The 55,899-nt window shown below is 71.3% G+C and carries 57 protein-coding genes and 1 tRNA gene (2 of these 58 only partly in view); 27 read left to right on the forward strand and 31 right to left on the reverse strand.

All coding sequences use genetic code 11. The features are described 5' to 3' along the window. Nucleotides 1-110 carry the end of a hypothetical protein gene (locus IEY99_RS22365; RefSeq protein ID WP_189205989.1) on the forward strand. Its footprint begins 442 nt before the window's first position, so the window shows 110 of its 552 coding nt (coding positions 443-552); its start codon lies off the left edge, out of view; it ends in the stop codon at nucleotides 108-110. Between the two features lie 463 nt (nucleotides 111-573). Here IEY99_RS22365 and IEY99_RS22370 read toward each other — a convergent pair whose 3' ends face one another. Continuing rightward, nucleotides 574-1,110, reverse strand: a complete 537-nt coding sequence (locus IEY99_RS22370; protein ID WP_189205990.1) for a tetratricopeptide repeat protein — start codon at nucleotides 1,108-1,110, stop codon at nucleotides 574-576. A 416-nt stretch (nucleotides 1,111-1,526) separates the two neighbouring features. On the opposite strand from IEY99_RS22370, the gene IEY99_RS22375 reads away from it, so the two are divergent. The 5 genes from IEY99_RS22375 (at nucleotide 1,527) to IEY99_RS22395 (ending at nucleotide 7,399) form a co-directional block, all read left to right on the forward strand. Further along, a complete protein-coding gene (locus IEY99_RS22375; protein WP_189205991.1) occupies nucleotides 1,527-1,880 on the forward strand; it encodes a hypothetical protein in 354 nt (117 codons plus the stop codon). Nucleotides 1,881-3,691: 1,811 nt separating this feature from the next. Next, complete coding sequence (locus IEY99_RS22380) at nucleotides 3,692-4,666, forward strand: AraC family transcriptional regulator (protein ID WP_189205992.1); 975 nt, start codon at nucleotides 3,692-3,694, stop codon at nucleotides 4,664-4,666. Nucleotides 4,667-4,711: 45 nt separating this feature from the next. Then, nucleotides 4,712-5,659 (forward strand): helix-turn-helix transcriptional regulator, encoded by a 948-nt coding sequence (locus tag IEY99_RS22385; RefSeq protein ID WP_189205993.1) that lies wholly within the window; start codon nucleotides 4,712-4,714, stop codon nucleotides 5,657-5,659. Nucleotides 5,660-5,906: 247 nt separating this feature from the next. Next, nucleotides 5,907-6,161, forward strand: coding sequence for a hypothetical protein (locus IEY99_RS22390; RefSeq protein WP_189205994.1), 255 nt, complete (start codon nucleotides 5,907-5,909; stop codon nucleotides 6,159-6,161). A gap of 41 nt (nucleotides 6,162-6,202) precedes the next feature. After that, nucleotides 6,203-7,399 carry an EAL domain-containing protein gene (locus tag IEY99_RS22395; protein WP_189205995.1) on the forward strand — a complete coding sequence of 399 codons (1,197 nt, stop codon included), beginning with the start codon at nucleotides 6,203-6,205 and terminating at the stop codon, nucleotides 7,397-7,399. 265 nt (nucleotides 7,400-7,664) lie between these two features. Here the strand turns inward: IEY99_RS22395 and IEY99_RS35290 are convergent, their stop codons facing one another. After that, nucleotides 7,665-7,886: a hypothetical protein gene (locus IEY99_RS35290; RefSeq protein WP_229799102.1), complete on the reverse strand. Its 222-nt coding sequence runs from the start codon at nucleotides 7,884-7,886 to the stop codon at nucleotides 7,665-7,667. Nucleotides 7,887-8,279: 393 nt separating this feature from the next. On the opposite strand from IEY99_RS35290, the gene IEY99_RS22405 reads away from it, so the two are divergent. Then, entirely contained in the window at nucleotides 8,280-9,167 is an 888-nt protein-coding gene (locus IEY99_RS22405; protein ID WP_189205996.1) for a helix-turn-helix domain-containing protein, read from the forward strand. 68 nt (nucleotides 9,168-9,235) lie between these two features. On the opposite strand, the gene IEY99_RS22410 is transcribed toward IEY99_RS22405, so the two are convergent. The 4 genes from IEY99_RS22410 to IEY99_RS22420 form a co-directional block, all read right to left on the reverse strand. Continuing rightward, entirely contained in the window at nucleotides 9,236-9,376 is a 141-nt protein-coding gene (locus IEY99_RS22410; RefSeq protein ID WP_194505972.1) for a hypothetical protein, read from the reverse strand. A gap of 878 nt (nucleotides 9,377-10,254) precedes the next feature. Next, entirely contained in the window at nucleotides 10,255-10,740 is a 486-nt protein-coding gene (locus IEY99_RS35295) for a DUF6248 family natural product biosynthesis protein (RefSeq protein ID WP_373293414.1), read from the reverse strand. Continuing rightward, entirely contained in the window at nucleotides 10,737-10,994 is a 258-nt protein-coding gene (locus IEY99_RS22415) for a hypothetical protein (protein ID WP_189205998.1), read from the reverse strand. Before IEY99_RS22415 ends, IEY99_RS35295 begins: the two co-directional genes overlap by 4 nt. Nucleotides 10,995-11,431: 437 nt before the next feature. Next, nucleotides 11,432-12,124 carry a hypothetical protein gene (locus IEY99_RS22420; RefSeq protein ID WP_189205999.1) on the reverse strand — a complete coding sequence of 231 codons (693 nt, stop codon included), beginning with the start codon at nucleotides 12,122-12,124 and terminating at the stop codon, nucleotides 11,432-11,434. 212 nt (nucleotides 12,125-12,336) lie between these two features. Between IEY99_RS22420 and IEY99_RS22425 the strand changes: the two genes are divergently transcribed. Further along, on the forward strand, nucleotides 12,337-13,554 hold the full coding sequence (locus IEY99_RS22425; RefSeq protein WP_189206000.1) for a HEPN-associated N-terminal domain-containing protein: 1,218 nt from the start codon (nucleotides 12,337-12,339) through the stop codon (nucleotides 13,552-13,554). 108 nt (nucleotides 13,555-13,662) lie between these two features. Here the strand turns inward: IEY99_RS22425 and IEY99_RS22430 are convergent, their stop codons facing one another. Both IEY99_RS22430 and IEY99_RS22435 read right to left on the reverse strand, forming a co-directional pair. Beyond that, complete coding sequence (locus tag IEY99_RS22430; protein ID WP_189206001.1) at nucleotides 13,663-14,511, reverse strand: protein phosphatase 2C domain-containing protein; 849 nt, start codon at nucleotides 14,509-14,511, stop codon at nucleotides 13,663-13,665. Next, on the reverse strand, nucleotides 14,487-15,326 hold the full coding sequence (locus tag IEY99_RS22435; protein ID WP_189206002.1) for a hypothetical protein: 840 nt from the start codon (nucleotides 15,324-15,326) through the stop codon (nucleotides 14,487-14,489). Before IEY99_RS22435 ends, IEY99_RS22430 begins: the two co-directional genes overlap by 25 nt. Nucleotides 15,327-15,478: 152 nt before the next feature. Between IEY99_RS22435 and IEY99_RS22440 the strand changes: the two genes are divergently transcribed. From IEY99_RS22440 to IEY99_RS34420, 11 genes are all read left to right on the forward strand, one after another. After that, complete coding sequence (locus IEY99_RS22440; protein WP_189206003.1) at nucleotides 15,479-15,919, forward strand: hypothetical protein; 441 nt, start codon at nucleotides 15,479-15,481, stop codon at nucleotides 15,917-15,919. Between the two features lie 62 nt (nucleotides 15,920-15,981). Next, nucleotides 15,982-16,317 carry a hypothetical protein gene (locus IEY99_RS22445; RefSeq protein WP_189206004.1) on the forward strand — a complete coding sequence of 112 codons (336 nt, stop codon included), beginning with the start codon at nucleotides 15,982-15,984 and terminating at the stop codon, nucleotides 16,315-16,317. A gap of 46 nt (nucleotides 16,318-16,363) precedes the next feature. Beyond that, nucleotides 16,364-16,846: a hypothetical protein gene (locus IEY99_RS22450; protein ID WP_189206005.1), complete on the forward strand. Its 483-nt coding sequence runs from the start codon at nucleotides 16,364-16,366 to the stop codon at nucleotides 16,844-16,846. Beyond that, on the forward strand, nucleotides 16,843-17,061 hold the full coding sequence (locus IEY99_RS22455; RefSeq protein ID WP_189206006.1) for a hypothetical protein: 219 nt from the start codon (nucleotides 16,843-16,845) through the stop codon (nucleotides 17,059-17,061). Before IEY99_RS22450 ends, IEY99_RS22455 begins: the two co-directional genes overlap by 4 nt. A gap of 75 nt (nucleotides 17,062-17,136) precedes the next feature. Beyond that, on the forward strand, nucleotides 17,137-18,579 hold the full coding sequence (locus IEY99_RS22460; RefSeq protein ID WP_189206007.1) for a hypothetical protein: 1,443 nt from the start codon (nucleotides 17,137-17,139) through the stop codon (nucleotides 18,577-18,579). Between the two features lie 52 nt (nucleotides 18,580-18,631). After that, the gene (locus IEY99_RS22465) at nucleotides 18,632-18,772 is read left to right on the forward strand and encodes a hypothetical protein (protein WP_189206008.1); all 141 of its coding nucleotides are present in this window, start codon (nucleotides 18,632-18,634) and stop codon (nucleotides 18,770-18,772) included. A 33-nt stretch (nucleotides 18,773-18,805) separates the two neighbouring features. Then, on the forward strand, nucleotides 18,806-19,120 hold the full coding sequence (locus IEY99_RS22470) for a hypothetical protein (protein WP_189206009.1): 315 nt from the start codon (nucleotides 18,806-18,808) through the stop codon (nucleotides 19,118-19,120). Then, the gene (locus IEY99_RS22475; RefSeq protein WP_189206010.1) at nucleotides 19,117-19,695 is read left to right on the forward strand and encodes a DUF2637 domain-containing protein; all 579 of its coding nucleotides are present in this window, start codon (nucleotides 19,117-19,119) and stop codon (nucleotides 19,693-19,695) included. The genes IEY99_RS22470 and IEY99_RS22475 overlap by 4 nt, the downstream gene beginning before the upstream one ends. Continuing rightward, nucleotides 19,692-21,419 carry a replication initiator gene (locus tag IEY99_RS22480; RefSeq protein WP_189206011.1) on the forward strand — a complete coding sequence of 576 codons (1,728 nt, stop codon included), beginning with the start codon at nucleotides 19,692-19,694 and terminating at the stop codon, nucleotides 21,417-21,419. Before IEY99_RS22475 ends, IEY99_RS22480 begins: the two co-directional genes overlap by 4 nt. Next, nucleotides 21,416-21,601, forward strand: coding sequence for a helix-turn-helix domain-containing protein (locus tag IEY99_RS22485; protein WP_189206012.1), 186 nt, complete (start codon nucleotides 21,416-21,418; stop codon nucleotides 21,599-21,601). The genes IEY99_RS22480 and IEY99_RS22485 overlap by 4 nt, the downstream gene beginning before the upstream one ends. Nucleotides 21,602-22,029: 428 nt before the next feature. Beyond that, nucleotides 22,030-22,737, forward strand: coding sequence for a tyrosine-type recombinase/integrase (locus IEY99_RS34420; protein WP_229799160.1), 708 nt, complete (start codon nucleotides 22,030-22,032; stop codon nucleotides 22,735-22,737). A 17-nt stretch (nucleotides 22,738-22,754) separates the two neighbouring features. On the opposite strand, the gene IEY99_RS22495 is transcribed toward IEY99_RS34420, so the two are convergent. Continuing rightward, a tRNA-Thr gene (locus tag IEY99_RS22495) sits at nucleotides 22,755-22,828 on the reverse strand. Between the two features lie 166 nt (nucleotides 22,829-22,994). On the opposite strand from IEY99_RS22495, the gene IEY99_RS22500 reads away from it, so the two are divergent. Continuing rightward, nucleotides 22,995-24,650 (forward strand): metallophosphoesterase, encoded by a 1,656-nt coding sequence (locus IEY99_RS22500; RefSeq protein WP_189206227.1) that lies wholly within the window; start codon nucleotides 22,995-22,997, stop codon nucleotides 24,648-24,650. Nucleotides 24,651-24,710: 60 nt separating this feature from the next. Here the strand turns inward: IEY99_RS22500 and IEY99_RS22505 are convergent, their stop codons facing one another. Beyond that, nucleotides 24,711-25,592: a helix-turn-helix domain-containing protein gene (locus IEY99_RS22505; RefSeq protein ID WP_189206014.1), complete on the reverse strand. Its 882-nt coding sequence runs from the start codon at nucleotides 25,590-25,592 to the stop codon at nucleotides 24,711-24,713. 38 nt (nucleotides 25,593-25,630) lie between these two features. Between IEY99_RS22505 and IEY99_RS22510 the strand changes: the two genes are divergently transcribed. Further along, the gene (locus IEY99_RS22510) at nucleotides 25,631-26,176 is read left to right on the forward strand and encodes a TIGR03086 family metal-binding protein (protein WP_189206015.1); all 546 of its coding nucleotides are present in this window, start codon (nucleotides 25,631-25,633) and stop codon (nucleotides 26,174-26,176) included. Between the two features lie 39 nt (nucleotides 26,177-26,215). Here IEY99_RS22510 and IEY99_RS22515 read toward each other — a convergent pair whose 3' ends face one another. Then, nucleotides 26,216-27,058 carry a PSP1 domain-containing protein gene (locus IEY99_RS22515; RefSeq protein WP_189206016.1) on the reverse strand — a complete coding sequence of 281 codons (843 nt, stop codon included), beginning with the start codon at nucleotides 27,056-27,058 and terminating at the stop codon, nucleotides 26,216-26,218. Nucleotides 27,059-27,273: 215 nt separating this feature from the next. Between IEY99_RS22515 and IEY99_RS22520 the strand changes: the two genes are divergently transcribed. Further along, the gene (locus IEY99_RS22520) at nucleotides 27,274-28,824 is read left to right on the forward strand and encodes a hypothetical protein (RefSeq protein WP_189206017.1); all 1,551 of its coding nucleotides are present in this window, start codon (nucleotides 27,274-27,276) and stop codon (nucleotides 28,822-28,824) included. Between the two features lie 166 nt (nucleotides 28,825-28,990). Here the strand turns inward: IEY99_RS22520 and IEY99_RS22525 are convergent, their stop codons facing one another. The 5 genes from IEY99_RS22525 to tmk form a co-directional block, all read right to left on the reverse strand. Then, a complete protein-coding gene (locus IEY99_RS22525; RefSeq protein ID WP_189206018.1) occupies nucleotides 28,991-29,608 on the reverse strand; it encodes a hypothetical protein in 618 nt (205 codons plus the stop codon). Beyond that, entirely contained in the window at nucleotides 29,608-29,904 is a 297-nt protein-coding gene (locus IEY99_RS22530; protein WP_189206019.1) for a type VII secretion target, read from the reverse strand. The genes IEY99_RS22525 and IEY99_RS22530 overlap by 1 nt, the downstream gene beginning before the upstream one ends. Continuing rightward, nucleotides 29,904-30,230, reverse strand: a complete 327-nt coding sequence (locus tag IEY99_RS22535; RefSeq protein WP_189206020.1) for a YbaB/EbfC family nucleoid-associated protein — start codon at nucleotides 30,228-30,230, stop codon at nucleotides 29,904-29,906. Before IEY99_RS22535 ends, IEY99_RS22530 begins: the two co-directional genes overlap by 1 nt. A 103-nt stretch (nucleotides 30,231-30,333) precedes the next feature. Then, nucleotides 30,334-31,527 (reverse strand): DNA polymerase III subunit delta', encoded by a 1,194-nt coding sequence (locus IEY99_RS22540; protein WP_189206021.1) that lies wholly within the window; start codon nucleotides 31,525-31,527, stop codon nucleotides 30,334-30,336. Further along, nucleotides 31,524-33,842: a dTMP kinase gene (gene tmk, locus IEY99_RS22545; protein WP_229799162.1), complete on the reverse strand. Its 2,319-nt coding sequence runs from the start codon at nucleotides 33,840-33,842 to the stop codon at nucleotides 31,524-31,526. Before tmk ends, IEY99_RS22540 begins: the two co-directional genes overlap by 4 nt. Before the next feature lie 242 nt (nucleotides 33,843-34,084). On the opposite strand from tmk, the gene IEY99_RS22550 reads away from it, so the two are divergent. Further along, a complete protein-coding gene (locus tag IEY99_RS22550) occupies nucleotides 34,085-35,290 on the forward strand; it encodes an amino acid deaminase/aldolase (protein ID WP_189206023.1) in 1,206 nt (401 codons plus the stop codon). A gap of 4 nt (nucleotides 35,291-35,294) precedes the next feature. Here the strand turns inward: IEY99_RS22550 and IEY99_RS22555 are convergent, their stop codons facing one another. Beyond that, nucleotides 35,295-35,924 (reverse strand): TetR/AcrR family transcriptional regulator, encoded by a 630-nt coding sequence (locus IEY99_RS22555; RefSeq protein ID WP_189206024.1) that lies wholly within the window; start codon nucleotides 35,922-35,924, stop codon nucleotides 35,295-35,297. Between the two features lie 217 nt (nucleotides 35,925-36,141). On the opposite strand from IEY99_RS22555, the gene IEY99_RS22560 reads away from it, so the two are divergent. Continuing rightward, the gene (locus IEY99_RS22560; RefSeq protein ID WP_189206025.1) at nucleotides 36,142-37,455 is read left to right on the forward strand and encodes a D-arabinono-1,4-lactone oxidase; all 1,314 of its coding nucleotides are present in this window, start codon (nucleotides 36,142-36,144) and stop codon (nucleotides 37,453-37,455) included. Nucleotides 37,456-37,459: 4 nt separating this feature from the next. Here IEY99_RS22560 and topA read toward each other — a convergent pair whose 3' ends face one another. The 6 genes from topA to IEY99_RS22590 all read right to left on the reverse strand — a co-directional run bounded on the left by topA (nucleotide 37,460) and on the right by IEY99_RS22590 (nucleotide 45,707). After that, complete coding sequence (gene topA / locus IEY99_RS22565) at nucleotides 37,460-40,285, reverse strand: type I DNA topoisomerase (protein ID WP_189206026.1); 2,826 nt, start codon at nucleotides 40,283-40,285, stop codon at nucleotides 37,460-37,462. Nucleotides 40,286-40,484: 199 nt separating this feature from the next. Further along, entirely contained in the window at nucleotides 40,485-41,198 is a 714-nt protein-coding gene (locus tag IEY99_RS22570; protein ID WP_189206027.1) for a hypothetical protein, read from the reverse strand. A 2-nt stretch (nucleotides 41,199-41,200) separates the two neighbouring features. Continuing rightward, complete coding sequence (locus IEY99_RS22575; protein WP_189206028.1) at nucleotides 41,201-41,731, reverse strand: hypothetical protein; 531 nt, start codon at nucleotides 41,729-41,731, stop codon at nucleotides 41,201-41,203. Between the two features lie 73 nt (nucleotides 41,732-41,804). Beyond that, complete coding sequence (locus tag IEY99_RS22580; RefSeq protein WP_189206029.1) at nucleotides 41,805-44,171, reverse strand: sodium-translocating pyrophosphatase; 2,367 nt, start codon at nucleotides 44,169-44,171, stop codon at nucleotides 41,805-41,807. Between the two features lie 727 nt (nucleotides 44,172-44,898). Beyond that, nucleotides 44,899-45,339: an ATP-binding protein gene (locus IEY99_RS22585; RefSeq protein ID WP_189206030.1), complete on the reverse strand. Its 441-nt coding sequence runs from the start codon at nucleotides 45,337-45,339 to the stop codon at nucleotides 44,899-44,901. After that, the gene (locus IEY99_RS22590; protein WP_189206031.1) at nucleotides 45,336-45,707 is read right to left on the reverse strand and encodes an STAS domain-containing protein; all 372 of its coding nucleotides are present in this window, start codon (nucleotides 45,705-45,707) and stop codon (nucleotides 45,336-45,338) included. The genes IEY99_RS22585 and IEY99_RS22590 overlap by 4 nt, the downstream gene beginning before the upstream one ends. A 140-nt stretch (nucleotides 45,708-45,847) precedes the next feature. On the opposite strand from IEY99_RS22590, the gene IEY99_RS22595 reads away from it, so the two are divergent. Continuing rightward, nucleotides 45,848-48,466 (forward strand): DEAD/DEAH box helicase, encoded by a 2,619-nt coding sequence (locus IEY99_RS22595; RefSeq protein WP_229799104.1) that lies wholly within the window; start codon nucleotides 45,848-45,850, stop codon nucleotides 48,464-48,466. A gap of 65 nt (nucleotides 48,467-48,531) precedes the next feature. Here the strand turns inward: IEY99_RS22595 and IEY99_RS22600 are convergent, their stop codons facing one another. The 8 genes from IEY99_RS22600 to ssd all read right to left on the reverse strand — a co-directional run bounded on the left by IEY99_RS22600 (nucleotide 48,532) and on the right by ssd (nucleotide 54,082). Further along, the gene (locus tag IEY99_RS22600) at nucleotides 48,532-48,963 is read right to left on the reverse strand and encodes an Rv3654c family TadE-like protein (RefSeq protein ID WP_308427075.1); all 432 of its coding nucleotides are present in this window, start codon (nucleotides 48,961-48,963) and stop codon (nucleotides 48,532-48,534) included. Between the two features lie 35 nt (nucleotides 48,964-48,998). Further along, the gene (locus IEY99_RS22605; RefSeq protein ID WP_229799166.1) at nucleotides 48,999-49,391 is read right to left on the reverse strand and encodes a TadE family type IV pilus minor pilin; all 393 of its coding nucleotides are present in this window, start codon (nucleotides 49,389-49,391) and stop codon (nucleotides 48,999-49,001) included. A 218-nt stretch (nucleotides 49,392-49,609) separates the two neighbouring features. After that, nucleotides 49,610-49,786, reverse strand: a complete 177-nt coding sequence (locus IEY99_RS22610; protein WP_189206033.1) for a DUF4244 domain-containing protein — start codon at nucleotides 49,784-49,786, stop codon at nucleotides 49,610-49,612. Nucleotides 49,787-49,985: 199 nt separating this feature from the next. Next, the gene (locus tag IEY99_RS22615) at nucleotides 49,986-50,576 is read right to left on the reverse strand and encodes a type II secretion system F family protein (protein ID WP_189206034.1); all 591 of its coding nucleotides are present in this window, start codon (nucleotides 50,574-50,576) and stop codon (nucleotides 49,986-49,988) included. Then, nucleotides 50,573-50,791, reverse strand: a complete 219-nt coding sequence (locus IEY99_RS22620; RefSeq protein WP_189206035.1) for a hypothetical protein — start codon at nucleotides 50,789-50,791, stop codon at nucleotides 50,573-50,575. The genes IEY99_RS22615 and IEY99_RS22620 overlap by 4 nt, the downstream gene beginning before the upstream one ends. Next, entirely contained in the window at nucleotides 50,788-51,657 is an 870-nt protein-coding gene (locus tag IEY99_RS22625; protein WP_189206036.1) for a hypothetical protein, read from the reverse strand. The genes IEY99_RS22620 and IEY99_RS22625 overlap by 4 nt, the downstream gene beginning before the upstream one ends. Next, the gene (locus IEY99_RS22630; RefSeq protein WP_189206037.1) at nucleotides 51,654-52,994 is read right to left on the reverse strand and encodes a TadA family conjugal transfer-associated ATPase; all 1,341 of its coding nucleotides are present in this window, start codon (nucleotides 52,992-52,994) and stop codon (nucleotides 51,654-51,656) included. The genes IEY99_RS22625 and IEY99_RS22630 overlap by 4 nt, the downstream gene beginning before the upstream one ends. Next, nucleotides 52,991-54,082 (reverse strand): septum site-determining protein Ssd, encoded by a 1,092-nt coding sequence (gene ssd, locus IEY99_RS22635; RefSeq protein WP_189206230.1) that lies wholly within the window; start codon nucleotides 54,080-54,082, stop codon nucleotides 52,991-52,993. Before ssd ends, IEY99_RS22630 begins: the two co-directional genes overlap by 4 nt. A 298-nt stretch (nucleotides 54,083-54,380) precedes the next feature. Here ssd and IEY99_RS22640 point away from each other — a divergent pair, with 298 nt between their 5' ends. Both IEY99_RS22640 and IEY99_RS22645 read left to right on the forward strand, forming a co-directional pair. Continuing rightward, nucleotides 54,381-54,737, forward strand: a complete 357-nt coding sequence (locus IEY99_RS22640) for an STAS domain-containing protein (protein WP_189206038.1) — start codon at nucleotides 54,381-54,383, stop codon at nucleotides 54,735-54,737. Nucleotides 54,738-55,102: 365 nt separating this feature from the next. Beyond that, nucleotides 55,103-55,899 carry the 5' portion of an HAD family hydrolase gene (locus IEY99_RS22645; RefSeq protein WP_189206039.1) on the forward strand. 4 nt of this gene lie beyond the right edge of the window, so the window shows 797 of its 801 coding nt (coding positions 1-797); it begins with the start codon at nucleotides 55,103-55,105; the stop codon falls past the right edge of the window.

Below are 55,899 nucleotides of genomic sequence, written 5' to 3' on the forward strand. Positions count from 1 at the left end.
GTGCGCGACCCGGCCCCACCCCGCCCTCTCCGCGACGTACCAACCGACGACCCGGGCGACCACCCGACCCCGGAGACGGTCGAGGCGATCCCGGCCCGCCACGACTGTGAGCCACGGCGTGAACCCGGACGGCTCGCCCCGCTGAACTACCCGTTCCACCAGCTCGCCGAGACCTACACCGGGCTGGCATGCGGAATCGACCGCGCGAGTCGGAGGGCGACGAACCAGACAACGACGACGACCGCGCCATTCGCGGCCGTCCACGCCGTGTGACCCGCAGGCCTACCGGCGGCACAACATGCTTGCGGTCGTCGTGCCGGTGCGCTGCCCATCGGCCCGTCCAGCCGAGAACGGCATTCGAGAGCGCCGTCGCATGCTGCCATCGTCGACAGCCCTCACGGTCCGGCCGGGCTGGACCGGCTCTCGGCAACCCTCAGCGGCAGCCGGCAGCGATCGACCTCTCGAGGACTGGATAACGACCGGCGGAGCAGGGCGCCTCAGTGAGTGGCGTGCGTCCGACTGGTCGACCAAGAGACTTGAACCCCTACGGCGTGATCATGGCTTGACCGGCCGTCAGCTGCTGCTCGCCCTCGTCGCTTGGCGTCGGTACCAGCGCAACGCCTGCACCGGGTCAACCGGCCCGCCGAACCCGTCGCGGTACCGGCACGCGGCCGCGTACATGCTGCCCTTGTCCCCGGCTTCGGCGCCCCGGACGTACCACTGGCGGGCCTCCTCGTCGAGGTCGTGGTCACTGAGTCGGTCCCCGAGGGCAGGGAAGGCCGGCACCAGTCCGGCTTCGGCGGCGAGCCGCAACCACTCGATCGACTCGGCCGAACGCCCCGCGAGCACGCCCAGGTTGTACGCAGCCCACGCGTCGCCGCTGGCGGCAGCCGCTCGATACAGCTCAGTCGCCCGACCCGGATCGGGCGCCGTGCCGACGCCGTGCTGAAGCACAGAGCCCAGCGTGCGCTGAGCAACCCGATCGCCCTGGTCCGCGCAGTGCATCAGCCCGCTGAGTGCGGCACAGAGCTCACGCAGCGCTACCGGATCGCCTGCGGCGGCGGCGTCCACCCTGCGGCCCGCCGCCGCGACCGGATCTTCGAGGGTCAACGCAGCAGTGTAGAAGCGGCGTACCGGGAAGTTCGGTCGAGCGGTTTCCGGCGCCTATCCCGACAAGGATTCGTGCCTCTGCCCCGTGCCATCCCGTATGGCACCCCATCCCAGAAGCTCGCGCCCTCGCCGGAGGCTCGGGCTTTGTCGTGCGGCAAACCCCGGCTGCGGCTGGCCGGCGGCCGGCGGGGTGAGGCCCCTCTGGGGTGCCCGGCCGGTCCGGTGCCTGAGCGACGTCTCGTAACCCGCCAACAAGGTCAGCTAACTGTCTTTCGCCGACAGCTGCCCTTCATCCGGGGACAGATGGCTCTGGATCGATGGCCGCCAACCTGCCGATGCTGGTGCCGGCCAATTCGGCCATACCGGCCCCGGTACGCCATCGGTGCCTGGCAACGCGAGAGAGGGAGAACCGAACCATGAAACGCATCATGGCCAGCGCGCTGGCCGGCTTCGCCGCAGCGCTTGGACTCGTAGCCACCACGCCCACCATGGCGTCGGCCGCAGTGACCTGCCGTGCCGAGCAGTACATCCGGATCGTCGGCGGCGAAGCCCACGTACGGGAGTGCTTCAGCAACGGCACGCAGGTACGCGTCAACGGCTGGGTGAAAGACACCCTCGGCGATGGCAAATGCGCCCAGGTCTACGCGACTTACAACAACTACTCGGGCCGGGACTACAGCCCTCGGGCCTGTCCTGAGGGCAACAGGGACGACTTCACCATGCCGTGGCGGGCGGGCACCGACGCCTTCATTTACCTGCGGGTGGTCTGACCTGATACAGCGGCGGTGGCCCGGTTCAGTACCGGGCCACCTACCGGCACACGACGCTGTCAGTGCTCGCGCATCGCATGGCATCGCACCGCGTCACGAGCAACGTCGCCGACAACACTCACGAAAGCCGCCTAGGCCGGATCGCCGCAGGGGTCGGTGAGGCACAGGGCCGCCCAGGTCCGCGTTCCGCCTTTCCTGCGCAGGTAGCCCCAGCGGTACGCCATCATGCTGACCCGCCTCTCCCGGGCCCGGGCAGCAGCAGCCCGGGTGCGCCGGCGAGCACGGAGACCAGCAGGTGACGGCTCCCGTGGGCAACCTTCATGGTGTTCTGGTCTTGAGACGCGGTCACATACCGTCCCGGCCTGGGTGCAGCGCCTCACCGCGTCCGGCCTCGCGCCGGCCCCCGTGCGCTACGCCCACCGGGTGCTGTCGCTCGCGCATGCCGTACGTGACGGCCGGATGGCACGCAACCCCGCCGAGGGAGTACGGCTGGGGGGACGGGGGGCGCTTGCCCGTGGCCTCCATGGCCGGGCCGCCGGAAGCGTCACATAGCGCAGGTCGGTGCCCTGCCGGGGGCACGTCACAGAACTGTGCACTGCCGTCGGGCACATTGGGCATCGAAGCCACGTATCCTATGGCACGGCCGCGCAAAGAGCGGTGATAAGCGTCCACGAGCCCGACGGTCACCTCACCGTCGGGCTCGTTGCTACTTCGGTCCGCCCGTGGGGATGCCCGCGGTTCGAGTACTTCCGAATGAGATTTCAGCTCGGCTATCTGTCTCGATCATGGAGTGGCGTCAGGACGATGCCGGCGGCAGCAGCGGCGCAGCCGAGCCCTACGGCGACGAAGACGCCTGCGTATGAACCGTCGGCGTCGTGAGCCGCGCCGGCGACGAGTGGGGCAATGGCCTTGGCGATGGCGAAGGGGACCGCGAGGACGCCTGCCATGGTGGTGGAGCGGGCCGTGCCGTACAGGGTGGTCAGTAGGACAGGGCGGCCGATGGTGGCGGCGCCGAAGCCCAGGCCGAAGGCGATGTCCGCCTGAGCCGGCCGTCCGTCGAGCCGGGCAGCCTGTCATGGTGGTGGCCTGCGCCACGGCCTCGGTGACGGCGGCGCGGATGAGGCCGCAGTTGTCGCGGTCGAATTCGCCGCGTGCAGTCAGCCGGGCCGCGTCTGCTGCCTGAACGTCGGTGCTGATGCTTGCCGTCGGCTCGGCAGGCGGGGGGCCGCCTGACCTAGCCGACTGGACATCACACCCAGCCGGCCGGCGCCGTTGTTGCCATCCATGGCGGCTCCTGTCGCTCGGCGTTCCCCGGGCCATGCAGGAGGTGCCTGGTGAGAGACCAGATGCGCTCATTAGCCTGGTGGTGACCCTTGGTGGGGGGCTACGACGAATGGCGACGTTCACGGTGGTGTTCTGTGCGCTATGCGAAATCCTTGACCGCCCGGCGGTCGATCTGATCGGCGCAGAGCTGAGCCGCGCGGTCACGGGCACGCTCCGCCTCACGTAGCGCGGTAGCGGCCCTCTCGGCCAGCCGCTGGGCGGCGGCGGTGCGCTGATGGGCGCGGTCTCGGGCCCGCGGGGCGTCAGCGCGGAGGGCTTGGACCCGTTCGAGGGCGCGGCGGTGTGCCTGCCCGGCGCCAGGGCGCCGCCGTTCTGCGCGGTGCCATGCGGCCGGGAGGTCGTCCATCCGTGCAGGCGACCTCGGGTTGACGTGCGTGGCAATCCAGGCGGATGGTGAAGTTCGCTGAACGGGCAACCGCGACGCCTGACACGTATTCACCGGTGGTGCCGGCGAAGGGAGAGGGCGCATGGCCGCGCTGGTGTCTGACCTGCCGGTCGAGCGTGCCGCGGTGCGTTCCGGCGATCTGGACTGGGTACGGGAGGTGATCAGCCAGCGATACACCGATCACGTTCCCCGCGTGCGGGGAGATGTCCGCCGGTTCGGGTTCCGCTCGGAGTTCGCGGCGGCTGGGGCGCTGAGTGTGGACCGAGTCAGTTACCTGGCGTGCATGGCGGTCACCGCCGATCCGCGCGACACCGTCCTGATCATCAGCATGCGCGGTGGCGGATTCGACGTGTCGACCGGGCGGCAGCGCTGCCGGGTAGGCGGCGGTGAGGCGCTGCTCTTGCCCCACACTGGTCTTGACATGGTGCAGGACTGGCCGGCCTGCGAGGTGGCGCAGTTTCCGGCCGAGGCGGTGACCCGGATCGCCGAGCAGCTCGGCGTCGCACCGGCCGATTTCCGGTTCGACGCGATGACCGCGGTGTCTGCCGCGGCGAACCAGCGGTGGCTGGCCACCCACACCTACCTCGCCCGGCTGCTGGACACGGCCGGCGACACCGGCATCCCCGCGCTGCTGCTGACCGCGGCGATCGACACCGCGGCCGCCGCCGCGCTGAGCGTGTTCCCGAACACCACCATGAGCGTGGACTACGTTGCCGGCCCTGGCCGGGTGCCGCCGGCGACGGTGCGCCGCGCGGTCGCCTACATCGACGCGCACGCCGCCGAGGCGGTTACCGGCGAGGACATCGCCGCCGCGGCCGGGGTCAGCGTCCGCGCGCTGCAGGCCGGCTTCCGCCGGCACCTGGATATCACCCCGCTGGGTTACCTGCGCCGGGTCCGTCTCGACCGCGCCCACCGTGACCTGCAAGCCGCCGACCCCACTGCCGGTGCCACGGTCGCCGCCATCGCCCGACGCTGGGGCTTCGCCGACCTCAGCCGGTTCGCCGCCGACTATCGTCGGACCTTCGGCCGGCTGCCCCGTCACACCCTGCACTATTAGAGGCCTGGCCCGGACCGGCGGCTGTCATCCGAAGGGGGCGTCACGGTGAGCACAGAGGTGTACGAGACGCACGACGTCGATGCCGCCGAACAGTTGCTCAGCGAACTGTTCACCCCGGTGCGGCTGCACGTGTCCGGCGGGACCGGATCCATGCGCCTGGCCCGCACCCGCCTGGGCGCGCACGCGTCGCTCAACCGGTTCACCTTCGGGATGGGGTACACCACCCAAGGGCCTGCCCTGGGCGTCATCCCGATCGGCCGGATCCGGGCGGGCACCGTCACGAACTGCTACGACGGCCACGAGCACGACAGCGGCCCCGGCGATGTGATGATCTCGCTGCCGCCTGACCGGGACTGGCAGGGCATCGCCGCCAATCTCGATTCGGAAACCGTCTACCTGGATCCGGTCCTGCTCGCCCAGGTGGCCGACGGGCCGCCCCGGACCGGACCGGTCCTGCGGTTCACCGAAAACCGGCCGATCTCCGCAGCCGCCGCCCGCCGCTGGTCCGACACCTACGACTACGTGCTGACCACAGTCGACACCCTGCCGGCCGACACCGGAACCATGCTCACCGGCAGCCTGGCCCGGCTGCTCACCGCGACCGCCCTGACCGTCTTCCCGAACAACGCCCGCACCGACCCGACCAGCGCCGACCGGCACGACGCCCACCCCGCCACCGTGCGCCGCGCGGTCGCGTTCATCGACACCAACGCCTGCACCGACATCAGCATCGCCGACATCGCCGCCGCCTGCCACGTCACCATCCGCACCGTGCAGCTGGCCTTCCGCCGCCACCTGGACACCACCCCCGCGGCCTACCTACGCCGCGCCCGACTGGCCGGCGCCCACCACGACCTCCGCACCACCGACCCCCGCACCGCCACCGTCGCCGCGATCGCCGCACGCTGGGGCTTCCCCAACCACAGCCGCTTCACCGCCACCTACCGCGCCACCTACGGCGTCCCGCCCTCACACACCCTGCGCCACGATTGAATCGACCCTGCTACGGGGAGCCCGTAGCTTGTCAGACAACGCCAGCAGTTGATCTGGTCCTCTGCAGTACGTCCCCGCGGACGCTCGCGGCGAGCCGAGCTCGGTTGTCCACAGGCTTGACTTACCGGAGCTTCAGACCGCGAAGAGCGGATGGACTCGGACGAAACCGTGGAGCCATCATGAGTCCGTCGCCAACGCGGCCACTCCCACACCGGACCGGCCACACCTACGGGTGGTGGGCTCGGGTGTGAAGCAGGCCACCGGCGCCGCATTCCGACGTGCCCGGTGGCCGCACCACCCGGCCGAGCTGCCCGGCGACCTGACCGGCCGCCGTGGAGGTGAAAAGCGCCGCTGCGCGGACGCGACCGCCGCGTTGATGCTGGCCGCGGCCCGGCACACCCGCAGACGCATCACGGCGTACCGCAATCCGGCCGTTCAGATCCAGGTCGCAACCGGCCCGGTTGGGTCCGGGACGGATGAGCTCAGCAATGACCGCCGGTGACCGATAGGACCAGAGCACAGTGCCGACAGAAGGTTGAGGCGATGCAGGCTATTCAGGCGCCGGCCACCGCAGCCATCGCCGACGTGCTGCGGGACCGCATGGTCACCCCCTTGTTCCAGCCGATCGTCGACCTGTCCAGCAGGCTCGTGGTGGGGTTGGAGGCACTCGCCCGCGGACCGGCCGGCACCGAACTGGAGTTCCCGGACCGGCTGTTCGCCGCCGCTCGGGAGGCCGGACTGCTCGCCCAGCTAGACATGCTGTGCTTCGAACGGGCGCTGGAATGCACCGTCGCCGCCTGCGCACCGCCGCCGCTGCTGTTCATCAACGCCGAACCGGCCGTGCTGGACCAGCCGGTATCACCGCGCGTCATCGAGATGGTGGGCAACGGACTGCCGTTTCGCTACATCCTCGAGTACACCGAACGGGCGCTTCCCACCTCGCCGGGAGTTCTCGTGCATCTCGCCGGCATCGTGCACCAGTTCGGCAACGGCATCGCCCTGGACGACGTCGGCGTCGACCCGATGTCGCTGGCGTTCCTCCCGGTGCTGGAGCCGGAGGTAATCAAGCTGGACATGAGCCTGCTGCGCGATCCGGACACCGAGCACACCCGGTCGGTGTGCACGGCGGTGGCCGCGGAGGCCCGGCGTACTGGGGCGGTGGTCCTGGCCGAGGGCGTGGAGACCGAGGACGACGTGGTCACGGCCCGCCGGCTGGGGGCGCGGTGGGGGCAGGGCTGGTTGTTCGGCCGGCCGGCGCCTATGGGGCAGGTGAAGCACCGGTTCGACCCGGCTGCGGCGACCCAGGTGCCGCCGCCACGCCCAGGTTTCCACCGGGCTTGTGGCACCCCGTTCCAGGTGGCGGCGGGTCACGGGCCGGTCGTCAGCAGGTCCGCGGCCCAGATGACGGCAGCCGTGGCCCGACTGCAGAACCTGATCGCCGCCAACTCCCACGCAGTAATCGTGCTGTCAGCCGCTGAGACGGATTTCCCGGCGCTCAAGGGATTGCTGGCCGGTGAAACCGCCCAGACCCGCTCGGTGATCGTGCTCGACGATCCGGTGCCGGGCGAGTCAGCCGTCGCCGTCATCGATCCCGCGTACGGCAGCGCCGCCCTCTGTGTTGAGTCCGGCTCGGGACGCCTGGTGTTCCTCGACCACCTGCCCGCCGTCGCCGACGTGGCCCGGGTCCTCCTCAACCGCCTTGGCCCCGGCCGCCTCGCCGACGGCATCGACCGGCCCTGACGCTAGGTCCGCAGGTCGCGTTGCGGCTGCTGACCGACCGCCGTGATCGGCTCGGGCGCGCCCGCACCGGCCTCGTGTCCGCCAGGTCACCTGGCTAAGCATTGGTTCGCATCGACGAACCGCGGAAACTCCCCTCTCCACCTGCGGGAGGATGTCGGCGTCGGTCTCCCGCTGCCAGCCAGTCGCCCCGGTAATGCTTGCGAACTCCGGCGATCCACGCCTCGCGGAACGTCCGTGCCGACTCCGCATTCACAGTTCGTCTCCTTCAGTTCGTGGCCGCTGCGCCGGCCAGGGCTTCGATCTCGGCATCGAGGTACCGGACGTGGCTGTCGCTGACGAGCGGTCCGAGGTGGCGCCGAAGCCCCTGCAGCTTGCTGCCGACCACTCCTGACCCGCTGTGACGTGCGATGTCCAATGCCGCGTCGCCATACATGACGATCTTGTGTACGTCGCACCGCTGGACGCCGACCATGGCGAGGTCAGTCAACGCGGCGCCGTGCCGTCGCGGCGAGGGCCTCTGTGAGAGGGCGGTCCGCAGGACGGGCTCGGCCTTCTCCGGCCGCTTCAGCTCGACGTAGCAAGTACCACGCTCCTCGGCCAGCCGCGAACCGTCGGACCGGAGCCATCCCCCGTTGGTGAACGGGTCCGGCGAGCCGGTGGACCTCGTCGGCCGCGTCGAGGGCGTCCTGCGAAACGAGCCCGACAGGCGCCCGAGCCCAGCGAGAGGCCGACCGCGCGGCCGCCGACCTTTCGGCATTGGAAGGTGCTAGCGGGTCGCCGGCGCGGATGCCGGGCTGCGTCCTCGGGATCGCTTGGGGTGACCATTGCCGATCGGGCAGCTACGCTTTTTCCACCAGCGGTCTCGACCGTAGGGGGGCTCATGGTTGCCAGCTCCGACGGAGTGCTGCACCGGCGACGGCTCATCCAGCAGCTGCGCCGGGCCCGGGTGGTTCGCGGCCTGACTCAGGTCGAGGTGGCCCAGGAGCTGGACTGGTCGGAGTCGAAGGTGCTGCGCATCGAGCAAGGCCAGAGCTCGGTGTCGAAGACGGACCTGATGGCGATGCTGCAGCTCTACGGCGTCACCGACAGGCAACTGGTGGACGAGTTTGTGGAGACTGCGCGTCGCAGCAGGCAGCCTTCCTGGACCCGTGAGTACGCCGACGTGGCTACGAAACCGTTCCTGAAGTACCTCGATTTCGAGCAGCTCAGCTCACAGCTCCGTAGCTTCGAGCTCACCTACGTCCCTGGTCTTCTCCAGACCGAGGAGTACGCCCGGGCCGCCATCGCGCTGCACTCGGCGTCCGTCACGACAGATACGGAGATTGCCCGTCGGGTGGAGATGCGGATGAGCCGGCAGCATTTCACCCAGGCCCACGAGCAGATGCACTTCATCATCGACGAGGGGGCACTGCGCCGGCGAGTCGGCGTTCGCTCCAGGGGCCCGCGGGTGATGCACGACCAGCTCCACAAGATCCTTGCCGTGACGCAGCGACCCGCGGTCACCGTGCAGGTGCTGCCGTTGGCGGCGGGCGAGCATCCCGGCATGAGGCTGGGCTCGTTCGTCTACCTGCGCTTCGCCGATCCGGCCGACCGGGACCTGGTGTTCCGGGAAAGCGCCACCGGCCACACCACAGAGCACGTGCCCGTCGAGGAGGCGTGGCCGTACGACAAGGCGTTCGTGCAGTTGCAGGAGTTGGCGCTCGACCCGGACGCGTCACGGGCGGCGATCCATGCCATCCTGCGCGACCTGCACGAGCACGATCCATAGCCGGCACAACGGAGACGGGGCCGTGGATGGGATCGTCATCCGCATCCACGGCCCCGTTCTGTCGTGCGCTACACCTCGCGCAGGCGGCGGCCCGACCGAATCCCTGCGGTGCCGAGGGCACCGCGCAGGGCCCCGACGGCGGCCACCAGGGCGACGACCTCGGCCGGCGACCAACCGCACCACCGGGCGGCCGGCACCAGTACAGCCACGACGATCACCACCCACACCCCGTCGTACCGAACGCGACGCACCGCCGCCCGCCGTCCGTTCCGTTGCCGCTGACCCATGACCGCGTCCTCCTCGACTCGTTCGCCGGTGCGCCCGGCGAGCTTCGGGAACTTCTCGGTCCAGCCTGCGATCGACGTGCGGCCCGTTGCGGATATGCACGCTAGCCGGCTGGTTGCCGGCCGCGAATCTGCCGGATAGCAAATCGACAGCCGGCACCGCCCGAGCGACGTCGAATCACCACTCCCCGAGCAGGCGCGGGGCGAGCTAGGCGCCGCCCCACCATTCGTGGCGTCCGCTGCCGCCTCGCTCTCGCGGACCGAGTGAACAACTCCGCGATAGACGAGCTACCACCAACCCGGACCCAGCGATCATGGGCGGGATGGGGCCCGCAGACGGCGGCCGATGCCCGGCTGGGGACATGCCGAACCTGACCGCCCGCAGGCATTACCGGGGGGGTTTTCGGGGGCGATTCAAAACCGCATCGATAAACGTGAGGCCCTGACCGGCATTTCTGCTGGTCAGGGCCTCACCCTGGAGCCGCCTGACGGAATCGAACCGTCGACCTACGCATTACGAGATCAAGTCGGCCACCTGTGCGCACCTGGCATCATGGCCTCTGGCCTGCCGGAATGACTCTCGGCAACTCTCAACGTCGGCCGTCAGCGATCGGCCTCTTGAGGACTGGATGAGGACTGGCGAAGTTGAGCGCCTCGGCGGGCCGCCTAGAACAGAGACTCTTGGACGACGCCTTCGGGCATCTGCCCGCGCTTGGACTTCGTGGTTCTGGGTCTGCCTCGGTCGGCCGGTGCGCTTCGTACGATGTTGTCGGCGTGGATGCGGTGTTCGTCCTGGTCGACCTTCACGGTGATGTAGAGGCTGTCGCGCTCGACCCGGACGACGCTCGCAGAGGTTGTTGCCAGCAGATCGCGGGAGAGGCGAGCGTCTTGGGCGTGAGCCACACGGTGTCGCCGGGTACGAGATCTCCCCGCGCTCTGCGGTACGGGAACGGCGGGGCCGGCGTTGGCCGGGGTGTGGCGCACTCGGTGCAGGCGCATCTCCAGCGGCACGGCGTCCCGGTTGTCCATACGGGCTGGTACGCCCATCCTCTGCGTCCGACGACGTGGGTGTGCGCGTCCGCGGGCGGGCGGCCGGCGACCCCGACTCGGGTCGGGCACTTGCCGTGGTTGCCCATGCCGCAGTGACCGCACCGGCCGTACTGGCACGAGCACAAGCGGACGAGGTCGATTCCGCCGCAGCTCTTGAGGTAGGTCCGGGTGAGCACGTGCTCAGCGATCCACTGCGCGGTGTGGTCGTCCGGAGTCCGGCTGGCCGTGCTCGGGGTCATGCGCGGTCACCGGCCTGGGTGGTGGTCTGGTGTGTCGCTACCGCTTGAGCGGCTTGGGCCTTGGCGGTGGCGAGTTGGGCGTAGGCGGCGCCCACCGCGGTGTAGCGGTCTCGCTGGTGTTCGCTGACCGGCTCCTGCGGGTCGCTGTCGATCGCGGCGTCGAGCCAGATGGCGGCCAGGGCAGCGAAGCGCTCGTGTTCCTCCATCAGCACGATGAAGGTCTCGGTGTGCGTGGTGTTGATCTGGTCTGCCACGACGGCCTCATGGACGGGCGCGGAATGCGGGATTTGAAGAAGGTCAAACCCGTTCTTCCGGCGGCCCTCTCAAGAGCCCTGCACCAGCACCGTCGCCAGGGGTCAAGGGGGGCCGTAGGCCATCGCGCAGCGACGCGAAGCGCCCTTGACGCCTGGTGGCGGTGCTGGACACTTATGGCGAGAGGGGCAAAGGACTCCCGGTTTTCGGTGTCGAAGACACCGGGCATTCAGGACCCTCCGGCGCCCGGTTCACCTGCACACGCAGGATGCAATGCCAGCAGCCGAGTCGGAGTCCGTGTCGGCTCAGGACGGCGGACAGCCGGGTGGGGCCCCTCTGGGGTGCCCGGCTGAGCCGCCGGCCCTGCGGCCCGCTTGCGGGCCGCCTTGATCTCATAGAGGCGAATTCGGCAGTACTGCTACCTCGAAGAGGCGCGCGCTTAGTGCGACAGCAGTCGGATCGCGGAGGACAGATCCTTCGCCAACGCACCGTTCACCCCGGTCGTCCACGCCGCCCGGTAGAACTCCCACCAGTCTCTGAGAGAGGTGACGATCACTCCGTTGACGTTGGGTCGCTCCTGCTTCCAGCCATCAGCGGTGTTCATCTTCACGGATAAGTCGACATCGCTGTTTATGATCGCACTGACCATCCCAATCCACAGGAAGTGTGGTGCCGTGTCGGCCTGCGGATTCTCGCCCAGCGAGTCGAGGAAGTAGAAGCGGCCTCTGTCGGCGAATCGCTCTAACGCTTCCAGGGCGGCGACAAGCACCCGATCGTTCTGAACCTGGGTAGCTCGCTCCTGCATGTGGCCCGGCACCGTTCCACGACTCAAGTCGAGCATGGCTCGGGCTTCAACGTCGGCGGTCGCTACGCGGTGACCGATCTGCACCATCCGCCTCCGGGAGGGCCACGGCTCTCCGCGGTTGAGGTGAGCGAGTCCGATCGTCAGCTTGAGCAGCTTCTCCGCGCCTAACGCCAGCAGAGACATCGCCGCGGCGGCGTCGTTGTAGTCGGCGCGGATGTCGCGCGTGATCCGCAGCCCGTGCGTGAACAGCGAGGCCGCGTCGTTTGCCTCGTTGCCTAGCAGAATGTTCCAGTGTGAAGATCCCGGCCTCACGACTCTCTGATGCACCGTTCAACCCTATGGCTGACGTCTAGCGGCTTTCCCGTTCTGCCTGCGCGACTACAAGATCGGCCGCCAACGGCCAGCCTCGTCGCAGCGCGGAGCGGGGTACACGTCATCGTGACGCGCGTCGGGCGTCATCGCTCGCGTCGCGGCAGAAGAGGACGCTCGAACGGGCATCCTCGCAGTGATCTTCCGTGGAAGAGCCTAGAGTCTGAGCTGTGGGTGTGGCTAAGGCGAAGATGATGGAAGAGGAAGAGCAGGGCTGGTCGTACACGGACAAGTTTGTTTGTACCGCCTGTGTGGACGACTATGCCCTGGAGGGCGCTATCCGGGCTGACGAGACGGCCGGAGATGTGTGCGACTTCTGCGACCGGAGCCCCGCAGCGCCTCTCGATTCTATGCTTGAAACATTCGTGGATGGCCTCCGCAACGAATACGAGGATGCCGCGGAGGGCGTGTCCTACGACAGCAGCGAAGACGGCTGGCAGTGGTGGGGGCCCATATGGAATACGTACGACCTCGTCTCCGACCATAGCGATGTCTTGATCGGTGACGGTTTGGTTGAGGCGGTCCAGACGGCCATGCATGACCGGACATGGGTCGAAAAGGACTTCGCGTGGCGCCGCCGAGACCAGGTTCTCAACGAGAGTTGGGACCAGTTCTGCAACGCCGTGAAGTACCGGACGCGGTACGTAATCTGGTTACAGGACGACCCGGACGAATTGGAGGCCGACCATACCGGAGAGGTGCCACCCGCTCGGATCCTCGATGAGATCGGTCGCCTTATCGAACGCCTGAATCTGATCCAGCCGTTGCCTGCTGGTTCCCGGTTGTGGCGGGCGCAGACGCACTCCGACCCGACGATCGACCATACTGCGGCGCGGCTCGGCACGTCGCCCGTTAAGTATGCCAAGCAGGCGAACCGAATGAATCCTGCTGGAATCCCGATGTTCTACGGCGCCGCCGACTCTAAGACTGCCATCCGGGAAGTCGCGTTCCGCACTGACGACTCGCACGTCACGTTAGGGTTATTCGAAACGTCGATAGACTCGGTTGTAGTCGACTTCACATGCCTGCGGCCGGTCCCCAGCATGTTTGACCCGGAGTGGGGTGGGTTTCGTCGACAACTGCTATTCCTGCACCGGTTCGTCAACCAGCTCAGCGACCGTGTCCGTCCAGAGTATGAGCAGATCGACTACGTTCCGACACAGATCCTTACCGAGTACCTCCTGCGGGTCTACGAGAAGGGTCGTCTCGTTCACGGGCTGCTGTATACGTCTTCGATCACGGGCGGCACGTCGGCCGTGCTCGACGTGCCCAACGACCGGTGCGTTGAGCAGGCAGCCGATTGGCGAGCCAATGACGCACTCCGCTTGGGTATTGATCCAAGCAGCATTAAGAGTCGTAAGTTAACTGCCGATGACAAGACGGTATGACCCACGCCTGGACTGGCTGGAGTATGGGCGCAAGGGTACGGACGGCGCAGCGGGGAATCTCCAATTCACCCTGAGTCCGTCGCGGCCTGACGCACTCAACTCGGCAGATCAGGATGTTGACCGTCTTAAGCTAACGGGTGGCCCGGCGAAGTCGATGACGGCGAGCGCTTTGTCGTCGTGGCGCTTGCTGCGCGGCCATCGCACGCCGTCAGGGTCGTCTTTCTCCGTGTCGTGCACCAGGTCGATCAGGCGCCTCGGGTCGTCGCGAGCGATCGTCACGGCGGTCATCCAGTCCTGAGGGGCGCGGTAGCGATCGACGCCGGCCGAGACGCCGTCGGTCATCGCCAGAACAGCGGCCAGCTCGTCCCGCCGCCATCGCGCCCGCTCGGCGTGGTGCGCCGCGTCGGGCACAGCCTCGGCGATCCAGTAGCCGCCGTCGCGATTGCGGTACGCCCGTTCCTGGGCGACTAGTCTGCGCCAGCCGTCTCGGTCCCCCGCACCGAAGCCAACGGAGGCGTTCGCGGTTCGCTGCGCGGTGGCGACCTGGCGGAGGCGATCGTCGCGGACCTGGAACACGTCCTCGGCGTACGTCGCAGCGATGACGGGGCTGTCGCCGAGCACCAGGACGTCCACGGCGTCCTCGTCCCACCGAACGATGCTCACCGTCGTTGAGGGGGAACTGCCGGGCCTGAGGCCGTATCGGGCGGCCACGATGGCGATGCTTTCGGCGAGGGCCTCTGCGAGGTCGTCGCTGGCGCTGGCGAGCTGTTCGATGAGCTGGTGCCCGAGAGTGTCGGCCAGCCAACCGCCGTCGTGTTCGCTCGGATCGGGTTCGGAGGCGCCGTCCAACACGACGACCGCGTCGGGCAGCGTCAGGATGCGATCTTCCGACGGTCGATCCGGGCCGCGACGCTGGGCGGTTCGAACCGTGGCTAGTTGTGCACGCGAGGGGGACACAGCAGCTCGCTCCTCGTCACTGTCTCGCCGTCGTGGTCGCTGCTGACCACCATCGAGAATGGCCGGGTGCCGACTTGGCCGTACAGGTCAGCGAGGTGTCGGACGAGGTAGTCGACGGCGCCCACAGACCCGAGGGCGTGCACTCCGGCGATCACCAGGAGAGTCCGTCCGCCGGGCAAGGTGAGGCGTCCGACGTACGCTACGTCAGACCAGCCGGAGTTCGCCGCGTCGTCCATGGGCGACTCGTAGGTGCGGCTGCCGTCGCGTTCCCGGATGGTCCACTTCCCGCCTTCGTCGGGCCCAAACGTGAGGTACGGGTCCACAGCGATGGCCTCCGCTGTCACGTGCGACGACTTCGGGCCGCAGATCGCCACTGCGTCGCTGTGCGGCTGCCAGTCTCCGTCAGGTGGGATGCGGAACTGCTCAACCTGGAAAGCCAGGTCCGCAAGCAGGCGTGTCAGCATCTCGGCAGCTCGGGTGTCCTCAGACGAGATGACCGGTAGCGCGCGCCCAGGGACGTCACGCAGCGGCACTGCGACCCGGACTGGTCCGACTCCGAAGAAGGCGCGCTCGGCGGGCGGCGCAGTCTGCCGGATCTGCGTGATGCGCCCTCGAGTAAGTCCGAGCTCAGCGGCGATGTTGCTGTAGGAGAGGCCACGTTCGTTCGCCGCTCGGTTGATCGCTTCCTTCCGCAACCGCGCGAGCTCGACCGACCGCTGCTGGTACTGCGCGATCAGCTCGCCGGCCAGCTTTGCTTGGCGCAGGGGGTCCGGTTCTCGGCGCACCTGGTCGAACGCGTCAACATGCTGGCTCACCTCCTCAGTTTAGGCCCCCTTGACATCCTGCCCTGACGCGCTATCTTTGCTTATACCCCCTAAACACGACTCCTCGAACTGCGGCCGAGGTGTTTAGAGGGGGTAAACGCCGAGACCGGCATAGCGCTGGCGGCAGAGCTAAGGAGGCCGAGATGGCTGTTCCGAACACGATGAAGGTGCCGGTGCCGTGGGAGTACATCGCTCCGAGCGGCGCGCTGTTCCTCGGGGTGGAGGCGGCGACGGATTTCGACAAGCGTGGCACGGGCGACGACCAGCTCCGGGACAAGGAGACGGGCGAGCGGGTGTGGCTGGTCAAGGCGTTGGACCTGGATCCGGAGGCGGGCAAGTTCGGCGCGACGAAGGAGATCAAGGTCAAGGTGGTGGCGCCGGTGCAGCCGGTTCCGCCGGCGGTGACGGTGCCGGGTTACCCGCCGATGGTGGAGTTCACCGGGGTGACGCTGACCCCGTACGTGGATTCGCAGAAGTGCAAGGGCACGACGGAGAAGTGCCGGGCGCGGCTGGCGTGGTCGATCCGCGCGACGGGGATGACGGAGCCGCAGGCGGCCGGCAAGGGCGCGAAGGCGGCGGCGTGATGAGGACGCATCGGCGCACCGTCGCTGTCCTGGCCGGTCCGGGTGTCCGGGCTGCCCGCGAGGTGTACGAGACGATCCCGGCCGACGCGATCCGGGTGGCCGCTTTGGTGGAGATCGCTGCCGCTGCGGCGGCGCTGGCCCGCACGGTGGTGCGGCTGCGTCGCTTGGACCCGGATCTGATCGCCCCCCATGTGCGTGACGCGACGGATCTGCGGGCGGTGCTGGGTCGTGGCCGGTGGCTGCCGACGATGACCCGGCACGTGCCTTTCCCGCCCGCTGACTCCGTGACCGTCACGAACGGGGCGCCGTCGGTGCCGCAGTCGCGGTCGGTGCGCCGCCGGGTGGCCCGCGCAGTTCGGGTGCCGTCGCAGGAATCGCTGTTTCCGCTCAGTGCGTGACCGGGTCCGGCTCGCGCACTCGATCCTCGAATGAAGGGGAGAGGCAATGTCTCGGACACGTCGAAGTACCGGCAGGGACCGCAACCGGGTCGAGCGGGTGCTCGCTTCGGAACGCCCGCTGCGGGAGGCGAACTTCTTGCCGAAGTCGGAACGCAAGGTGGTCCGTAAGTCGATGGTGCGGGCGTATCTGGCGAACAAGATTGCCGATGCGCGGGTGGACCGGGAGGCGCGGGTCGAGTTCTACCGCGATCTGCGTCAGATCAAGCTTCGCCGCCGGAAGATCGCCACGGAGATGCGGGTGCTGGCTGACCTGGTGTCCGGCCTGTACCGGGAGATCGTCCGCATTGATGACCGGCACGTCGGGGAGATCCGGGTCAACGTCGGCGGCCAGCGCACGGGGATGGACATGGCCGTGGTGGACGAGGCCACCGACCTGCTCAAGACGGCTAGCGGCGCCACCAGCGCCGCCGCGGACGAGTTCTACGCGTTCTCGCGCCGGAAGGTCTACTACACGGAGGCGGCGGCATGAGCGACATCTGTGGGCGCATCGATGAGATCGACGTGCAGATGGAACGGATCCGGCGCCTCATCGACCACGGCGCCCGCCAAGACCCCGAGCTGGGCGCCGGGCTGGGCACGACCGAGGACCTGACCGGTATTCAGCGCCGCATCGACCGCGCGCTGGTGGCCAGTGAAGGGGTCGACCGGGCGTACCGGGACCTGCTGCGGCAGAACGCCGCCTAACAACTTTTCGCCAGCAGGGAGCCACCCATTGCCAATGGTGGTGCGGCTCCCTGCTGCCCTTTTCCTGGAGGAGTCGTGGCCACCGTACGACGGCAGAGCTTCGGTGATTTCCTGTTCAGCCTGATCGGCAAGCTGCTCGTCTGGGTGGCGAAGCTCGCCGCCAAACTCATCGCCCGCATGGTCGTCCTCGCGGTGTCCCACCCCCGCACCACCCTGTCCGGCGCACTGGGCTTGGCCGCCGTGCTCTACGCCGGCTGGCGGACCGTCGCCCTGGTCCTGGGCGCCACGCTGATCGCCGCGTCGACCTGGCGGGTGGCTCACGAGGACACGTTCATGTGGGTCGTCGGCGGCCCGGTGCGGACCTGGTGGCGGCGCTGGTGGACGTACCGCCGCAAGTGGGCTGACGTGTTCACCCGCTGCGACCTGGCCGTCCCGGCGAACGACGAGTGGCACCCACCGACGTTGAAGAAGGTCACGACCACGGCGTACTGGGACCGGCTGACCATCCGGATGCAGATCGGTCAGGACCTCGACCAGTTCCGCCAGAACTCGGAGAAGCTCCGCCACGGCTTCGGCGCCCAACGCGTCGCCGTCCGCGAGATCGCCCCCGCGCTCTTGGGCCTGGATCTGATGCGCCGCGACCCGCTCCTTGAACCGGTCCCGGCCACGCCGTTCGCCGCCTCGACCGCCGCCATTGACTGGCGACGGGTCCCGGTCGGGCTGGACGAGTTCGACGACCCGTTCACGATCAGCGTCGTCGGCGGGCACACCGCCGTCTCTGGATCGAGCAATGCCGGCAAGGCAGGCGTGCAATGGAACGCCCTGCGCTACCTCGCCCCGGCCATCGCTGACGGCACCGTGCGGCCCATCGGCATCAACCCGAAGGCCAAGGAGCTAGCCCGTGCCCGGGAGCTGTTCTGCGAGTACGCCGTGGACGAGGAGGAGGTGGTCGAGCTGCTGCAGAAGCTCGTGCGCGACATGAAAGCTGCCAACGCGGCCGACGCCGAGATCGGGGAACGTGACTTCGCACCCTCGCAGGCTCGACCTTTGCATCTGATCGTGATCGATGAGCTGGCGCCGCTGTTGAAGTATTGGCCGCGGCGGACCCGCGACAAGATCGAGGACAGTCTCGGGTTGCTGCTGACCCAGGGCCGCGCCGTCGGCTACATCGTCCTGGGCGCGATTCAGGAGCCGACCAAGGACTCGTTCACGGTGCGGGACCTGTTCACCCGCCGCCTCGCGCTGCGGCTGCCCACCGAGAGCCACACCGACGCCGCGCTGATCGAGAAGGCCGTGGACTACGGCGCCCGCTGCCACGAAATCCCGGAAACCCTGCCCGGCATCCTCTTCTCCCTCGTCGACGGCGGCCGGCAGACCACCCGCGCCCGGCTGGGTTACGTCACCGACACCGACATCGACGCCCTGGTCGAGCACGTGCGCTCGCTGCGCGCCGTGGTTGCCCTCGACAGCCGCCGCCCAGCGACCGCAGTCGCGGCTACCGGAAGTGAGGCCGCGTGATGCGCGCCGTCCTGCTGATCCTCGCCGTCCTGACCGTGCTGTTCCTCGCCGGATGGCTGCTGGCGCCGCTGATCACCGCACACGCCCCGCCGTCGCCGGCGGGCTCGGCCTGGTGCTGCTGCTGGCCGCCCTGCTGTGGCCCCGCAAACGCACCTGCGGCGGCCTGCACTGCCCCGGCTGCCGCCACCACTGAACTTGATCTCACCCCGGCAAGGAGGCGATCCCCATGTTCACCACCACGTTGCGCCGCCCGGCCACCCGCACGACGTCGGCCACGACCCGGCACCTCGACTGGTGCGCCGGCGGACACCACTGCGGCCTCGGCGAACACCGCTCCGCACCCATCACCGCGAACCTGCCCGGCACCGGCACCGTCGTCATCACCCGGGTACAGACCGCGCGGGGACGCCAGTACGCCGACGTGCACCTGTCCGCCGCCCTGCCCACCGCCGACACGGCCGCCCGCTACCAGCTCACCGCGCTGCTGCACCACCTGACCCGACTGCTGTCCTCCACCCGCCACGCCAGGACCGGCCGATGAACACCTCCGCGGCCCGCGTCGAGTCCGTCGCCTTGGCCGTCATCCTCACCGTGGTCGCGGTGGCTGCTGGGTGGGCGTCGTTCACCCACGTCCACGACTGGACCATGCGCCACGCCCCCGCCGGGACCCCCGACGCGTTCGGCTGGGTCAACGCCGTCATCAGCGAACTCGTCCCCGTCGCCGCGTTCCTCACGATCCGCCGCCGACGCCGCGCTGGCCAGTCCGTCGGCTATCCCCTCGCGCTGCTAATTGCGTCCGCCGCGCTGTCCCTGGCCGCGCAGCTCGCCGTGGCCCAGCCCAGCCCGTCCAGCTGGCTGCTGTCAGCCGTCCCCGCGCTGGCCTTCATGGCCCTCGTCAAGCTCGTCTTCACCGGCGCCACCCCGCCGGATGCCGCCGCGCCCACGCCGACGACGTCCGCCACCCCTTCCGCCACGACGGAGCCTTCGGCCGACGGGCTCACACCCACGTCGCAAGCAGCCGCCACCCCGGCCTCGCCCGCTGGCCTCGTGCCGGTGCCGCCGACCGCGTTCACCCGCCTCAACGGCACCCGCGTCACTCCGGAGGTGACCCGATGACCGCCACCACCCTGCCCGGCCTCACCTCCGCAACGCCGGACGACCCTCGTCCCGGGTCGCGCGCTGCCCGCCTCGGGCTGCCCGTGTCGGTGCACGTGCTCAAGGAGCTGTGCGCCGACCACGGTGTCTGCATCCGCCCGGTCAGCCTGCGCCGTACCGACCTGCACACCGGCCAGACCGAACTGATCGACATTCCGTGCGGCGCCACCCGCGAGGACAAGTGCCCGCCCTGCGCCAAACGCGCCCGCCGGCTACGCCAGACCCAGATCCGTGAAGGCTGGCACCGTACCGACGAACCCCTCCCGCCGCCCGCACCCGCCACCGAGGAGCAGCGCGGGCTGATCCTGCTGCGCGCCGACTTCGAAGCCGCCCGCGACGCCGCGATCCGCGAGTCCCTGTGGGAGCAGGTCGCCGAGCTGGACGAGGCCATCGCCGAGGTGGAGGAGCAGATCGCCGCCGAAGGGCTGCGCGGCCGCGTTGCTCCGCCGCACGACGACGAGGACCCAACCGCGGGCAAACGCCGCCGCCGCTCCACCCGCCGCCGTCAGGACGCCCCGGACCTGCCCCGCCAGAAGGTCGAACCCCGCACCGTCGGCCGCGTCTACACCGCTACGGACGGCCGCGAATACCAGCCGTCCATGTGGCTCACCCTCACCCTGGACACCTACGGCCGGGTCCGCTCCGACGGCACCCCGGTCAACCCGACCACCTACGACTACCGCCGCGCCGCCTGGGACGCCGTGCACTTCCCCCGGCTGCTCGACCGGTTCTGGCAGAACCTGCGCCGCTGCGTCGGCTGGAACGTCCAATACGCCGGCTGCGTCGAACCCCAGCGCCGCCTCGCCCCACACGCACACTTCGCCATCCGCGGCACCATCGCCCGCGGGGTGCTGCGCCAGGTCGCCGCCGCCACCTACCACCAGGTCTGGTGGCCACCCGCCAACGACCTCGTCTACACCCCGGAACACGCACCGGTGTTCGACCCCGACCACGGCGGCTGGCTCGACCCCGACACCCGCACTCCGCTCCCGGACTGGGAGGACGCGCTCGCCCTGGTCGACGCCGACCCCGATGCCGAACCGGCGCATGTGATCCGCTTCGGCCCGCAGGTCGACGCCCAGGGCGTCATGCCCGGCACGGAACACGCCACGCGCACCATCGGCTACATCACCAAGTACGTCACCAAGTCCGCCGCCGACTGCCACAAGACCGAGACCGACCGCCAGCGTGAGCACCTCGACCGGCTGTGGCAGGCCCTGAGGATCACCCCGTGCGGCGAGCGGTGCGCGAACTGGCTGCTCTACGGCGTGCAGCCGAAGAACGCGCACGCTCGCCTGCAGCCCGGTCGGTGCAAGGGCAAGACACACCAGCGTGCCACCCTCGGTATAGGCGGCCGGCGCATCCTCGTCTCGCGCGACTGGTCCGGCAAAACCCTCGCCGACCACCGCGCCGACACCCGCGCCTGGGTCCGCGCCCTACTCGGCGTCACCACCGACGCCGAAACCGCCGAATCCGCCACCCCGGACGAGCCGCCCGGCACCTACGCCTGGGAACTCGCCAAACCCGACGACGCCGACCTCGCCCCGCTCGGCCACCGCCTGCTGCGCGCCCTGTCGCACCGCGTCCAGTGGCGCACCGCCCTGCTCGCCGCCCAAGACCGCGCCGCCCAGCTCACGACCGCAGATCTTTCGGTAACCAGCGGATTCAGAGAGGAGACGGCATGAGCGTTCGTACGATCGAGCCGCTGTGGACGGCCGAAGATGTGTCGGTGTATCTGGGAGTGCCGGTGTCCACGCTCTATCAATGGAGGTACCGCCGTACCGGCCCGCGCGCCTCCCGGGTGGGTCGGCATCTGCGGTACAACCCTGCCGACGTGCGTGCCTGGCTGGCGAAGCAGGCGGACTGACCATGAGCGTGGAGAAACGGCCGAACCGCAAGTGGCGCGCTCGGGTCTACGACGCATCCGGCAAGCAGATCGCCCGGCACTTCGACCGCAAGTCGGACGCGGAACGCTGGGAGGCCTCGGCCAAGGCGGCCATCGGTCGCGGCGACTGGATCGATCCGGCCCGCGCTCGCGTCACGGTCGGAGCGTGGGCGGCGCAGTGGATGGCCGCACAGGTGCAGCTCAAGCCGACCACGCGCGCCCGTTACGAGGTGGCGCTGCGTCGCCAGGTGCTGCCGACCTGGGACCACATTCCGCTTTCGGCAGTCTCGTACGCCGAGGTCGCGGCCTGGGTGCAACGCCTCACCGCCTCCGGGCTCGCGCCGGCCACCGTGCGCTATGCCCACCGGGTGCTGTCGCTCGCGCTCGCGCATGCCGTGCGGGATGGCCGGATGGTACGCAACCCCGCCGACGGAGTGCGTCTGCCCAGGGTGGTGAAGGAGGAGCCGGTGTTCCTCGACCACGACCAGGTCGCCGCGCTCGCCGACGCGTGCGGCAAGTACGGGCTGTTGGTCCGCTTCCTGGCCTACACCGGGCTGCGCTGGGGCGAGGTGTCGGCGCTGCGCGTCGCGCGGCTCGATCTCCTGCGTCGCCGGGTGGTGGTGGCGGTGGCGTTCAGCGAGGTGGGCGGCGAACTGATCGAGGGCACTCCGAAGAACCATCAGCGGCGTTCGGTGCCGATTCCGCGCTTCCTCGTCGACGAGCTGGCCGCGCGCGTGGCGGGCAAGGGCCGCGACGACCTGGTGTTCACCGCACCGAACGGCGGACCGCTGCGCAACACCAACTTCCGGCCCCGGGTCTTCCAGCCGGCAGCCGAGTCGATCGGCCTCGCCGGGCTGACCCCGCACGATCTGCGGCACACTGCAGCCAGCCTCGCGGTCGCGGCCGGTGCGAACGTCAAGGCGGTACAGCGGATGCTCGGGCACGCTTCCGCGTCGATGACCTTGGACGTGTACGCGGGTCTGTTCGGTGACGACCTGGACGCGGTGGCGACCCGGCTGGACGAGGCGGTCACGGCACGGCGTAAGGACCATTTGAGGACCGGCGCCGTTGACAGCAGCATCACTGACCTGGAGAAACGGAGAAGCCCAGGCCGATGACCTGGGCTTTCACTCTGAGCCGCCTGACGGAATCGAACCGTCGACCTACGCATTACGAGTGCGTCGCTCTAGCCGACTGAGCTAAGGCGGCAACGGTCATTGAGTGTACGGCATGCCGGTCGTGTTCTCGCGCGCGGTACGGCATGGACGCGCCGGATCGGGACTAATCTGCCTGCGTGACCGTTGACGAGCCTGCCCCGCGCCCGCGGACCCCGTCCGCCGAGGCCGAGCCTTCCACCGCTCGGCGCCCGGTGAGCATGGATCCGCGGCAGCTCGGCTTCACGCCTCAGCGGCCGGTGGGGTGGTTGGCTCCGCTGCTGCTGCTCAACACCGGCCTGCGTACGCTCATGGCGATCTTGTTCGGCGCCTATCTCGACAAGAGGGAGCTGCAGAACGCGCTTCCGGGCGAGTGTTTCGAGCAGCCGGGGACCGACGGGGAGCTCTGGCTCGACTACGTCTCGGATCTTGGTGACGGCTTCGACGCGACGTACTCGGTGGCGTACCTGCTGGCGCAGCCGGGTCTGGAGATCGACGGGCGGACGCTGCCGCGGGGTCAGATGCTGGTGATGGGGGGCGACCAGGTCTATCCGCTCGCCAACGGCGACGGGTACGAGAATCGTATGAAGGGGCCCTATCGGGCCGCCCTGCCGGAGCCGCCGGCTTCCGGGCCTCGGCCCACGCTGTTCGCCCTGCCCGGCAACCATGACTGGTACGACGGGTTGACCGCCTTCCTGCGCCTCTTCGCCCGGCGCAAGGACGGCCACATCGGGGGATGGCGGACCCAGCAGCGCCGGTCGTACTTCGCCGTGAAGCTGCCCGCCGACTGGTGGCTGTTCGCGATCGACGAGCAGTTCGGTGCCTACATCGACGATCCCCAGCTGGTGTATTTCGAGAAGGCGGCCGGCGGCCTCGGGCCGGAGGACCGGATCATCCTGATGACGCCGTCGCCGACCTGGGTCAAGGCGGCGAAGAAGCCCGGGGCGTACGACTCGGTCGACTACTTCATCCGGACCATCCTGGCTCCCAGCGGGGCGCAGGTGCGGCTGCTCGTCTCCGGCGACCTGCACCACTACGCCCGCTACACCGGCGAGGACCGGGAGCTGATCACCTGCGGGGGTGGCGGGGCGTACCTGTTGGGGACGCACAAGCTGCCGGAGACGCTGACCGTGCCGCCCAGGGAGACGCTGACCCGCAACGCGAGCCGCAGCCGGGAGTACGCCCTGGCGTCCCGGTTTCCCAGCGCCGCGGAGTCGCGCCGGATGAGCCGGGGTGCGTTCCGGAAGATTCCCGCACGCAACGCGGGCTTCGCGACCATGCTGGGCATCGTCCAGACGCTGACCATGCTCGCGATGGCGGGCGCCGCCGGGCAGGCCGGGATCTTCCAGCGCCTGTTCAGCATCCCGCTGATCTTCATGATGGTGCTGATCCTGCTCGGCGCCGTGCTGTTCGCGCAGCCACCCGACGCCAACCAGGACAAGCACGCCCGGCACTGGATCCTGGGCCTGGTGCACGGCTTCGCCCAGATCGGGCTGGCGGCCGGCGGCACCTGGCTGTGGTTGCGCCTGCCGTTCCACGACTGGTCCTGGCCTGGCCCACTGATCGTCGCGGCCATCCTGTACGGGCCGGTGATCGCGTTCCTGGCCACTCAGCTTCTGACGCTGTACCTGCTGATCGCCAGCCACTTCGACGTGAACGTCAACGAGCTGTTCGCGGGCCAGGGCATCGAGGACTCGAAGAGCTTCCTCCGCATGCACATCGCGGCGGACGGCACGCTGACGATCCATCCGCTGGGCGTGGACAAGATCTGTCACCGGTGGCGGCCGGATCCGCACGGCGCTCCGGACTCCTCGTGGCTGCACCCGGTCACCACCCTGGAGGCCTGCGCCATCGAGCCGCCGATCGTGGTGGATTAGCCGTACTGCTCGTCGTGGGCCTGACGGGGGCCGTCCGCGCCGTCGCGCCGTTCGCGGATGTCATGATCGCTGCGCCGCGACGAACTGTCCGGGGGTGGTCCCCGTGATGTGCAAGAAGTCCCGGATCATGTGCGACTGGTCAGCGTAGCCGACAGCGGCGGCCAGTTCGGCCTGAGTGATGCTCTCCGTGTGTAGCCGGTCGGCGGCCTCCTGCAGACGCCGGCGCTGGATGAGGCACTTAGGTGTGAGCCCGAGACGGCGGCGCAGGAGACGTTGCAGGGCTCGCTCGCCGACGCTGAACCGCTCGCAGATCTGCGCGACCTGCAGCAGCTCCCGACTGTTCTCGACCGCGGCGACCACGGCGTTGAGGAGCTCGCCGTCGGCGTCGAGCGGCAGGAAGCGCCGCAAGGTGTCCTCGCACGCGCCCATGGCGGCCCGGTGGGCCGCCGGATCGTGCGGGTCCGGTGCGATCAGGCGCCGCACGCGGTCGACGACGGCTCGCCCGGCTTCGCCGAGCACCTCCTCGATCTCGACGTAGCGGTCGTTGAGGGCGCCGACCGGACCCGCGATCCTGTAGCCCGCGGCCGGCGCCAGCACCAGCCCGACGGCCCATCCGTCACCCACGAGCGTCGTCGTCGACAGCTCCGGCGCGACCCCGTAGAAGCGCGCGTAGTCGCCGCTGATCACCACCAGGCAGACGGGGTCCTGCAGCACCCTCTGCGGCGCCTCTTTCCCCGGCGGTACGGACCAGACCGGAATCCAGAACCGACGCAGCAGACCGGTGAGGTCAGCACTGGCGGCGTACCGGTAGGTCCGGTGATAGGCGTCGGGCGGGCCCATCAGATGCGCCAGTGCGGCCGGGCCACGGCGTACCGTGCTGACGACGACGCCGATTTCCGCGTCGACATCGATGCCGGCGGCGGCGTCGGTGTCGGGTTTCATCAAGTCCCACCTAGAGCCATGCTCATAGGGTCCCACGCATGACCGACATCGCGACGCAGTATGCGACCGCCCTCCGCCCATTGACCGCCGTCGTCGAGATGGTGCCGCCGCAGGCGTGGGACGAACCCTCCCCCTGTGCGGGCTGGAGCGCCCGGGACGTCGTCAGGCATCTCGCCGAGACCCAGTCCGAGACACTGACGAAGAACGGCGTGAAGCTAGGCGGTGCGCCGGATTTCGACACCGACCCGGTTGCCGCGTGGGACGAGCACACCCGTCGGGTGCTCGATGTCCTGGCCGATGACGGCCACGTCGGCCGGACCATCGACTGGTTCTTCGGCCCGACGACGATCGGGGCGACTTTCGAGCAGTTCTACGTGTGGGACATGTACGTACACCGGTGGGACCTGGCTCGCGCCGCTGGGCTCGACGCTGACCTCACTGACGCCGAACTCGACCGCATCGAGCAGGGCGCCGACAGTTTCGGCGAGGCTCTGCACATGGACGGCATGTGCCGTCCGGCGATCACGCCCACCGCCGACGACCGCACCATCCGGGTTCTTGCACGTCTCGGCCGGGTTGCCTGAACCCCGTGAGGGTGCGGACAGGTGGCTCGACCGACCAGCTCAGCTTTCGCTGTATCGCTCCTCATGTGCCTGTCTCGGCCCGCAGACGGAAGCTCGTGAGCAGGAGCATCGGGAACCGTCCGCGTCCATCCGCACGATCACGGAATCTCTCGGGACGCTGTGTGCGACCACTCGACCGTCGCCTTCAGGTGTCGTTACTCGAGAGCCGACGGATGGGGCGGATTCCGCAAAACGGGCGTATAGCGGGTGCTCGTACTTCAGGCAGCACATCAGCCGTCCGCAGGCGCCGGAGATGCGCAGGGGGTTGAGGGGTAGGTCCTGGTCCTTCGCCATGCGGATGGTGACCGGCTCGAAGTCGGTCAGGAACGTGGCGCAGCAGAGATCGCGGCCGCAGGAGCCGATGCCGCCCTGGACGCGGGCCGAGTCGCGGGCCGAGAGCTGGCGCAGCTCGACGCGGCAGTGCAGGGTCGCGCCGAGGTCGCGGACGAGGGAGCGGAAGTCGACCCGGTGCGGGGCCGTGAAGTAGATCGTCGTGCGGCTGCCCCCCGTGCCTCCCTGCTCGATGACGTGGTCCACCGCGACGACCTTCATCGGCAGGTCGTGCGCCTTGATCAGTTTCTTGGCCGCGACCTTCGCCTCGGCCTTTCGTTTTCTCAGGAGTTCGTCGCGGCGCAGGTCGTGCTCGTCGGCGATCCCGGCGATCCTGGGGAAGCCGTCGGTGTCCTCGCTGACCCATTGCGCCGCCCAGACGCACTCCGCCACCTCGGGCCCGTCGTCGGTCGGGACCAGCACGCGGTCGCCCACCTTCGGCGAGAACTCGCCCGGGTCGAGGTAGTAGAGGCGGCCGTACCGGGTGAAGCTGACCGCGCACAGCATGCCCATCCCCCCAGCCTACGGCGACGGACCGGGCGTGCGAAACGGCACAGAAGTACATAGATCCGCGCAACCCCCCGCATCGAACCTCGTTGGGCAGTCCCGTAGAGCCGCTCGCCGCGGCGATCCTTGGGGGAGGACTTTTGATGCGCGCCGTACCCGTGACGGATGATCTTGAATTTTCGGCCCGGCCCGTCCCGTGCACCGACCATGGGACGACCGGAGTGCCCGCCATCGTCACGTTTGCCAGGGGGTGGCGACTCGGCAAGCTGGCGGCCGCGGAGAGATCGGCCGCCGGCCACCCGTCACCGGCCGGCGGTTCGCCGGCCACCCACGCGAAGCCGACCGGCGGTTCGCCCGCCGGCGACGCGAAATCCACCGGCGGGATGCGGCCCCGCCGGCGACGGGCTCTCGTCGTCGGCGGGGTGGCCAGCGTCGCCGCCCTGATGTTCGTGCCACTGCCGGCGGACGCCGCGCCCGCGCCCTGCGAGCAGGCGCAGCGGTACTCGGCGCAGTCCGGGAGCCAGATCCTGCGGCTCACCCACCTCGCCGCCGGGTCGAAGCGCGACCACGACCACGAGGTGCACGTCGGCGAGGCCAAGTCCGCGCTGGTCGCCCAGGCACAGGTCAGCTCCGCGGCCGTGGCTCGCATGATCGACGTGACGGGTGCGGGCACGCCCGCGGGCCTGTCCGACGTCTTGTACCAGCAGGCCCCGCCGACCAACGCGAAGGCGGCACGGCGAGCGACCAGGGCGGGCGACGCCGGACCGGTCAGTCTCGGCGCCGGCGGGCTCACCACGCATGCTCGGTGGGACGCCGGCATGGCCTGCGGCGCCACGGAAGGCGAGGTCACCCGGGCCGCGGCGCGGTTGCGCAAGGCCGGGATCGCGGGGCTCGCCCGCGTACCCGGGAAGGTGGAGAGCGAGAGCACGACGAAGCTGGAGGGGCACGGCGCGGCCGCGACCACCGTGGCCGCGGCCGGGTTGCGAGGCGGGGACCTCGACCTGCTGGACGGCGCCGTGCACGTGAAGATCGTGAAGGCGCCGTCGTTGCGGGCCAGCATGTCCATGAAGGACGGTGGGGAGATCCGCTACGTGCCCGCGGTGGTCGAGGTGTCCGGGCGCGGCTTCCGGACCGAGCGGCTCGACACGGCCGGCGACACCATCGAGGTCACCGTCGACGACGGCAAGGACGAGAGCAGCGGCGACAAGAACGACGACGACAAGAGCGACGGCAAGGTCGACGGAGATCCCGGGACGAAGCCGGAGGAATCCGAGCTCACCGGCCTCGTCGGCAAGTTGCCGGTCGTCGGCCAGGTGCTGAATTCCGGCAAGCCGCTGCCGCTGCCCGAGGTGCCCGGCGTGCCCGACGTGGAACAGCCGGACCGGGAGACCGCGCCCTCGGTCGAGTCGGGGACGAAGGTGCGGATCTCGCTCGGCGAGGTCCGGCAGGCCGCACGTGGGCGGGCCATCGCCGCGAGAGCGACCGCGCTCTCCGTGGCGGTCGCGCGCGGTTCGTCCGAACGCCGCACCAAGCCCGGGTACGGCGACAGCGTCGCCCTCGCCTTCGACATGGGGTTGCTCGAGGCGGCCGCCGTGGCGCCCGAGTCGGCGACCGGCGGGGTGTCGGGCGCGGCCGCGGGCGCCGGGGCGGGACTGCCGATCACGGGACCGCGGGTGGACGTGATCGCCCTCAGCGGTGTGGCACTGCTGATCGCCGGCGCGGCCGCGCTGTTCCTCGGCACCCGCGGACGATCCCGCTCGTCCAGCGACTGACCACAGCCGCATCCGGCTGGCCGCCCGCGCGACGCAAGAGCCGCAGCGGCCGGCCGATGCCCCCCGTCACCGGACGCGCAGCGGCGGGCGGCTCGACCAAGAACCGCGCCGGCACGTCGTCATGGCCTCCCGCCGGGCCCGGAAGCGCAGCGCCGGGGCCCGCTCGTCAGTGGGCCTCCGGGAGGGGCTCCGCCAGCACCGACGAGGCGTGCAGCAGATCGGCGGCGCGGTCGTAGGCGTCGGCCACGGTGCGCAGGACGGTTTCCGCCACGGCGGCCGCGGCGGCGGCCTGCGTCGGCGAGAGCGGATCCACCTCGTCCGCGCACACTGTGATCGCCTCGGTGGAGCCCAGGACGTCCGCCAGGGCCGCCGCCAGCGCTTCCCGGGTGGTGCGCATCCAGTCGACCAGGTCGTCCGCGAGGTCGGCCGAGGCTCGGAGGCGGTCGCCCAGGCTGTCGCCGTCGCCGCTGAGATGGGAGGCCGTTCGCCGGCGGGCGTCTTCGAAGGCCTCCGCCGCCGATCCCGACCACTGGGTCGGCGCGGGCAGCGATGCGGCCAGGGCCGCGTAGGCGCGGGCCTCCGCACGCAGCTCCGGGCCCGCGTCGGCCAGGTCGGCCGGGCGCAGTGCGGCGACCGCGTGCGCCGCGTCCCCGGACAGCAGCCGCACGCGCCGGAGCTGCGCCCACACCCCGTGGCCGGCAGGCGCCCCGCCGCCGTCGAGCAGTGCGTCGACGCGGCGCAGGAGCGGGCCCGCGGTGTCGAGGAGCTGCCGGAGCCGGTCCATCAGATCCCCCGTCGGATACGGCGGGCCGTCTCGTCGTCGGTCTCGCCGTAGGTCTCCGCCGTGGTACGGACGTCGGCCGCGAGGTCGAGCAGCCGTTGCGCGGCGGCCGCCGCCTCCCGCGAGCGGGCGCCGAGCACCGCCCGCCAATGGTCGTGCAGTTGCTGCCCGAGCCGGCCCGGCACGCCGGCCTCGTCCGCACCGAACGACCCCGGCGGCGCGCCGAAGGCGCTCAGCGAGCGGTCCACGGTGGTGAGCGCGTCGGCGGCGGCTTCGAGGTTGTCCGCGAGCTGCTCCATCATCGCTCCCCCAGGGCCCGGAAGGCGCCGAAGATCTCGTCGTGAAGCTTCTCCCGCGCCCAGCGGGCCGCTTCCCTGGCGTTGGTGACCACCGCGTGCACCTCTCGTGCCAGCTCCGCGGCCTCGCGGTGCTGCAGGTCGCCGCGGATCCGCACGTCGGCGATGTCGCCGGCCGCCGTGACCAGGACCTCCACCGTGTCGTCCGGCGAATGGACCGACACCACGTGCGCCGTGACGGCCTTGTCGAACTCCGCGCGGAGCACGTCGAGGCGGCGGTAGCGCTGGATCGCCTCGTCGATCCACGCTTCGTCGATCTCGCGGGGCATCCGTCGGCTCCTTACGGGGCGTGGTGCCTTGGTGGCGTCACGGCACGAACGTACCCGGTCCGGCGACCGCCGCGCATCCCCTGTGGACGTCCGCTGTGGATAACTAGCCGCGCCAGAGGCTGAGCATCATCGCTTCCACCGCGATCTTCGGCTTGACGTTCTGCTCGATGGCGTCCCGGCAGGCGAGCACCGCCTCGAGGCGCCGCAACGTGCTCTCGGGAGTCCACTTCCCGGCCGCCGCCGCCGACTGCGCGGCCGTGTCCGTGTGGACCACGCCCACCGGCGCCCGCAGCGTGGTGATCAGGACGTCGCGGTAGAAGCCCGCCAGGTCCACCAGCGCCCGGTCCAGCGCGTCCCGCTGGGAGCGGGTGAACCGGGACTTCTGACGCTTCTCGAGCTCCTTGAGCTGGCCGGCGGCGCCGCGCATCGCGCCCGCCGCCCCCCGACCGGTGCCTCCGGCGCCGAGGGCCTGCTCGAGGGCGGCGCGCTCCGCGCTGTCGGTCTCCGCGAAGGCCGCCGCCGCTTCCGCCTCCGCCGCCTCGATCAGCGCCGACGCCGCGTCGAAACAGGCACCGACGCCGGTCAGCCTGCGCGGCACGGTGAGGACCGCCTCGCGGCGGCTGCGGGCGTCGGGGTCCTTGGCGAGCCGCCGGGCGCGGCCCACGTGGCCCTGGGCGGCCGCGGCGACGAAGGCCGCGACGTCGGGGGCGATGCCGTCCCGGCGTACCAGAGCCTCCGCGACGGCCTCGGCCGACGGCTGCCGCAACGGTACGACGCGACAGCGCGACCGGATCGTCACCGAGATGTCGTCCGGGTGCGTGGACGGGGTGCAGAGCAGGAACACCGTCCGGGGCGGCGGCTCCTCGACCGCCTTCAGCAGCGCGTTGCCGGCCGCCTCGGTGAGCCGGTCGGCGTCCTCGATGACCACCGCCTGCCAGCGGCCGCCGGACGGGGCGCTGCCGGCGCGCAGCACCAGGGCCCGCATCTCGTTGACGCCGATCGACAGGCCCTCGGGCACGACGAACCGGATGTCGGCGTGGGTGCCGCCGAGCGCGGTGTGGCAGCCGTGGCACTCGCCGCACCCGGTGCCGCCCCGCTCGCACTGCAGGGCGGCCGCGAAGGCGCGGGCGGCGACGGAGCGACCGGAGCCGGGCGGACCGGTGAAGATCCAGGCGTGGGTCATGGCGCCGTTGGCCCCGGCGGCGTCGCCGGCCACGATGCGGGCGGCGGCCGCGGCGGCCCGGCGCAGCGTCTCGACGGCCTCGTCCTGCCCGACCAGGTCGGCGAACACACTCATGGCGTCGATTCTCGCTCGCCGCCCGGCGCCCGCCCACCCGGCTCGTCGTCATCCCGCGGCAGCACCTGCGTCGCATCGGCCGAGGGCACGACCTGCGTGGCGTCCACCGGGGGCACGACCTGGATGGCGTCGGCCGAGGGCACCACCTGCGTGGCGTCCGCCGCGGGAGGTGGGGACGGCGTCCCCGCCGGCAGGATGACCGCCGTCTCGTCCGGGCCGCCCACGGACCGCACGACCACCGTCTGCTCCGGGCCCGGCGTCGCGCCGGCCCGCACGACCATGGTCTCCCCGGGATCCGCACCGGTCGGCACCACCATCGTCGGCTCCGGGTCCGACGGCACGTCCTCCGCGACGCCCAGCAGGGCCTTCAGCCGCGCGGCCACCACGGCGGCGATCTCGTCGGCCGGCCGCGCCGCGTCCAGCACCAGGTAGCGCTTCGGGTCCGCCGAGGCGAGGTCGAGGAACGCGTACCGGACCCGCTCGTGGAAGGCACGCGACTCGCTCTCCAGGCGGTCGGTGCCCTGGCCCCGGCTGTCGACCCGGCTCAGCCCGACGCCCGGGTCGACGTCGAGCAGGACGACCAGGTCCGGCTTGAGGCCGCCGGTCGCCCAGGACGACAACCAGGAGATCTCCTGGACCGGCAGGGTACGCCCGGCGCCCTGATAGGCCAGCGACGAGTCGACGTACCGGTCGCTGATCACCACGGCGCCCCGCTCCAGCGCGGGGCGGACGACGGTGGCGACGTGGTGCGCCCGGTCGGCGGCGTAGAGCAGGGCCTCCGCGCGCGGGGACGGGGTGCCGGACTCCTCCCCGTGGGAGAGCACCAGGCTGCGGATCCGCGCACCGACGTCGGTAGCGCCCGGCTCGCGGGTGACGACGACGTCGTGCCCGGCCGCGCGCAGTTCCTCGGACAGGCGGGTGACCTGGGTGGACTTGCCGGCGCCTTCGCCGCCCTCGAAGACCACGAAGATCCCCGTACGCGTGAACTGCTCGGCCGGCGACAGCGGACGCCCCCGGATCGCGCCGAGCAGGTCGGCGAGGACGGGCACGCCGGGCTTGTCGTCCATCTGCCGGAAGGCGGCGACGCCGGTCCACACGCCGACGACGCCGGCGACGAGCAGCAGCACGCGGGTCGACGAGATGTCGACGGCAAGGTCCCCCAGCCGGACCGTACGGGAGCTGCCGACGCCGACCAGGACACCGGCGAGGGAGATGGCGAGCAGCAGGACCAGCCGTGCGCCGATCTGGACGACGGCGAACACCCGCCCGCGGACCTCGTCGTCGACCTGGCCGCCCAGCAGCGTGACGCCGGCGAGGAACGCCATGCCCGCCCCGGCACCGACGAAGAGCGCACCGAACAGGGCCATGGACAGGTGGAAGGCGACCGAGAGGAAGGCGACCGCGCCGCTGGCGAGCACCAGGCTGATGCCGAACCAGCGGCGCCGGGACAGCTCCCGGACGATGGCCGGGCCCGCGCCGATGCCGATCGCGAGGCCGATGAACAGGGTCGCGAAGAGCAGGTAGAACGCCGCGTCACCGGCGCCGAGCGAGGCGGTGAAGAAGCGGGCCGTGCCGACGACGATGCCGGCGCCGGCGAACGCGCCGAAGATGCCGAGCACCAGGCCGCGGACGAACGGGGTGCGGCCGATGTACTTCCAGCCCTCCACGAACTGCCGGAACATGCTCTGCTCGGCGTTCTTCTGCCGGCGTTCGGTACGGCCGGCGCTGATCTCCTTGATGCCGAAGAACACCACCGCCGCGGTGGCGGCCCGGGAGAGCGCGTTGATGTAGAGGGCGAGCTGGACCGGCGAGGCCCAGCTGGGCAGGCCGCCGATGGGACCGCGGACCACGCCGTCGAGGGCCGCGAGCACCAGGGCGGCCAGGATCGGGGTGACGCCGTACGTGGTGATCAGCGACAGCTGGTTGGAGGCCTCGAGCCGGCCCTTCGGGATGAGGTTGGGAACCGCGGCCTCCTTGGCCGGGATCCACATGAGGGTGATCGTCTCGCCGATGAAGGTCGCGATCACCGCCCAGGTCACCGTGAGGCCGCCGGAGTCGCTGACCAGGGCCACGAGCGGGATCGACCCGTAGACCAGAAAGCGCAGGATGTCGCAGATGACCATGGTGTAGCGCCGGTCGAACCGGTCGGCCATGACGCCCGCGATCGGGCCCAGGATCAAAGCCGGGACCAGGCGGATGGCGATCGTGCTGCTGAACGCGCTGCCCTGCGCGACGCTGCCGGTGACCTGCTGCGCCGCGAACAGGGCGGTGGCGAGGATGCCGATCCAGTCGCCGAACGAGGCGACGCTGAGCACGAGCCAGAGCCGCCGGAACGGGCGGATCCGCAGCACGGAACGCAGCGCCGCGATCCCGGAGAGGTCCACGGGGCCGGCGTCCTTGCGTGCCGTGCTCGCTTCGGTGTCGATGACCCTTACCTCCAGGTAGTCACTGCCCGAAGCACTCTAACGGGCGCACGCCGGTCGCCGTGGTGCGCTCGTACGGGTGGCGGATAGATGAAGGTATTTCGCATTGCCCGCCGAGCGGATAGGTTGCTGGCGTGATCGCCGAACGCAGCGCTCAGCAGAAACGTCTGGAGCGGGCCACGGCCCACCTCGAGACGCCGGTGGCCGCGGTCGACCTGGCCGCGTTCGACGCCAACGCCGCGGCGCTGAGCCTGCGCTCGGCCGGCAAGCCGATCCGGGTGGCGAGCAAGTCGGTGCGGGTCCGGGCCCTGCTCGAACGGGTGCTGCAGCGGCCGGGCTGGTCCGGGGTGATGGCCTACACGCTGCCCGAGGCGATCTGGCTGGTCCGGTCCGGAGTCACCGACGACGTGCTGGTGGCGTACCCGACGGTGGACCGGACGGCGCTCGCCGAGCTGACCGCCGACGCGCGGCTCGCCGCCGCCATCACGATCATGGTCGACGACCCCGGCCACCTCGATCTCGTCGACGCGGTCACCGCGCCGGGCCGCCGCCCTCCGGTACGCCTCTGCCTGGAGCTGGACGCGTCGTGGCGGCCCGCCGGCCCGCTGCACGTGGGCGTACGCCGCTCGCCCGTGCACTCCGCGGCGCAGGCCGGCGCGCTGGCCCGCCGGCTGGCCGCGCGGCCGGGCTTCACGCTGGTCGCGATGATGGCGTACGAGGCGCACATCGCCGGCGTCGGCGACGACCCGCCCGGGCAGGCGCTGCGCGCGCGGGCGATCCGGCTCATGCAGCGCCGGTCCCTCCCGGAGCTGCTCAAACGCCGGATGGCCGCGGTCCGGGCGGTGCGCGAGCACGCCGACCTGGAGTTCGTCAACGGCGGCGGCACCGGGAGCATGGCCGCCACCGCCGCCGACCCGTCGATCACCGAGATCGCGGCCGGCTCGGGGCTGTTCGGGCCGACCCTCTTCGACGGGTACCGGGCCTGGCGGCCGGCTCCGGCCGCCTTCTTCGCGCTGTCCGTGGTCCGGCGGCCGGCGCCGCGGATCGCCACGGTGCTCGGCGGCGGCTGGATCGCCTCGGGCCCGGCCGGGCCGTCCCGGCAGCCGACGCCGTGGCTGCCGCAGGGGCTGCGGTTCCGTGCCGACGAGGGCGCCGGCGAGGTGCAGACGCCGCTGATCGGCGCGGTCGCCGACCAGCTCCGCCCGGGCGACCGGGTCTGGTTCCGTCACGCCAAGGCCGGCGAACTGTGCGAGCACGTCAACGAGGTGCACCTCGTCGACGGCGACACCGCGACGCCGGCCCCGACGTACCGGGGTGAGGGGTATGCGTTCCTCGGCTGACCGGTTACGCGGGGACGTGGCGGTGCAGGTATTCGCGGATCAGCGCCTTGGCCTCGGTGAGCACGGCGTCGTCGCCGGCCGGGTCGCGGCGGAAGGCGAGCTTGATCAGCGCGTCCGCCGCCTCGACCGCGATCAGCAGGGCGAAGCGCAGCCGCTCGAGGTCCATCAGCTGGAACTGGTCCACCAGCAGCTCGGCGATCCGGTCGCCGATGACCGTGTTGTTGTCCCGCTCGGCGTCGAGCAGGTGCAGGTCCACCACGTCGCCGAAGTGCAGCGTCCGGAAGCCCGGCACGCTGCGGTGCATGTGGATGTAGACGTCTATCGCCGCGTCGACGCCGTCCCACCAATGGGCGAACGTCTCGTTGCCGAAGCGCGCCGACAGACTCTGCAGGTACGCGTCCATGTTGCGCATGGCAAGGGCCTGGACGATGGCCCGCTTGTCCGGGAAGAACTGGTACACCGAGCCGATGGCCACCTCGGCCCGCTCGGCCAGCAGGGTGGTGGTCAGGCCCTCGTACCCGACCTCGTCCACCAGTTCCGCGCAGGCGTCGAGCATGCGCTGGACCCGGGCAACGCTTCTGCCCTGCACCGGAACCCGCCGCAGCGGTCCGGTGGTGACGGTTGGTGTCGACACGCGTCGCCACTCCCTCTCAGCAGTGTCGTGAGCATTGCTCGCGACGGCGGGAAGGCCGTCTTCAGCCTGCGCATGTGCAGGGTCAAGGTAGGTCGCGAACAACGCTCAAATCGAACGTTACTCGGATCAACGAGCGAGGCGCATCGACGGGACGCGGGGGACGCGAAGCATCCCCGGTTTTGTGCGACTGTCCGCTCGTCGGGAGGACAGGACCGTAATGACCAGTGACAAAGTGCTTCCCCTCGCCTCCCGTCGCTGGCGGAACTGGGGCGGCAACCAGGAGTCCGTCGCCGTCGACGTCCTCGCTCCCGGCACCGCCGACGAGGTGGCGGCCCTGGTCACCGAGGCCGCGGCCGCCGGGCGCCGGGTCAAGGCGGTCGGCAGCGGCCATTCCTTCACCGGCATCGCGGTCGCCGACGACCAGCGGATGGTGCTGCACCGGCTGAACGACCTGGTCTCCATCGACGGGGACCTGGTCACGGTTCAGGCCGGTATGCCCCTCTTCCGGCTGAACGCCCTGCTGGCCGAGCACGGCCTGGCGATGCCCAATCTCGGTGACATCGACCACCAGACGGTCGCCGGTGCCATCTCTACCGGTACCCACGGCAGCGGCCGGGCACACTCCACCCTGGCCTCCGTGGTCGAGGCGGTGACCCTGGTGACCGGCTCGGGGGCGATCCTGCGCATCGACTCGTCGTCCGAGCTCTTCCCGGCCGCCCGGCTCGGCATCGGCGCCCTGGGCGTGCTCGTCGAGGTGACCCTGCGCTGCGTGCCGGCCTTCGTCCTGCTCGCCGACGAGCGGCCGCTGCCGCTGGCGGAGGTGCTCGCCGGGCTGGACGAGCAGATCGCCACCAACGACCACCTCGAGTTCTACTGGTATCCGTACACGGACCGCGCGCAGCTCAAGCGCAACAACAAGGTGCCGGTGTCGGACCGGCCGCTGTCGGGCTTCCGGAGCTGGCTGGACGAGCAGTTCCTGTCCAACACCCTGTTCCAGGGCGTCTGCAAGGTGGGTCGGAAGATCCCGGCGGCCGTCGCGCCGATGAACGCGCTTGCGGCCCGGGCCCTGACCGCCCGGACCTTCACCGACCGGTCCGACCGCGTGTTCTGCACCTCGCGCCGCGTGCACTTCGTGGAGATGGAGTACGAGCTCCCCCGCGAATGCGTCACCGAGGCGCTGTCCGCCCTCCCGCGGATCATCGAGGACCTGCCGTTCAAGATCCAGTTCCCGGTGGAGGTGCGCTTCACCGGGCCCGACGACATCTGGCTCTCCCACGGGTACGGCCGCGACTCCGCGTACATCGCGATCCACCAGTTCTCGGGCAGCCCGTACGAGCCGTACTTCCGGGCCTTCGAGGCGGTGTGCGAGTCCCTGGGCGGCCGCCCGCACTGGGGCAAGATGCACTACCGGGACGCGGAGTCGCTGCGCCGGGCGTACCCGAGGTTCGACGACTTCCTCGCCGTGCGCGACCGGCTCGATCCAGGCCGGGTCTTCACCAACGCCTACCTGGATCGCGTGCTCGGCAACTGAGGTCCTACTCGGTGGTGGCGGCCGCCTTCGCGGGGGCCGCCTTGCGCGCGGTCGCCTTCTTCGCCGGGGTGGCCTTCTTCGCCGGCGTCGCCTTCTTGGCCGCGGCCGCCTTCTTCGCCGGAGCCTTCTTGGCGGCGGCCTTCTTCGCCGGTTCGGCGCCGTCGGCGGCCTTCTTCGCGACCGCCTTCTTGGCGGCCTTCTTCTTCGGGGCCGGGCCCTTGGCGCGCTTCTCCGCGAGCATCTCGGACGCCTGCTCGACGGTCAGCTCCTCCGGCGTCTGGTCCCGCCGCAGCGACGCGTTGTACTCGCCGTCGGTGACGTACGGGCCGAACCGCCCGTCCTTGATCACCATAGGCTTCTGGGTGACCGGGTCCGGGCCCATCTCGCGCAGCGGCGGCTTGGCGGCACCGCGCTGGCGGGTCTTCGGGGCTGCCAGCAGCGCGAGCGCCTCGTCCAGCGTGATGGTGAAGAGCTGCTCCTCGCTCTGCAGCGACCGGGAGTCGGTGCCGCGCTGCACGTACGGGCCGAACTTGCCGTTCTTGGCGACGATCTCGGCGCCCTCGGGGTCCTTGCCCACCACGCGGGGCAGGCTCAGCAGCTGCAGCGCCTGCTCGAGGGTCAGGGTCTCCGGCGACTGGGTGCGGAACAGCGACGAGCGCCGCTCACCGCTTTCCACGTACGGGCCGAAGCGGCCGGACTTGAGCAGCACCGGGCCGCCGGTCGCCGGGTCGTCGCCGAGGCTGCGCTCGCCGCCGCCGCCCAGGAAGAGCTCGCTGACCTTCTCGGGGGTCAGCTCGTCGGGCGCGACGCCGTCCGGGATGGACGCGCGGTCGTTCGGCGACTCCTCGGTGGCGTCCGGGTGCTGCCGCTGCAGGTACGGCCCGTACCGGCCGACCCGCACCACGATCCTGCGCCCTTGCTCGTCGTCGAAGAGCGGGATCGAGTTGATCGACCGCGCGTCGATGGCGCTGAGGTTCTCGGTGACCAGCTTGCGCAGCCCGCCGGCCTTGGCGATGGCGTCGTCCGCGCCCGGCGTCTGGCTGCCGAAGTAGAAGGAGGTGAGGAAGTCCAGCGAGGCGTTCTCGCCGCCGGCGATGCCGTCGAGGTCGTTCTCCATCGCCGCGGTGAAGTTGTAGTCGACCAGGCGCGGGTAGTGCTGCTCCATCAGGCCGATCACCGCGAACGCGATGAAGGTCGGGATCAGCGCCTGGCCGCGCTTCTCCACGTACCCGCGGTCCTGGATGGTTTGCATGATCGACGAGTACGTCGACGGGCGGCCGATGCCCAGCTCCTCCAGCGCCTTGACCAGCGAGGCCTCGGTGTAGCGGGCCGGCGGGCTGGTGTGGTGGCCGACCGCGGCCAGCTCCTCCGCGGTCAGCGGCTGGTCCTTGACCAGGTTGGGCAGGCGCCGCTCGGCGTCCTCGGCCTCGGCGTTCTCGTCGTCGGACGACTCGACGTAGGCGCGCAGGAAGCCGGGGTCGGTGATGGTCTTGCCGGTCGCGGCGAAGTCGGCCTCCTCCTGGGCGGTCGAGACCGCCCGGATGCGCACCGAGACCGAGTTCCCGACCGCGTCGGTCATCTGGGACGCGACCGTACGCCGCCAGATCAGCTCGTAGAGCCGGAACTCGTCGCCGGAGAGCTCGTTGGCCAGCTCGCCCGGGGCGCGGAAGACGTCTCCGGCGGGCCGGATCGCCTCGTGCGCCTCCTGCGCGTTCTTGACCTTGCCGGTGTAGCGGCGGGGCTCCGGCGGGACGCTGCGCTCGCCGTAGAGCTCGGCGATCTGCCGGCGGGCGGCCGCGATGGCCGTCTCCGACAGGTTCACCGAGTCCGTACGCATATAGGTGATGTACCCGTTCTCGTACAGCCGCTGGGCGGTCCGCATCGTCTGGGCCGACGACATGCGCAGCTTGCGGGCGGCCTCCTGCTGCAGCGTCGAGGTGATGAACGGTGCGTACGGCCGGCGCCGGTACGGCTTCTCCTCGACCCGGGTGACGGTGAACGGCCGGTCCTCCAGGCGGGCGGCCAGCCCGCGGGCGCCGTCGCCGTCCAGGTGCACGACCGCGGCTCCGGGCCTGAGCCGTCCGGTGGTCGGCTCGAAGTCCTTGCCGGTCGCGACGCGGTCGCCGTTGAGCGCGATCAGCGTCGCGGAGAACGAGCGCGTCCCCTCGGCCTGCTCCTGGATGGCGAGCTGGGCGTTGATGTCCCAGTACTCCGCGGTGCGGAACGCCATCCGCTGGCGCTCGCGCTCGACCACGATCCGGGTGGCGACGGACTGGACCCGGCCCGCCGAGAGCTTCGGCATGACCTTCTTCCAGAGCACCGGGCTGACCTCGTAGCCGTACAGCCGGTCGAGGATGCGCCGGGCCTCCTGGGCGTCGACCAGGTCCTTGTCGATCTCGCGCGGGTTGGCGACCGCCGCCTGGATGGCCGGGCGGGTGATCTCGTGGAACACCATCCGCCGGACCGGGACCTTGGGCTTGATCGTCTCGACCAGGTGCCAGGCGATGGCCTCGCCCTCGCGGTCCTCATCGGTGGCGAGGAAGATCTCGTCGACTTCCTTGGCGAGCTGCTTCAGCTTGGCGATCTGCTGCTTGCGGTCGGCGGAGACCACGTAGAGCGGGCTGAAGCCGTTGTCCACGTCGACGCCGAGCCGCGCCCAGGACTCACCCTTGTACTTCTCGGGGACCTCGTCGGCGTTCTTCGGCAGGTCGCGGACATGACCGAAGGAGGCCTCGACGAAATAGTCGGGCCCCAGGTAGCCGGCGATCGTCTTGGCCTTCGACGGGGACTCGACGATGACCAGACGGGTCGTCCTGGCGTTGCTCGGCACGGCACTCCCAAACTTCGGACTCACTCGGCGCGGCCCGTCGCGGACGGCGGACACGCGGACGTTCAACGTAACGCGCCGGACCAGCTCACATTCCCCAGGCACACAGAAGTCGGATGGTAACGGTCCGGCCACCGCACGCGTCCGACGGCGACACCGTACACCGGGAACATGCCGTCATGTCGCACACAATCGGGGAAGATCACGCAGCGGCGCCGCCCGGCCACAGCCGTTCGGGTGCCGCGGCGGGCCGTTCGCCGATCAGCTCGGCGAGCCGGGTGAGACGCCTGCGACCTGCGATCATGTACGCCGGACCGGCCTGGATCGTGCCCGCGAGACCGATCCGCGTCAATGCGTCGTGCACCGCGCTGTCAAGAGACCCGTCGGGATCCAGACCGAGGGCGTACCCCTGCGGCCGCGGTGCCCCGGCGGCGGCCACCCACAGCCGCAGCCTCGGCCCGTTGAGGAAGATCTTCGCGCCCGGCGGCGGCCAGCTGCGGGCCAGGCCGTTCAGGCGGCTGCTGTACGCGGTGACGACGTCGAAGGCGACCGTCCGGGCCTTCTCCTCCTCGCCGGCCTCCTCGTCCACCGGCTCCGCCCGAGGTTGCTCCGGCACGGGGTGCCAGTTGACCACCAGGCCGCGGCCGACCAGCTCACCCACCAGGACGTGCACCCGCCAGGCGGCGTCGACCCGGACCGACACGCGTGCCGTACCGCCCATCCGGCCCAGCCGGCCGGGACCCGTCAGCAGGCCCGCCAGGTCGGCCAGCGACGGGTCGACGGCCTCGACCCCGAAGACGGAGAGCTGCTGCCCCGCGGGCGTGGGCGTGGCCGCGCGACGCGGCCGCGGTCGGACAGCCGGGACCGGCGCGGGCAGCACCTCGCGCGGAATCAGCGGCCACCCGGGCTCGGCCATGGTCAGCGGCACTCCGGAACGGCGTCGAACGCCTTCCGCAGCTCGACCGACGACAGATTGCTGGTGTCCAGCTCGCTCGCCTTGTATTCCGTGTTGAGCGTCTCCACGACCGTGCCGACCCGGTCGTAGAAATCCTTCGACGGGCTGGTCGCGAGCGCCTCGATGCCGGTCTTGGCCCGGCCGTACGCGTCGCGCATCGCGCTCAGCGAGGCGGTGAAGCTCTCCGCCACCCGTTTGCCCTGGTCGACGTCCGGCACGCCGGCCTGCTGCACCCCGGCCCGGGCCTTCTCGCTCGCCGACTCGGCGCCGCCGAAGAGCCGCATGAGGTTCTCCTTGGCCTGCGCGGGCGTCGTCGCGGCGGTCATCTGCTGCTGGGTGCGGGCGGCGAGGTTGCCTATCTCCGTCCGCCACGGGGCCAGCACCTTGCAGACGGACGCGGCCCAGGCGCGGGGGGCGGGGCCGCTCGAACAAGCACCCAGCGTCACGACGAGCGAACAGACGATGAGTAGGGGGATGGTGCGGGCCGTGCGCATGGATTGCAGCGTACGGCCAACGCACGGCGGAGGGCACCCGGCGAGTGCCGGGTGCCCTCCTGACCACTTCGGATCAGGCGCTGACGCGCGTCGGGGTGGACTCGGGGGCCGGGGCCTCCTCGCCCATGGAGATCGGCTTGCGCTTGCTCCAGACCACCGCGGCCACGATGATCAGCGCGGCGACGGCGGCGATGCCGACCCGCAGCGGGGTGTTCTCCTCGGTGCCGATGCTCCACGCCACGACCGCGGGCGCGATCAGCAGCGACACCAGGTTCATCACCTTGATCAGCGGGTTGATGGCCGGGCCGGCGGTGTCCTTGAACGGGTCGCCGACCGTGTCGCCGATGACGGTCGCGGCGTGGGCATCGGAGCCCTTGCCGCCGAACGCGCCGTCCTCGACCAGCTTCTTGGCGTTGTCCCACGCGCCACCGGAGTTGGCCAGGAAGACCGCCATGAGCGTGCCCGCCCCGATCGCCCCGGCGAGGTACGCGGCCAGCGCGCCCGCGCCCAGGCCGAAACCGACCGCGATCGGCGCCATGATCGCCAGCAAGCCCGGGGTGAGCAGCTCACGCTGGGCGTCCCGGGTGCAGATGTCGACCACTCGGCCGTACTCGGGCCGCTGGGTGCGGTCCATGATGCCGGGGAAGTCGCGGAACTGGCGGCGTACCTCCATGACGACCGCGCCCGCCGAGCGGGAGACCGCGTTGATCGCGAGTCCGGAGAAGAGGAACACCACCGCGGCGCCGATCAGCAGGCCGACCAGGTTGCGCGGGTTGGAGATGTTCAGCAGGCCGAGGATCTCCGCGCCGATCCGCTCCGCACCGACGCCGGCGTCGGCCAGCGACGTCGACAGCGTGTTCGTGTACGACCCGAACAGGGCCGTCGCGGCGAGGACGGCGGTCGCGATCGCGATGCCCTTGGTGATCGCCTTCGTGGTGTTGCCGACCGCGTCCAGCTCGGTCAGGATCTGCGCGCCCCGCTCGTCGACGTCGCCGGACATCTCGGCGATGCCCTGCGCGTTGTCCGAGATCGGCCCGAACGTGTCCATCGCGACGATGACACCCACGGTGGTGAGCAGGCCGGTGCCGGCGAGCGCGACCGCGAAGAGCGACAGGGTGATCGACGAGCCGCCGAGCAGGAACGCCCCGTACACGCCGGCACCGATGAGCAGCGCCGAGTAGACGGCGGACTCGAGGCCGACGCTGATGCCGGCCAGCACGACCGTGGCCGGGCCGGTCTGCGAGGACTTGCCGATGTCCTGCACCGGGCGCCGCTCGACCTCGGTGAAGTAGCCGGTCAGCGCCTGGATGGCGGCGGCCAGCACGATGCCGATGACGACCGCGCCGATCGCCACCCACTGCGGGTTGCGGCCGCTCGCGAGCACCCCGGCGTCCAGCGACGCGTCCTTGAACCCGGCGAACGTGGCCGGCAGGTACATGAAGCTGACGATCGCCACGATGACCGCCGACAGCACGGCGGAGATGTAGAACGCCCGGTTGATGGCGCTCAGGCCGTTGCGGTCCGAGGCCCGCAGCCGGGTGATGAAGACGCCGACGATGGCGATGACGACACCGATCGTGGAGACGATCAGCGGGAAGATCAGGCCGTCCTGACCGAACGCCGCCTGGCCCAGGATCAGGGCCGCGACCAGCGTGACCGCGTACGACTCGAAGAGGTCGGCGGCCATGCCGGCGCAGTCGCCGACGTTGTCGCCCACGTTGTCCGCGATCGTCGCGGCGTTGCGCGGGTCGTCCTCCGGGATGCCCTGCTCGACCTTGCCGACCAGGTCGGCGCCGACGTCGGCGGCCTTGGTGAAGATGCCGCCGCCGACCCGCATGAACATGGCGAGCAGGGCGGCGCCGAAGCCGAAGCCCTCGAGGACGGTCGGGGCGTCGCCGCGGTAGATCCACACGACCAGCGCGGCGCCGAACAGACCCAGGCCCACGGTGAGGAAGCCCACCACGCCGCCGGTGCGGAAGGCGATGCCCATCGCCTTCTCCCGGCCGCCCGACTCGCCCGCCGCCGCGGCGACCCGCAGGTTCGCCCGGGTCGCCAGCGCCATGCCGGCGCCGCCGATGAACGAGCTGAAGACGGCACCCACGATGAAGAACAGCGACCGGCCGATCTTCACCGTGGTCTCGTTGTCACCGGAGCCGTGCACCGGAAGCAGGAACAGCAGCACGACGGCGATGACGACGAAGATCGCCAGGGTCTTGAACTGCCGGAAGAGATAGGCGGACGCGCCCTCCTGCACGGCGCCGGCGATCTCCTGCATGTTGGTGGTGCCGCGCCCGGTCTTCAGCACCGACTGCACGAACATGGCGGCGAACGCCAGCGCGACCAGCGCGAATACCACTGCGACGATAACGAATGTGACATTGTCACCGCTGAGGGACACCCCGCCGGTTTCCGCGGCGAGGCTCCTAGAGGTCCCGGACATCAATGTCCTCCTGTACGACCGACCGCACCCGGTAGCGGACGAGACTGCCGGGCGCATCCCCGCGACGGGGAGACGACAGAGCCGGTCCCGCGGGGCGCGGAACCGGGGAGCAGTAGCTGAGTACCGGCGTACTGTAGCGGCCAGACGTGGCAATGGTCACACCTGCATCCGGCCGTGTCGTGGTGATGTTTACCGCTGTGTTAGCGGTTGGCATCGATGACGGTGAACCTTTAGGCTCCCCGCGACAGACCTGCGGTTTCCGGCCGCTCGCGCCATGGCATGTCCATTTTGTGCCGTCGCGGGCCGGGGCGCACGCGACAGGCCGAGGTTTGTCCGAGTTGGTCGGAAGTTTCGGACTTAGCCGCCCGGGGCGGCGCCCCATGCGCGTCGCTGACAGCGGCGGCCTCGCCGCTCATCCGCCGGCCCCGGCGGCCGACCGGGTGTTCGCGCCTTCGAGCGCCGGGGCCGTTCGAAGGCTGCTTGTGACGCCGCAGGCTGGCCACTCCGAAGTCTTGTTGGCGACGCTTCCATGAGGCCGCTGATGCCTCCGCCAGGATGCTCGTGACGTTTCCACGCGGTGGCTGAGATCTCCGCCAGGATGCCGGCGGTGCTCCCCCAGGACCCGGGTGCCGGCCTGGCCGCGGCTTCCCGTGGAGGCGCTGCTCGCCGCCGCCGTGCTGGTCGTGCCGGGTGACGGCCGGACCCACGCGGTCCTCGGCGCCGGGGTCTAGCGGCGGGTGACCGGCCAGACCATGCGGACCTCGGTGCCCGCGCCGTCGTCGACCGGGCGGACCTGGAGGTCGTCGACGAAGCCGGCCAGCAGCGCGAAGCCCACGCCGGTGGTCAGCGCCTCGTCGGTCAGCGACTCGTCGGCGAGCTCGTCCGGCGGCAGCTTGGCCAGGCCGACGCTCGCCTCGATCGGCGCGCGGTCGATCACCCGCACGGTGTAGAAGTCCGAGTCGGACATTTCCACCATGACGAGGTCGGGCAGGCCGTACTGGTTGTGCAGGGCCACCGCCCGGGTGCACGCCTCGCCGATGGCCAGGCGCACCTCGTCGAGCAGGTCCTCGGCGACCCCCGCGCGCCGAGCCACCGCCACGCCGACCAGTCGCGCCGTGCGCACGTGCACCGGCGCCGGGGAGAACGACAGCCGTACCGTCGCCATCACGCTGCCGGGGGGTTGTCGTCGCGATCGCCGGGCGACGTCGAGGTCGCCGCCTCGACCGAGGGATGGATCGGGAACACCTGGTCGAGCGCGGTGATCCGGAAGATCTTGAGCAGCGGCTCCTTGGCGCAGACCAGCCCGAAGGTGCCGTGCGCGGCACGCAGCCGCTTCAGGGCGCCGACCAGCACGCCGAGGCCGGTGGAATCCAGGAACTCGACGCGGCCCAGATCCACCACCACGTGCCGGGAGCCGCCGTCGACCAGCTCGACCAGGCGCTCCCGCAGCCGCGGGGCGGTGTACACGTCGACCTCACCGCCGACGTCGAGCACCGTGTGCTCGCCGACGGTCCGGGTCGTCAGCGAAAGCTCCATCGGTCCTCCTCCCTCCGAGCAAGCCCTCAGGCAGCCGATCTCCCCAGCGAATCTAACCACCGACTGTCATCCCCCGACGCGTGGGCACCCACCGTCGTACCCGTTTGAGGTTCGGGCATACCGATGTCACAGTGCAGGACGTGACCACGACAGTCCCGGGCATTCCGGCCGCGCGCGGCGCACTCTACGCGCTCGGGCCCGCGGAACTGCTGCACCGGCTGCGGGCGCGACGCTCGTCCGCCGAGGACTCGCCGATCACCCACGTCGAGCACGTGCCGGCACGCAGCGGACGGACCGTGCCGTGGCCGTCCTGGGTGCCGCCGACTCTCCGCGACGCGTACGGCTTCCAGCCCTGGGAACACCAGGCCGCCGCGGCATCGCTCGCCCATGCCGGGCGGCACGTCGTCCTCGCCACGGGTACGGCGTCCGGCAAGTCGCTCGCGTACCAGATGCCGGCATTGAGCCGTTTGCTCGACGACCCGCGCGCGACGGTGCTGTACCTGTCGCCGACCAAGGCCCTCGCCGCGGACCAGCTGCGGGCCCTCGTCCGGCTCGGCATCGACGGCGTGCGGCCGGCCACATACGACGGAGACACGCCTCGCGAGGAGCGTGAGTGGGTCCGCCAGCACTCCCGCTTCGTCCTCACCAACCCCGACATGCTCCACCACGCGTTACTGCCGGGTCACGCCAAGTGGGCCCCCTTCCTGCGCCGCCTCGCGTACGTCGTGATCGACGAGTGTCACAGCTATCGAGGCGTGTTCGGCTCCCACGTGGCGCACGTCCTGCGCCGCCTCCGCCGCCTGTCCGCGCAGTACGGCAGCTCGCCGACCTTCGTCCTGGCGTCGGCCACCTCGGGCGACCCGGCCGACGCCGCATCCCGCCTGACCGGCCTGCCGGTGACGGCGGTGACCGACGACGCCTCACCCCGCGGCGCGGTGACCTTCGCTCTGTGGGAACCGCCACTACTGCCCAGCGACGAACCATCCCCGTCCCCGGCCGCAGGTCTCTCCCCCACCTCGTCGCCGGCCCCGGCAGTAGCCCCGGAACCCCGGCAGCCCGGCTCGCCCGAGCCCGCCGGCCAGGTCTTCCCTCGCCAGCCGGCTGCGCTCGCCGACCGGAACTCCCCCGGCCGACCGGCCGCGCGCGCCCAGCGGGAGTTCCCAGGCCAACCGGCCGCGCTCGCCGACCAGGACATCCCAGGCCAACCGGCCGCGCTCGCCGGTCGGGTCTTTCCCGGCCAGCCGGCTGTGCCGGCGACCGGCGCCGAGGCGCGCACCCGGCGGTCGGCGCTGAGCGAGACGGCGGATCTGCTCGCCGACGCGGTGGTGGCGGGCACGCGGACCCTGGCGTTCGTCCGGTCGCGGCGGGCCGCGGAGGTCGTCGCGGCCATGGCCCGGCGTTCCCTGGACGAGGCGGTGCCGGGCCTGGGCGACCGGGTGGCGGCATACCGGGCGGGATACCTCAAGGAGGACCGCCGCGCGATCGAACAGGCGCTCATGTCGGGCGAGCTGCTGGCGCTGGCGTCGACCAACGCGCTCGAGCTCGGCGTGGATCTGGTCGGCCTGGACGCGGTGCTGATCTGCGGCTATCCCGGCACCCGCGCCTCGCTGTGGCAGCAGGCGGGCCGGGCGGGCCGGACCGGCGGCGAGGCGCTCGCCGTGCTCGTGGCCCGCGACGACCCGCTCGACACCTACCTGGTGCACCACCCGGAGGCGCTGTTCGGCCGGCCGGTCGAGGCCACGGTGCTGGACCCGGCGAACCCGTACGTCCTCGGACCCCAGCTGTGCTGCGCGGCGGCGGAGTCCGCCCTGCGCCCCTCGGACCTCGCGCTGTTCGGCGGCGCCGTGGCAGCGGAGGCCGTCGACGCGCTGACCCGGTCGGGGGCGCTGCGCAAGCGCCCCACCGGCTGGTACTGGACCCATCAGGGCCGCCCGGACGTCGACCTGCGCGGCACCGGCGGCACCCCGGTCGCCGTGGTGGAGTCGGCGACCGGACGCCTGCTCGGCACGGTGGACCAGGGTTCCTCCCACGTCATGCTCCATCCCGGTGCGGTGTATCTCCATCAGGGCGCCTCCTATGTGGTCGACGGCCTCGACCTGGACGACGCCGTCGCGCTGGTGCACGCCGAGGAACCGGACTGGTCCACCCACGCCCGCGACGTGACGGACCTCTCGGTGGTCTCGGTACGCGAGTACGTCGACGCCGGCCCGGTCGGTCTGTTCCTCGGCGAGGTGGACGTGACCAGCCAGGTGGTCTCGTACCAGCGCCGCCGCATCGGCACGGGAGAGGTGATCGACACCCGCCCCCTCGACCTGCCGGCACGCCGGCTGCGTACGGTGGCCGTCTGGTTCACGATCTCCCCGAAGGCGCTGCTGACCGCCGGAGTGGAACCGGGCGACGTCCCCGGCGCCCTGCACGCCGCGGAACACGCCGCGATCGGCCTCCTCCCGTTGATGGCGACGTGCGACCGCTGGGACATCGGCGGTCTCTCCACGGCGAACCACGCGGACACCGAATGCCCGACCGTGTTCGTCTACGACGGTCACCCGGGCGGGGCGGGCTTCGCCGAACGCGCCTACGCAACGGCGACGGAATGGCTCCGCGCCACCCGTGAGGCGATCGCGTCCTGCGTGTGCGAGACAGGCTGCCCGTCATGCGTCCAGTCCCCGAAATGCGGAAACGGCAACAACCCCCTGGACAAGAAGAAGGCGATCGCGGTGCTCGGCGCGGTGCTGGCCGCCCTGCCCGACCAGCCGTAGTCGAACGACCTGCCCGACCGGCTGGAAGTTGAGCGCTCTGCCCGACCGGGCTGCAGGGGCCCTCCTCATCCCCTGATCGGTCCTGCCCTGGCCGCGGCCGAGGCGTGAGTCGTGAGACCGGGTAACGGGGTCACGACCGTTTCCACCTCGATGACGACGTCGAAGCCGTCCAGCCGGCACGACGTCAGCCGACCGCCGTTGGCCGCGGCGATCTCGGCGGCTCGCGCACAGGCCGCCTGCCGGCCCTCGACCGCGCGCATCGCTCCGGCGAGGGCACCGAGGTCGGCGGCCGTCCGTGCCTCATGACGCCCGACCCGGGCCGCACCGACCGCCGCACCCGCCACCCCGCCGGCGACGAGGACCAGCCCCACCGCGAGCACGAAGATCGACGCGGCTCCGCGGTCGGTCCGCGTGGACCCGGCGCCCATCCGAGACACGAAGATCGACGCGGCTCCGCGGCACGCCCGCATGAAGTGCGTCTCGGGGCCGGGCCGCATGCGTGGAGCGAACCCGGTCCCGCCCCGCTCCATCGTCACTGGACCGCCGCCGGTTCCCTGGCGGCGACGGCAGTCGCGCCGACGGTGATCACCGGTAGCCGGCCGCCGACGACCTCTACGGGAGCGCGGACCGTGACGGTCACCGTGTCCGCGCCCTCCACGATGTCGATCTCCGCGTCCGGCGACGCGATACGGGCCGCTTCGGCGACGCCCGGACCGCCGCGGGCGGCAGCGAGGGCGCCCTCGCGTGCCGCGTCGACGCACCGGCCCTGAGCGGTCATCGCGCCGACCGCGGTGAGCCCGGTGAAGAGCAGAAGCATGAGCGCCGGCAGCCCGGCCGCGAGCTCGGCGGTGAAGGAACCCCGATCACCGGCCCGGGACAGCCTGCGGCCGAGCGAGCGAAGAAGTCCCCACCCGAGACCCGCCAGCCTGAGCACGGCCGCACCGGCATCGCGAAGCTCGGGGCCGTTCACCGGCGCAAAGCCGCCAGACACCGAGCCGCCCGACGCAGCGCTGCCAAGCGACCCGCCGGACACCGAGCCAGGCACCGAGCCGCCGGACACTGGACTGCCGGTCGCGGGGCTGCCGGACGCAGAGCCGCAGGACGCGGAGCCACAAGACGCGGAGCCGGGCTGCCGGCGCGGACTCACTTCAGTGCCCCGTTGATCACGCCGCTGAGAGCTTGCTGGACGCTGGGGCTCGTCAGGACCTTGAGGAGGATGCCGGCGAAGGCGACGGCGGCGAGGGTGCCTACGGCGTACTCCGCCGTGTTCATGCCCTCATCGGCGCGCGGACCGGTGAGGCGGGCGAGCAGTCGGTGCATGGGAACTCCTTGTGCGTGGATTTCGAGGGAATGTCGCCGGTTTTGGCGACCAGCACCGGTCCGAGACCGGCGAGCATGAGGGGCGCGCGGACGCCCAGCGCCGAGCACCCGCCCCGGCCGAACCCGGGCCCGCCGATCGGCGCCAGCGGCCCTATCGGTGGCGGTAGCGACCGCGCGGTCGGTGGCGGCGTCGGCGGGGTCACAGGATGTCTCCGAGGACGGCGATGATGACCGGGGCCAGACCGGCCAGCAGGAAGGCCGGGAGGAAGCACAGCCCGAGGGGCAGGACGATGAGGGTTCCGGCCCGGCGGGCGGCCGCCTCGGCGGCGGTCACGCGGTCGGCGCGCAGGTCGTCGGCCAGGCGGGTGAGTGCTCCCGCCAGCGCACCGCCGCTCGTGCTCGATCGGATCGCGGCCGCGATCATGCGCGGGGCGCCGGGTACGTCGGCGAGGTGGGCCCAGGCCTCCGGCGGGTCGGCGCCGAGGCGCAGGGAGCGGCCGACGCGGGCCAGGCGCTCGCCCAGCGGGCCGGCGAGCGCCTCCGCCACGGCGGAGACCGCGTGGTCGACGGGTGCGCCCGCGCGCAGCGCCGCGGCCACGAGGTCTGCGGCGAGCGGCAGGTCCGCCTGGGCTCGGGCGCGCCGGGCGCGGACGGCAGCCGGTTCCTGTTTCCGCAGCCAGCGGTCGAGGACGTAAGCGAGCGCGAGCGCCGGCGGCACCGACCACCAGTGCCCGGCGTACCAGGCGGTCGCGACCACGCAGGCGAGGGCGACCGCGATGCGCTTGATCATCGGATCTCCTCGCGGGCGCCCACACCGGCACCGGCGGTGACGGCGGCGGCGGTCAGGGCGCGCAGGTCCGCATGCAGCGGGCACGGCATGGTGGTGGGCGGCTGCGGCGTGCGGGCGGCTCGGAGCAGGGCGACCATGCAGCAGGGTTGAAGGGGGATCTGCACCGGGCCGCCCCGCCGGACGATCGACTCGGCGCCGCACGTGGAGGCGGTCATCGCGGCATCCCGTGGCCGTGCGGCAGGCCACCGGCACGACGCGGCCGGCTGGTGGCCGCCCGTAGCGGCTCGGCGCGCCGGTCACTTCCCGCCCGGTTCGTCTTGCGGATGGCCGGGTCGGGTGGGCCGTCGGTGAGGCGGTCCGCCCACAGCAGACCCGCGGTCTGCAGCAGGGTGGCACCGGCCGCGCAGGCTGCGCCGGTGGGGGTGTGGAGCAGGATGCGCAGCGGGTCGACGCCGATGCCGTAGCCGAGCGCGATCCCGCCGAGTGGCAGCGCGGCCAGCAGGATGGCCGTCGCCTGGGCGCCCGCTGCCTGGGCGGCGGCGCTGGCCCGGGCCCGGCCGGCGGCGCGGGCGTCGGCCTCGATGCGCTCGATCAGGTCCGCGGTCGGCGCGCCGGTACGCTCCGCGAGGCGGTCGGCCGCCGCCGCGAGCTCGGCCGGGCGGCCCTCGATCGGGGCCGACGGGCGGGGCAGGCCCGCGCGCAGGTCGGCGGCGAGGGCGCTGAGGGCGTCGAGGGTTCGGTCGTGGGCCTGTTCGGCGTGTTTGCGCGCGGCCCGGCGGATCAGCGCACGTGCCGCCAGGGCGGCGTAGACGCTCGCGACGAACGCGGCCACCGGGCCGGCGGCGAGAATCCCGAGCAGCGCGGCCGCTGCGGCCGACGCGGTGACGGACCGCCGGGGTGCGCGGCTGGCGGCGGACCGGAGCGAGGTGAGATGCGGGAGGGTCAGGGAGGGCCGGCTCGGCGTGGACAACCTGGTCAGGCCGCGTCTGACCGGCCAGACGGCGAGGACCGCGGCGGTGGTCAGCAAGATCGCCGCCAACAGCCAGGGCCAGGCCACCACGAACCACGACCCGGCGGTCATCGCCCGCCCCCGGCAACACCCGAAGACGAGGCCGGCGGCCGGGGCGAGGAACCGCCCGGGTCAAGCAGCGGAGACCCGGCCGACGACCGGGGCGAAGAGGCGGCCGGGCCGGAAAGCGGAGGCGCCGGCGGGGTCCAGGGCGAGGAGGTGGCCGAGCCCAGGATCGGGGGGACCGGGACGCCTCGCGCGATCAGCAGGCGGGCGAGGGCCGGCGCCCCCGGGCCGGTGCCGCGGCCTCTCTCCCAGGCCGGGATCACGGTGGCAAGGTGCTGCTCCCCCGTCGGTAGCAGCACCCCGATCGAATCCAGGACGCGGCCCCGGTCGGTGCGGCGTACCTGGATGACGACTTGGAGGGCGGCGACGGCCTGGGCGTGCAGGGCCGCCCGGGGCAGGCCGCCGAGCAGGCCCAGCGCCTCCAGGCGGGCGGGTACGTCGGCCGGCGCGTTGGCGTGGAGCGTGCCGGCTCCTCCCTCGTGGCCCGTGTTCAGGGCGGCCAGCAGATCGGCGATCTCCGCGCCCCGGCACTCGCCGACCACCAGCCGGTCGGGGCGCATGCGCAGGGCCTGGCGCACCAGGTCGGTGAGGCCCACGGCGCCCGCGCCCTCCACATTGGCGGTGCGGGCCTGGAGGGCGACGACGTGCGGGTGCACCGGTCTCAGCTCCGCCGCGTCCTCCACCAGGACGATCCGCTCGGTCGGTGGGACGAGGCCGAGCAGGGTGGCCAGCAGCGTCGTCTTGCCGGAGCCGGTGCCACCGGTGACCAGGTAGGCCAGCCGGCCGGCGACCACGGCCGCCAGGACGGGGGCGAGCGCCGCGGGGACCGTGCCGTGCTCGACGAGGTCGCGCAGGCCGAACGGGCGCTGGCGGAAGGTGCGGAGCGAGAGGTACGGCCCGTCGGTCGCCACCGGGGGCAGTACGGCGTGCAGCCGCGTCCCGTCCGGCAGGCGGGCGTCGGCGTACGGGTGGCCGTCGTCGAGCCGGCGCCCGCACGCGGCCGCGAGGCGCTGGGCGAGGCGGCGTACCTCGTCGGGGCCGCCCACGTCGACCGTCACGCGATGCAGGCCGGCACCCCGGTCGACCCAGACCTGCGCGCCGTTGACCAGGACGTCGGTGACCGCGGGGTCGGCGAGCAGCGGCGTGAGGGGCCCGGCGCCGACGAGGTGGTCGCGCACCCGGCCGGCCAGGTGCGCGACCGTGGTGTCCCCGAGGACCGCCGCGTCGGCCTCCCGGCGTACGGCCGAGATGACCGCGGCCGGGGTGGCGTCGACGCCTTCCTCGGCGATGTGCCGCCGTACCCGCTGGGCCAGCGAGGGCACGGCGGCCGACGGCCGGGTCATGCCCGCTCCCCAGCGCCGGAGGCGGTCAGGTCGGCGATGAGGCGCCGGCACAACTCCGCGAGCGGACCCAGCCCGTCGGCGCCGGGAGGCTCGCCCTGCTCCATGCCCTCGCACACGGCCTGCTCCGGGCGCAGGGAGCCGGCGAGGGGCAGGCCGAGCGATCGGGCGATCTCCCGGGCCTTCAGCCGCCCCGGCGCCGGGCCGCGCACGACGACCGACAGGTGCGGGCAGTGCAGCCCGGCCGTCGCCGCGACCCGGGCCGCCGCGGCGGTCGCGCGCAGCTCGGCGGGGACGACGAGGACCGCCCGGTCGGCCGCTCCGAGGGCGACCGTGGCGGCGTCGTCGAGGTGGCGTGGCAGGTCCACGACGATCAGGTCCCGGGTCGCCCGCGCGGCTTGCATCGTCACCGCCATGACCTCAGCGGGCACCGACCATGAGAGAGACGTCGAGGGAGGCACTGCCGGAGGGAGCGGCAGGGCGTCGCGGGCGAAGGACAGCAGGACCAGGTGGCCGCGGTGGGGCAGGGCTTCGAGCAGCGCCGGCGGGTCGACCGGCCCGCCCGCCTCGGTCAAAGCCGGCCAGCGCAGTCCGTCGACCTGCTCCCAGCCGAGCACCAGGTCGAGGCCGCCGCCCAGCGGGTCCGCGTCGAGCAGGAGGGTGCGCAGGCCCGCGCGGACGGCGGTGACGGCCAGGCCGCCCGCCAGGGTGCTCGCTCCCGCGCCGCCGCGGCCACCCACGACGGCCAGGACCCGGCCGTCGGGCGGCGGGCCGGGGCGGCGGGCCGAGGCGAAACGGTCGACCAGCCAGGGCTCGGCCGCGGGCAGCAGCGCCACGTGCTCGGCGCCGAGCGGTGCCGCCAGGTCCCAGGCGGCCGCAACGATCGGCTCGTGGCCGACGATGATCACACGCGGGCGTCTCGGCAGCCGGGCGCGCAGGCACGCGGCGGCCTGGTCGGCGCCGAGCAGGACCAGCGGCGCGTGGGCGAAGCGCGGCCGGGCCGCGACCGGGTCGGCGGCGACGTCGACCTCCGTGCCGCCCGCCGCGGCGAGCCGGAGAAGATCGTCGAGCAGCTCCGGGTCGCCGGTCACCAGCAACGGCAGGTCGGACGGCGCGACGGTACGGACGGACATCGCAAACTCCAGCGGACGCGGCGGACGGCGGGGCGGTGAGACCCCCACCGTGGCGGGCCGGCGGACCGCTGCTCAACCGGAGATCGCCGGCCTGTGGACAACCGCCGGGGCTGTGGACAGGCCGCTCCTCCAGGGGCTGATCTGCTACGCGAAGGCCGCCGGAGCGACGTACCATCGTCGGGCCCACGACAGACAGCGGAGAGTGGACGGGCCTGGCGTTGGGTATGTTGTTGCCGACACGGACGATGGAGTTGGCATGGAGTACCCGATCCGCAGCGCGTTCGGCGAGGACGGCACCGCCCATGTGACCCTGCTCGGTGAGATCGACTTCTCCAATGCCGACGAGGTCGCTCAGACGATCCGGGACGCGGTCGCCGAGTGGTCGCCCGAGGAGATCCGAGTCGACCTGTCCGACGCCACGTTCATCGACTCGACCGGGCTGGGCGCACTGATCGAGGGCTACCGCGCGACGAACGAGGCCGAGAGCCGCTTCGTGGTGGTGAACCCGAGCCCGAGCTTTCGCCGGGTGCTGTCGGTGACCGGCCTCAGCGAGCTGTTCGGCATGTCCGAGCACGACGAACCGGCCGACCTGAGCCAGGCCACCGGCGCCTGACGAGCTGAGCGGCACGCAGAGCCGGCTCGGCCGGGTCCGTACCGGAAGATTCGGGCCGGAAAGGAACGACCCCCGTCGGGGGCGACGGGGGTCGTCCGAAGATTCGGCTCCGGGGGGGTCGAGCCGAATCGGCCCCGGTGATCGCGGGGGGCGCAACCACCGAGAAATCTCGCGGGAGGGCGACCGCCTCGGCGACGCGTCCCCGAACGCCACCGATATCGCCCACATGTAGACAACATGAATCCCTGTCGCACCACAAGCATGCCTCAGTAGCGCCTCACCGTCGAGTACCCACTGTCACCAGAAAGCCCACACGTCACGCCGAAAGCGTGACTCGCTGCTTCTTGCGGCTACACTTTCGGCCCGTGGGCCAGAGCGCCGCATTCTTCGACCTCGACAAGACCGTCATCGCCAAGTCCAGTGCACTGGCCTTCGGACGGCCTTTCTATCGCGATGGCCTGATCAGCCGCCGCGACGTCGTGAAGTCGGCCTACGCGCAGCTGATGTTCCGGCTCGGCGGGGCCGACGAGCAGACCATGGCCCGCACCCGCGACTACCTGGCCGCGCTCTGCAAGGGCTGGAAGGTCGAGCAGGTGCGGCAGATCGTCGCCGAGACCCTGGAAGAGCTGATCAACCCGTATGTGTACGCCGAGGCCGCCGTCCTCATCGGCGAGCACCAGGCGGCCGGGCGCGACGTCGTCCTCGTCTCCGCGTCCGGGGACGAGATGGTCCGCCCGATCGGCGAGCTGCTCGGCGTCACCGACGTCATCGCGACCCGGATGGGCATCGTCGACGGGCGCTACAGCGGCGAGGTCGAGTTCTACGCGGCCGGCGCGAGCAAGGTGTCCGAGGTGCGGCAGCTGGCGGAGAAGCGGGGATACGACCTCGCACAGTGTTACGCCTATTCGGATTCGAACAGTGATCTGCCGCTGCTGCAGGCGGTCGGGCATCCGAGTGTGGTGAATCCCGACCGGGCGCTGCGCCGGGTGGCCCTGGAACGGGCCTGGCCGGTCCTGGAGTTCCGGCATCCGATCCCGCTGGGGCGGCGGCTGCGGGAACGGCCGGCCGTGCCGCTGACGGCGGCGGCGCTCAGCGTGGGCGTCGGCGTGGCGATCGGCATCGCGATCTACGGGCGGCACCGGCGCATGCGGGCCGCGCCGGC

The organism is Couchioplanes azureus (genome assembly GCF_014648355.1).
Classification (GTDB): domain Bacteria; phylum Actinomycetota; class Actinomycetes; order Mycobacteriales; family Micromonosporaceae; genus Actinoplanes; species Actinoplanes azureus.

Coding starts and splice junctions, on each gene's coding strand:
- IEY99_RS22375 (WP_189205991.1), top strand. CDS start 1,527: ATGAAACGCATCATGGCCAGCGCGCTGGCCGGCTTCGCCGCAGCGCTT.
- IEY99_RS22380 (WP_189205992.1), top strand. CDS start 3,692: ATGGCCGCGCTGGTGTCTGACCTGCCGGTCGAGCGTGCCGCGGTGCGT.
- IEY99_RS22395 (WP_189205995.1), top strand. CDS start 6,203: ATGCAGGCTATTCAGGCGCCGGCCACCGCAGCCATCGCCGACGTGCTG.
- IEY99_RS22405 (WP_189205996.1), top strand. CDS start 8,280: ATGGTTGCCAGCTCCGACGGAGTGCTGCACCGGCGACGGCTCATCCAG.
- IEY99_RS35295 (WP_373293414.1), bottom strand. CDS start 10,740: ATGACCCCGAGCACGGCCAGCCGGACTCCGGACGACCACACCGCGCAG.
- IEY99_RS22440 (WP_189206003.1), top strand. CDS start 15,479: ATGGCTGTTCCGAACACGATGAAGGTGCCGGTGCCGTGGGAGTACATC.
- IEY99_RS22450 (WP_189206005.1), top strand. CDS start 16,364: ATGTCTCGGACACGTCGAAGTACCGGCAGGGACCGCAACCGGGTCGAG.
- IEY99_RS22455 (WP_189206006.1), top strand. CDS start 16,843: ATGAGCGACATCTGTGGGCGCATCGATGAGATCGACGTGCAGATGGAA.
- IEY99_RS22465 (WP_189206008.1), top strand. CDS start 18,632: ATGGCTGCTGGCGCCGCTGATCACCGCACACGCCCCGCCGTCGCCGGC.
- IEY99_RS22470 (WP_189206009.1), top strand. CDS start 18,806: ATGTTCACCACCACGTTGCGCCGCCCGGCCACCCGCACGACGTCGGCC.
- IEY99_RS22475 (WP_189206010.1), top strand. CDS start 19,117: ATGAACACCTCCGCGGCCCGCGTCGAGTCCGTCGCCTTGGCCGTCATC.
- IEY99_RS22480 (WP_189206011.1), top strand. CDS start 19,692: ATGACCGCCACCACCCTGCCCGGCCTCACCTCCGCAACGCCGGACGAC.
- IEY99_RS22485 (WP_189206012.1), top strand. CDS start 21,416: ATGAGCGTTCGTACGATCGAGCCGCTGTGGACGGCCGAAGATGTGTCG.
- IEY99_RS34420 (WP_229799160.1), top strand. CDS start 22,030: ATGGTACGCAACCCCGCCGACGGAGTGCGTCTGCCCAGGGTGGTGAAG.
- IEY99_RS22500 (WP_189206227.1), top strand. CDS start 22,995: ATGGATCCGCGGCAGCTCGGCTTCACGCCTCAGCGGCCGGTGGGGTGG.
- IEY99_RS22505 (WP_189206014.1), bottom strand. CDS start 25,592: ATGAAACCCGACACCGACGCCGCCGCCGGCATCGATGTCGACGCGGAA.
- IEY99_RS22510 (WP_189206015.1), top strand. CDS start 25,631: ATGACCGACATCGCGACGCAGTATGCGACCGCCCTCCGCCCATTGACC.
- IEY99_RS22515 (WP_189206016.1), bottom strand. CDS start 27,058: ATGGGCATGCTGTGCGCGGTCAGCTTCACCCGGTACGGCCGCCTCTAC.
- IEY99_RS22525 (WP_189206018.1), bottom strand. CDS start 29,608: ATGGACCGGCTCCGGCAGCTCCTCGACACCGCGGGCCCGCTCCTGCGC.
- IEY99_RS22530 (WP_189206019.1), bottom strand. CDS start 29,904: ATGGAGCAGCTCGCGGACAACCTCGAAGCCGCCGCCGACGCGCTCACC.
- IEY99_RS22535 (WP_189206020.1), bottom strand. CDS start 30,230: ATGCCCCGCGAGATCGACGAAGCGTGGATCGACGAGGCGATCCAGCGC.
- IEY99_RS22540 (WP_189206021.1), bottom strand. CDS start 31,527: ATGAGTGTGTTCGCCGACCTGGTCGGGCAGGACGAGGCCGTCGAGACG.
- IEY99_RS22560 (WP_189206025.1), top strand. CDS start 36,142: ATGACCAGTGACAAAGTGCTTCCCCTCGCCTCCCGTCGCTGGCGGAAC.
- IEY99_RS22570 (WP_189206027.1), bottom strand. CDS start 41,198: ATGGCCGAGCCCGGGTGGCCGCTGATTCCGCGCGAGGTGCTGCCCGCG.
- IEY99_RS22575 (WP_189206028.1), bottom strand. CDS start 41,731: ATGCGCACGGCCCGCACCATCCCCCTACTCATCGTCTGTTCGCTCGTC.
- IEY99_RS22580 (WP_189206029.1), bottom strand. CDS start 44,171: ATGTCCGGGACCTCTAGGAGCCTCGCCGCGGAAACCGGCGGGGTGTCC.
- IEY99_RS22590 (WP_189206031.1), bottom strand. CDS start 45,707: ATGGAGCTTTCGCTGACGACCCGGACCGTCGGCGAGCACACGGTGCTC.
- IEY99_RS22600 (WP_308427075.1), bottom strand. CDS start 48,963: ATGCGGCCCGGCCCCGAGACGCACTTCATGCGGGCGTGCCGCGGAGCC.
- IEY99_RS22610 (WP_189206033.1), bottom strand. CDS start 49,786: ATGCACCGACTGCTCGCCCGCCTCACCGGTCCGCGCGCCGATGAGGGC.
- IEY99_RS22615 (WP_189206034.1), bottom strand. CDS start 50,576: ATGATCAAGCGCATCGCGGTCGCCCTCGCCTGCGTGGTCGCGACCGCC.
- IEY99_RS22620 (WP_189206035.1), bottom strand. CDS start 50,791: ATGACCGCCTCCACGTGCGGCGCCGAGTCGATCGTCCGGCGGGGCGGC.
- IEY99_RS22625 (WP_189206036.1), bottom strand. CDS start 51,657: ATGACCGCCGGGTCGTGGTTCGTGGTGGCCTGGCCCTGGCTGTTGGCG.
- IEY99_RS22630 (WP_189206037.1), bottom strand. CDS start 52,994: ATGACCCGGCCGTCGGCCGCCGTGCCCTCGCTGGCCCAGCGGGTACGG.
- IEY99_RS22640 (WP_189206038.1), top strand. CDS start 54,381: ATGGAGTACCCGATCCGCAGCGCGTTCGGCGAGGACGGCACCGCCCAT.